This window comes from Providencia sp. PROV261, from assembly GCF_028477945.1.
In the GTDB taxonomy this organism is placed as follows: domain Bacteria; phylum Pseudomonadota; class Gammaproteobacteria; order Enterobacterales; family Enterobacteriaceae; genus Providencia; species Providencia stuartii.
This window is the reverse complement of sequence record NZ_JAMPMC010000029.1, coordinates 1-56696: the sequence shown is the minus strand read 5'-3', so window position 1 is coordinate 56696 and position 56696 is coordinate 1. Positions and strand designations below refer to the sequence as shown.

Here is a 56696-nt window from a genome sequence, read left to right as displayed (position 1 = left end):
CACGGGGATTTTCAATCCCCTGCTCTACCGACTGAGCTATCCGGGCAACGAGGCGTATTAAACCTGATTTCACAGTTGGAGTCAAGGAACATTCGAAAAACTTTATTTCGTATGCGCTTTTTTTCAACAGGTTAGCTGATTATTGAACAGTAAGGCTAATAAAAAGACGATAAAATAAAAAACACTCGCCAGTTATATACTGAAACGAGTGCTTTTTGTACTAATATTAATCGCCTTTAGAGACGGTAATTCTTCTGAGCCTTATCGACTTTTATCAGATAATTACGCGATTCGGCAGCAGGATGCTTTGTTGATAGCGTTTGATAAACTTCGCCAGGGGCGAGCTGATTGATCTTCTGTGCAGCCACTTTTTTATCGCTGTGGAAGACTCTAAGGACGCTACCAGCACCACCGTTATAAGCGGTTATTACGGCATAACGGCGTGACACTGGGTTTTGAATATCACCTAAATAGCTATTTTGTAAAATTGCCAAATAAGCAGTTCCCGTATCAATATTTTTTTCCGGATCGAAAAGGTAACTACGGCTCGGAACCCCTGACTTACCTTGCGAACGGAAAACATCTTTACCCGCGGTATTTGGCATGATTTGCATCAAGCCTAACGCATCGGAACGACTTACCGCGTAGGGGTTAAAGCTCGATTCGATTTGCATAATGGCTAAAATAAGTGACTCATCAACCCCATATTTAGCCGATGCCTTCCTGATAAAAGGAAGGTACTTATGAGCGCGTTTATCAAGGTGGTTAGGAACCAGTTGCATGGTCACAGACCAAATGACATTCATACCTGATTGCCGGCGCTGCAACTTATTATTAACAAGGTATTCAGCGTATTTATTTGCGCGCCATTCCCAACGAATGGGTTCACCTGTGTTATCTAATACCTGCCCAAATAGAAAAGGCTCTTGGCTGTGAGGTATATCATTAATATCAGAATACAAATCGATAGAATTTGGGTCATCACCCATTAATAGGGTAGTGATGATAGCCTTTTTCAAATGTTCTGAAGGCTCTACGGCGGAGATGGTTTCTACTGTAATCGTCCCAGCATCAAAGTTGATATGACTACGGGTACGATACTCATCGGTATACTTAACATAATCTTTAGGGCCTGCAATGAGAACTTCTTTGATCCCCCAGATATTTTCGATATTGTGGGCAAATTGCCCCATAAGGATATCGAACCCATTGGTGTCTTTCACATAGTTAGGATTAAAATCAGACTCTTTATTGCTGGAGCAGGAGATAAGAAGAGGCACCAGCAGCGTTAAGGCTAACAGTTTTTTCATACATTCCACAGTATTCAAGCTCATGGTCTACCTAAGATAGGTAGACCAATCAATTATTTTTCAGGTGTGTAGCCGTCGATATGAATATCGTGTCCCTCAAATAGGAACTTAACCATTTCTTGCTCTAGCATTTTACGGTCATCAGGGTTCATGGTATTGAGCTTTTTCTCATTAATTAGCATGGTTTGTTTTGCCATCCACTGACCCCAAGCCTCTTTCGAAATCTCATTAAAAATGCGCTTTCCTAGCTCACCCGGATAGAGCTGAAAATCTTGCCCCTCAGCGTCACGTTGTAAAAAAGTACAAAAAATTGTTCTACTCATTATTTTTTCCTCAGAATATCAGGCGGCACGGCAAGCTGTTGAAGTAAGCTTTCAACCGGCGCAGCGAGGCCGATTGTTGCACCGAGATTTAAGTTATACCAAAGTCCTTTACCTTCATCCATGGCTGAAGTAAATGCCTGAATATTAACTTTAACAGGAATAATATCCAGATGAAAATGGCTGAATGTGTGGCGAAACGCAATTAATTGTTCTGGCGTATCATGTTGAATACCGGATTGAGAAAGCCACGCATTCATTTGCTCTTGGGTTTCAAATTGAGGGAAGGCAAATAGCCCTCCCCAAATACCTGAAGGTGGTCGCTGTTCAAGCCAAACATGATCGCCTTGCTGCATAATTAGAAACCAAGCTGTCTTTTCAGGGATCTTTTGTTTCGGCTTTTTACCGGGGTAATCCTGCCATGAGTGGTTAGCATAGGCTATGCAACCTAAATGCAGGGGGCAAAGTTCGCATTTCGGTTTACTACGGGTGCATACCATAGCACCTAAATCCATCATAGCCTGATTAAAGAACTGGACGCCTTCTTTAGGGGTAACCTCAGTACTGATATCCCATAAGCGATTTTCGACCTCTTTTTTCCCCGGCCATCCTTCGACGGCATAGCAGCGAGCGAGCACGCGTTTAACATTACCATCTAATATTGGATAGTGCTGTTGTTGTGATAACGACAAAATAGCGCCTGCTGTAGAGCGACCAACACCAGGAAGGGCCACAACATCATCGAATGTAGTTGGAAACTGCCCATTGAAACGTTCTGCTATGACTTTTGCGGCCTTATGCAAATTGCGAGCGCGTGCGTAATAGCCCAGCCCCGTCCATAGATGTAATACTTCATCTAAGGGGGCATTCGCGAGGTCTTTTACATCGGGAAAACGGCGAATAAATTTTTCGAAATAGGGGATAACCGTACTGACTTGAGTTTGTTGTAGCATGACTTCCGAGAGCCAGACATGGTATGACGTTTTTTCTTTTTGCCACGGCAAAGTTTTCCGGCCATATTGGTGATACCAATTAAGCACGGCGAGCGAAAATTGTTGAGCTTCCATTGAGTATATTATTTTTATCGGTAATTCTATTAAAATCAGAGATAGTCAGGATTGCAACATAGACCGGACAAGCTGTAAACCGCTTATTGTGTGCTGGAGTGTAAAGTTATCCAATTTTCACCTGCAACCTTGGATGAGTTTTGATAAACTCCCTGCACTTTCATGTGAAGTTTGTATTATTAATCGTTTTACTAACTTGTTGAAAATAGTCGGCAAGGGTAGTCATTTTCGCTTATTTACTTGATTAGGCAATCAATTCGTAGAATTTTTATATTATGATCAATAACGTCATCTCCCCAGAATATAATGAAGAAGGGCGGGTTATGCGCCGCGTTCGCAGCTTTGTCCGTCGTCAAGGACGTTTGACGCAACGCCAAGAAGATGCGCTACAAAGTGAATGGGCAACGATGGGGATCGATTTTGTTGCACAGCCTTTAGATTTTGCCGCAATTTTTAATAACCAAAATCCTGTTGTACTTGAGATAGGGTTTGGTATGGGGGCCTCTTTAGTCACAATGGCCTCACAAAATCCTGAAAAAAACTTTCTAGGGATTGAAGTCCATGCGCCTGGTGTTGGAGCATGCCTTGCTTCCGCAAAAGAAGAAAATGTGACAAATTTACGTGTCATGTGTCATGACGCAATTGAAGTGTTGGACCGTATGATCCCCGATGAAAGTTTATCTATGGTTCAGCTATTTTTCCCAGATCCATGGCATAAGGCAAAACATAACAAGCGCCGTATTGTGCAAGGGCCTTTTGCCGATAAAATTCGCGCTAAACTGGTGAAGGGCGGTGTTTTTCATATGGCGACGGATTGGGAGCCATATGCGGAACATATGTTGGAAGTGATGAGCCATGCAGATGGGTATAAAAACTTATCTGCATCAGGGGATTATGTACCTCGGCCTGAAACACGACCTGAAACAAAATTTGAAAAACGCGGCCAGCGGTTGGGGCACGGTGTATGGGATTTAATGTTTGAGAGGACAAAATAATGGCTAAGCAACAACGCAGTCGTCGTTTACGTAAAAAACTACGTATTGATGAATTCCAAGAGTTAGGGTTCATTGTAAAATGGAGCTTTGAAGAAGGTACGCCTATCGAAGAAGTCGATCGTACCGTTGATGCATTGATTGCTGAAGCAATTGAACCTAATGGCTTAGCGTTTGAAGCAAGTGGTTATATGAGCTGGGAAGGTATTGTTTGCCTGCAAAAAATCGGTAAATGTACTGAAGAACACCGTACCATTGTCGAAAACTGGCTAAAATCAAAAGGCATGAAAGATATCGTTGTTTCAGAGCTATTTGATGTTTGGTGGGAATAATTTCTTAAGTCGGTAATCGATTTATTGGGTTTCTTATTTGTTTTACGAACTCTAATGGTCATTACGACCAAAGGCATCCTTTTAGGATGCCTTTGTTTTCTGGAGTGAAGTACAGTGAGCCGTCTATTTTCTAATCAACTACTGAACGATATCTTAGACCAAGTACGGCCTTTAATTGGTCAAGGCGCGGTCGCAGATTATATTCCTGCTCTCGCGAATGTCCCTCCTCATCAATTGGGGATTGCGGTGCATACTGCTGACGGTGAAATTTTTATGGCGGGAGATGCTCAGACACGTTTTTCTATCCAATCAATTTCAAAAGTACTGAGCCTGACTTTAGCGATGACGCGTTATGAAGAAGATGAAATTTGGCGACGCGTCGGGAAAGAGCCATCAGGATTACCATTTAACTCCTTGATCCAACTTGAAATGGAAAAAGGTATTCCGCGTAACCCTTTTATTAATGCGGGAGCGATTGTGATTACAGATATGCTGCAATCACGTTTAAGTGCGCCCAAGCAACGCATGCTAGAGTTTGTCCGAAAACTTGCTTGCGAGCCAGATATTAGCTACGACATTGCGGTTGCGCGTTCGGAACTTGAACATGCCAGCCGTAATGCCGCCATTGCCTTTTTGATGAAATCATTTGGTAATTTTGAGAATAATGTCCTTACAGTTCTAGAAACTTACTTTCATTATTGTTCTCTAAGTATGAACTGTGTAGAGCTGGCACGCTGCTTCTCTTACTTAACATCACAAGGGATGTCATCTTGCTCTATCGACCCTATTATTACGCCACTACAGTCGCGGCAAATTAATGCCTTAATGATGACTTGTGGGATGTATGATGGTTCTGGTGAATTTGCCTTTCGTATTGGCATGCCAGGGAAATCGGGTGTTGGTGGTGGGATCGTTTGTGTCGTACCGAACCAATTTTCTGTTGCGGTATGGGCACCTGAATTAGATTCGGCGGGGAACTCGCTGGTGGGTTGCGCAGCTCTTGAATTATTATCAAAACGCATTGGTCGTTCGGTGTTTTAGATATCATCAATCGGTAAAACGATCTAATAGGAGTTACTATGTTACGCCGTACTTTAATTGTTCTTTCTTTATTGGCTAGTGCAGGCACTCAGGCCGCAGATTATAAATGTTCAGTGACGCCTAAAGACGATATCTTTCTGACCCCAGCAAGTGTTCAAGTGGTTGGGCGCAGTGGCGACTTGAATATTACGCCTAATGGTGATGTGACTCTTAATGGCAAAAAAATTGAGGTAACCGAGCAGCAAAGGCAGCAAGCTGTTCGTTACCAAGCCGCTATCCGTAATGATATTCCATGGATCAAATTGGAAACCCAAAATAAATTATCGGCCTCGAAAAATACCCTTGATAAAGTGGTGATCCGAGTAATCGGTAATGATAGCAATGTACGTAAACGCTTAACAAAGTTAGAAAGTGACCTTAATGGTCAGATCAATCAAGTCATAGAGACACGCCCTGATGGTTATGCTTTCCATCACCAAGCAATGAGCAAAGTTGAAACGCAAGGGCGTCAATTGGTCAATGAGAGTCTAGGTGGCATATTACAGGACAGTATTAATGAAATGGGGCGTAAGCAACTGCTCTCTGGCGGTGATAGCAGTAAAGCGCTGCAAGGTCTTTTAGGGAATTTAGGTGGGCTTCAGCAAGACCTCGAAGCTGAGTGGAAAAAACAAGAAAATAGCTTCCAACAGTTTGGTCAACAAGTGTGTGGTAAAGTGACTTCCCTTGAACAGCAACGTATTTCATTAATGAATTCACTGAAGTAAGAGATATTCTCTTCTTTTTTAAGAGGCAGAGGCCTATTTTGGGCTCTGCCTCTTTGTTATTTAGCACAGCAAAAATGTGATGTTTTTATCAATAATAATCAAAATGAAATTGATTCTTATTTGATTGACTTATTAATGGCTCACTCTAGAATGCAAGTTTGGTTTAGTGACTAACTGGTATTGTTTAATATGAAAAAATTCATTCCTGCTGTACTTGTTTCCTTACTCTCTTTTTCCGCGCCATATGCACTGAGTGCTGAATCAGCGGCATTTACCCCTAACGCCGTCATTGCACAAGGCACTGAAAAAGTGAATATCAAACATTTGTCAGGTGAGACTGAAGTGAATAAGGCTCCACAGAAAGTGGTTTTATTCGACTTTGGTGTTTATGATTCAATGCAAAAATTAGGGCTTGGCGATAAGGTCATTGCGCTGCCAATGGGCAATGCGCCTGCTTACATTAAAGGCAATATTGCTGCTAATGTGCAAAATGCAGGTGGAATGAAACAGCCTGATCTTGCAAAAATTGCAGAATTAAAGCCTGATCTGATCGTGATCACTGGCCGCCAAGGTAAGTCTTATGATGAACTATCTAAAATTGCTCCAACCATTAATTTAGGTACAAATAGCCAGCATTACATTGATTCAGTGAAAGCGAATATCAATTTAATCGGTGAGCTGTATGGCAATCAAAAAGCGGTAGAAGAGCAACTGGCTCAGTTGGATAAATCTATTGCGGTAGCCCAAGAAAAAGCGAAAAAATCACAGTCTAAAGTGTTAGTTCTGCTGCATAACGATGGCAAATTGATCCCAAATAACCAAAGTGTTGTTTATGATGTTGTTAAAGCACAACGCGCAGAGTTACCAGAGCCAGCAGAAGCGGATAAGTCTAAGCGCCGTGTCGTTGATACGAAAACCATCGCACAGGCAGATCCCGATGTGATTTTAATCGTGGATCGCAGTGAAGCGATCGGGGCAGGTAAGCTGGATAAAACCGTTTTCGAAGATCAAAATATTCAAGAAACGAAAGCCTACAAAAATGGCAAAATCACATACTTGCAGTCTGATTTATGGTATTTGTCAGGTGGTGGTTTAGTGAGCCTAACAGAACAAGTTGATGCAGTCGCTAAAGCACTATAAGTGATCTAAAAAAGCCCGCACCAGTTAAAAGCGCCCAATTTTATGGGGCACTTTAATCCGCGGGCTTTTGTGATTTATGGGGCGGGATAGGGATATTTTTATTGCGAAAACAAATTACTCTTCATCAAGAAAAAGCTCTAGTAATGAGTTTAAGAATAATTTGCCATGTTTGGTAATTTGCCACTCATGCTCATTTTCAGTGATATAGCCTTTATTTAGCGCTTCATTAAGTGAGTCTCTTACCACCGATTCAGGCAAGCCCGTATAGTCACTAAATTCTTTTCGGGGCATTGGCTCCAATAACCGAAAGCGGTTCATAAAATATTCGAACGGCCTATCTTGGGCATCGACATCGTAAGATTTTTGCAAATAGCGCCCCTCCATATAACCACGAGGATGCTTAGTCTTGATGGTACGCATAATACGTCCATCAGTGAATGAGATCTTACCATGAGCGCCACAGCCGATACCGAGATAATCACCAAAACGCCAATAGTTGAGGTTATGTTCACATTGAAAACCAGGCTTAGCATAAGCCGATGTTTCATATTGCTGATACCCTGCCGCAGTGAGCAGCTTATGCCCTTCGGAATAAATTTCCCATAATGTATCATCATCGGGCAGGGTCGGAGGGCGCGAGCCAAATTGTGTATTAGGCTCGATAGTCAATTGATACCAAGATAAATGGGGAGGGGAAAGCGCAATTGCTTGGCGCAAGTCAGATAACCCTTCATCACGAGTTTGTGAAGGCAAGCCATGCATCAAGTCTAAGTTAAAACTACGTAAATTAAGCTGTGTCGCAAGCTTCGCAGCCCGTTTCGCTTCTTCAGCGCCGTGGATGCGGCCAAGAGTAATCAATTTGTCATCGCCAAAGCTCTGTACACCAATAGAGATCCGGTTAATCCCTGCTTTTTGGTAGCCTGAAAAACGATCGGCTTCCACAGTACCCGGGTTAGCTTCCATCGTGATTTCAGCTTGTGGGTCAAGATGAACTCGTTGACGTACACCATCCATCAGCGCTTGCATGGATTCCGCACTTAATAAGCTTGGTGTACCTCCACCAATAAATAGTGTTTTGATGGCGCGATCACCGATGAATTTTGCATCAATCTCTAAGTCGTGCAACAGGTGCTCAACATACTCTCGCTGGGGGATATCACCTTTAAGAGTATGCGAATTGAAATCACAATATGGGCACTTTTGTACACACCAAGGAATATGGATATATAGGCTTAGAGGTGGCAACTTAAGCATTCTTGAGTGCATCCAATAGCATTGCTAAGGCTTTGCCTCGATGTGAAATCGCTTGTTTTTCTGATTTCGTCAGCTCAGCAGAGGTACAATTCAGTTCTGGCACATAAAAAATAGGATCATAACCAAAACCGCCTTGCCCACTTGGTTCATGAGTGATGATGCCATGCCAGCGTCCATGGAAAACCAAAGGTGTTGGGTCTTCTGCATGGCGTAAGTAAACCAACACACAGTTAAATTGTGCCTGACGTTCCCCATCAGGCACCGATTTCATCGCATCGAGTAATTTATGCAGGTTTTGTTCATCCGTTGCTTCTTCACCAGCATAGCGAGCGGAATAGATCCCCGGAGCACCACCGAGTGCGTCAACGGAGATCCCAGAGTCATCCGCAATAGCAGGGAGACCAGTTTGCTGAGAAGCATGGCGAGCTTTTAAAATCGCATTTTCGATAAATGTTAATCCTGTTTCCTCGGCAGACTCAACGCCGAGAGAAGTTTGGGCTACGATATCCATCCCAAAATCACGTAACAGGTCAGCAAGTTCATTGACTTTTCCCGGATTACCGGTAGCTAAAACAACCTTTTGCATTTTTAATCGCTCTTATTACATTACGCCAACAGCGTAGAGAATGCCTGTTAATGTTGGATCAATCATCAGTGAAATATCAGAACGTAGATAATTCAGCGCAATTAAGATGAACATGACAATCATTGCTGAGAAATCAAGCCCACCCATAGCAGGGATAATGCGACGGATTGGCGCCATTAATGGTTCTGTTAATTGATATAACAAATAGTCGACAGGATTACGGCCTTGGCTAATCCAGCTCATGATCGCTCTAATCAATATCATCCAGAAAATTAATTTTCCGGCGTAGGTTAGTAACAGAATAATACTGATTGGAATAACACTAAAACTGAGAAGGGCCAATGTATGGGTGATCCACAAGCTAAAGACAATAGCAACAAGTGATAAGATAAATGCGATAGTAACTGTTGCTGTATCAATAGGCCCGATAGAAGGGATAACACGGCGTAATGGTGTAATAACAGGTTTCGTGGCTTTTACCACGAACACGGAGAAGGGGTTATAGTAATCTGCACGTACCCACTGCATCCAGACTCGTAGCAGTAAGATAAAAATATAAAGTTGAATAATGGTTGTAACGACAAAAAGTAAAGTCTGCATGTCTCGTCCCGCTGTTAATTAAAAAAGTTTTTCCATCTCTTCTGCCCGAGTGATAGCACGTTGCATCGCTTTTGCTACCATTTGCGGAAGACCACTATCGTAAAATTGCGCTAATGCCATCGCTGTCGTTCCTCCCTTAGAAGTCACTTGTTCGCGCAATGTGGAAAATGGGGTGTCGCCTTGTGATTTCGACAACGCAACAGCACCTTCCGCGGCATTTAAGACCAATTGACGGGCTTGATCGGGCGTATAGCCTAGTTTCTCGGCTTCTTGCTGCATGGATTCCATAAATAAGAAGAAGTAAGCAGGAGAGCTTCCAGTAATCGCAATAATATTATTGATCTCTTGCTCTTTTTCGCACCAAATTGTCGAGCCAACACTTTGCATCAATTGCTCTGCAAATTGTTTGTCTTCGGCGTTAATACTCTCTTCTGCGAATAAACCACTCACGCCTTTACCGACGAGTGATGGCGTATTTGGCATGATACGAACCAACTGCAATGGTTGGGCTAAATAATCGGCATAGCGGTGAGCGGGGATACCCGCAGCAATGGTCAATACCAGTTTTTTACTGAAATCCACGGCATGCTGTAAAGGTTGACACACCTCTTCCATCATTTGTGGTTTTACAGCAAGTACAATCACATCGGCGTGTTGCACAGCGGATACATTATCACTACTGCTGATAACGCCATATTGTTCGGCGATTTTTTCTCGGCGAACAGGGGTTGGCGAACAGACGGTGATCATTGAGGCGGGGTAACCGTGGCTAACAAGCCCTGCAATAATAGCATGGGCCATATTTCCGGCACCTATAAATGCAATTTTGCGATGTTGCATGTTATACTCCTTATGATTTGTGATAGTCACGGGCACCAAAAATAGCCGTTCCGATACGAACGAGGGTCGACCCACAATGAATGGCAGCAGCCATATCATCGGTCATCCCCATAGATAGGGTGTCGACGCTAGGGTAGTGTGTTTGTAACTGTTGATAGGCTTGCTCCATTTTGCGAAAAGCTTCGCATTGGCGCTGGTAGTCGCTTTCCGGTGCTGGAATGGTCATCAAACCACGAAAAACTAGGTTAGGCATTTGGCTAACTTGTTTTGCTAGCTCATCAAGCTCTTCAAGTTTTATGCCTGACTTACTGTTTTCATCACTGATATTTATTTGGATCAGCACATTTAGCGGTGCTTTGTTGCTTGGACGCTGATCATTTAGACGTTGGGCGATTTTTTGCCGATCCAGCGTATGGAACCAGTCAAAATACTCGGCGACAAGACGGCTTTTGTTTGATTGTAATGGGCCAATAAAATGCCAAACCAGATCTTGTCTATCCGCGAAAAACTGAATTTTCTCAACGCCTTCCTGAACATAATTTTCACCGAATTGACGCTGTCCAGCCTCGATAGCCTCCAAGATAGCGTCACAAGGTTTGGTTTTACTTACTGCAAGTAGTGTGATGTCCTGTGCAGAGCGATGACATTCTGCTGCCGCTCGTTCAATACGCGCTTTTACATCAGAGATATTACGTTGAATGGTCATTATTCTGTTCAATTACGTTAGGTGGATAATCATAATGCCCATAGTGTAAAGCATATTGCTTGATAACGGCACCTTTGCATGTGTAGATTAAAAAAAATTACATTTCGGAAAACATTGTGCGGCTTAAAGGTGTTGCTCAAACCAACTTTCTAAGATCACGACAGCAGATGCTGAGTCTACTTTGCCTTTACTCAGTGCTCGGTAACCACCACGCTCAAATAGTTCTGCTTTTGCGGCAACCGTGGATAGGCGTTCATCGTGTAGCTCGACTTTGACACCAAATCGCCCATGGATACGATTAGCAAAGTTACGCGCTTGGCTGGTGACAAGTTGTTCAGTGCCATCCATATTTAAAGGAAGGCCAACAATGACCAATTGAGGTTGCCACTCTTTTAGCAACTTTTCGATCTGTTGCCAATCAGGGCGGCCATCATTGGCTTTCAGTGAGGCGAGGGAGCGGGCTGTTCCTGTGATTTCTTGGCCAACAGCAACACCAATACTTTTCGTACCAAAATCAAATGCAAGAAGGGTTCTGCTAGACATCACGCGTGCCCTGCCTGCATGGAAATTGTATGGATATTCACGCCTAGAAGGTTAGCAGCAGCTTGCCAGCGATCTTTAATAGGGGTATCAAACACTAACTCTGGTGTGGCTTCTACCGTCAACCAACTATTTTCCATAATTTCATTTTCGAGTTGACCGGGCTCCCAGCTTGCATATCCCAGAGCGACTAATGATTGCATAGGCTGCTGGTCCTTGCCGAGTGTTTCTAAGATATCTTTAGAGGTCGTTACCATCATGTCATCATTGAGATGCAGACTTGAAGCAAAGCCTTTAATCGGCGTATGGAGGATAAAACCATGCTCTTCAGCAACAGGGCCACCAGCAATCACTGGTTTAGCAAGGTTGCTGGTATTGGTTGTTGAAACCGCTATCTCTAATTTCTCGAGCATGGTACTCACAGAAAAATCATCAATAGGTTTATTGATAACGATCCCCATAGCGCCTTTTTCATTGTGTTCACACACATAAACAACAGACTGCTCAAAATAGGGATCAGTAAGAGATGGCATTGCTATCAAAAAATGATTTTGTAAATTCATAATTTTTAGGCTCAGTGTAGTAAGTAACCTATTTTAATGATAAGAATTGCCTTTAAAGGTTGAGAAAAGGCACTTTAATGAGCCTTTTCTCATTACCAATACGCTATTTTTAGCGCTGAAGGCACTATTTTTTTATATCGCGCTCAATGGCATCCATCAACATACCCGTGATAGAAATATCGTAAGCGGCTTCAATTTCGCGGGCACAAGTTGGGCTAGTGACATTAATTTCAGTCAAACGATCGCCTATAATATCAAGCCCAACAAAGTATAAGCCTTTTGCTTTTAAAGTTGGGGCAACGGCGCGGGCAATTTCCCAATCGCTTTCACTTAATGGGCGAGCTTCTCCGCGACCACCTGCCGCCAAATTACCACGGGTTTCCCCCTGTGCTGGGATACGAGCTAGACAGTAAGGCACAGGCTCACCATCAACGACCAGTACACGTTTGTCACCATCTTTAATTGCTGGCAAATAGTTTTGTGCCATGCAGTAACGGCTAGCATGCTCGGTGAGCGTTTCGATAATAACCCCAACGTTAGGGTCGTCTTGCTTCAAACGGAAAATAGACGCTCCGCCCATTCCATCAAGTGGTTTAAAAATTACATCGCCATGCTTTTGATGGAACTCACGTAGCTGTTTAGCGCTACGTGTGACTAATGTGTGTGGCGTTAATTCAGGGAACCACGCTGTAAACAGTTTTTCATTGCAGTCGCGTAAACTTTGTGGCTTGTTGACGATCAGTGCGCCAGCCTGCTCAGCTCTTTCAAGAATATAAGTTGCATAGATAAACTCAGTGTCGAAAGGGGGGTCTTTACGCATTAAAATAGCGTCAAGATCACCGAGCGCGATATCTTGCTCAGATTTGAACTCATACCATTTGTTTGGGTTTTCTTCGACAGTGACGACTTTTGTCGTTGCGCGAGCTTCACCTTGATACAGATAGAGATCATTCATCTCCATATAATGGATTTCATAACCACGACGTTGAGCTTCCAGCATCATAGCAAAACTAGTATCTTTCTTGATTTTAATGGATGAAATAGGATCCATTACTATACCGAGCTTGATCATTTTTTCTCCTTAACCTAGGTCACCTAGGCGCACTTGCAGTGCGGTGATTGCAGTTAGCGCAGTCGTTTCTGTTCTTAACACTCTTGGCCCTAACAGAATATCGGTAAATTGATAATTAGCTGTCATGGCGATTTCTTCTTCACTTAGCCCACCTTCGGGGCCGATTAATAGCCGAACTTTATTTAATTCGGCAGGTAATGTATTGATACTTTGTGTTGCTCGTGGGTGTAAGTTGACCTTAAATGCCCCATCTTCCTCAGCACACCATGCTTCGAGTGACTGTACAGGACGAATTTGTGGGATCCGATTACGACCACACTGCTCACACGCAGCAATGGCAATCTTTTGCCATTGTTGTCGTTTTTTCTCTAACCTTTCAGGATCTAAACGAACACCACAGCGCTCAGAGAGTAAAGGGGTGATTGTATTAACACCTAGTTCCACCGATTTTTGGATAGTAAACTCCATTTTTTCACCACGCGACATGACTTGCCCAAGGTGTAAATCTAATGGCGATTCTCTATCATCAACATGGCTATCGATAATATTGACGGAGACTTTCTTTTTTGTCGCCTCTGATATTTCAGCGCAAAATACCTGATTACTGCCGTCAAATAATTCCAGTTTTTGGCCCGCAGTCATGCGAAGCACTCGCCCCACATGGTTGGCTGCATCATCGCCAAGAGCGATTGTAGTGTTAATTTGTAGTGGCTCAGGGTGATAAATGCGTGGAATGCGCATACAGTTTCCTTAAAAAGAACAAGGTTAAAAAAGAGCAATAGCAGATCAAAAATATGGGGATGCAATCGCCAAAATCAAGAGCTAGCTCAATTTTATAGTGGTTTATGGTTTTTTTGTAGTCTAGCCTGTGTGGTATTGGTGTGATGAATGATAATATATTATCAAATACGACAAAAAATCATCGCGGTTAAAACGATAAATTGTGTCGGAATTACTGTGTAGGGAAATAAATAGAGGTACGGTATATTTGTATATAACTCCATAATGGAATAAGGAGAATATATGATATTACCGATTGAAAGGATCTATCATAAAATTATCCATCATCTCTCTTTTTTATCTTTTAGTGATCTTAATGATTTTATTACTTCAACTTTTCCAATGCTAACAGTATGCCGAGGCAACTTAAGTTCAGGAAATGTAACTATCGATAATTCATACTGTTTTTTGGGGTATGTATGTGGCTATAGGCTATTACTTATGGCTTTTATTATTGTTATATCAGCGAAAATTTCACAGTTGATGTTACAACATATTCCTAAAAAATATTTAAATAAAGATGGAATAAGGATAGGTTATAAATGGCTGGTACTTATTTATTTTCCTTTATTAATATTTAATTTTTCATTAAATGATGAATTAATTATTGTTATTTTATTTAGTATTTTCTTCAATTTAATAGTTTGTCTATTTATTATTGATATGAAAATAGGCTATTTACCAGACATACTTGTTTACCCACTATTATGGGTAGGGTTAGTGTATCAAGTGTGCTCTGAGCAAGGTAATGTGGTTTCGGCTATCTATGCGGTGATCACCAGTTACCTTTCCATCATGCTGTTAACGGTAATTATGGAGAAGATCCGCCAATCCCCGCAAATGGGGCGAGGGGATTTTAAACTGATTGCCGCATGTGCAGCTTGGCTCGGGCTTATGAATTTACCTCAGTTTTTTGCGTTAGCGGCGGGCATTGGCGGGCTTCACTATTGGGCCATTTATTTACGTCATCGGCACAAAGCTATCGCCCGTATCCCCTTTGGCCCAGCTATCATTTTGAGTGCAACTTATTGGTTATTTGCGCCATTGGTGTGTTTAGTGATGTTCAATGGCGCGATGTCGTAGCGCATCATTGATTGGCTGCTACTAGTGAATCCAAAAATTGTTGCCATTTTTGAGGATCACCTAAATAGTTTTGTAACGGTACGCGCAGCCACTTATGCTGCTGTTTTATGAGTAAGGTCGGGAAGCCGGAAGATCCGGATTGAGCCAGTAGCTGGCGGCTATAGTGAATATGGTGTTCAAGGTTATTCCCTCCTTGTTCGGCATAATCAAACTGGTATTGCTCGCTATCTAACCCGATTTCTTGTGCGATCGCTAATAAGACATTTGGGTTGCTGATATGACGACCAGAGACGTAATGAGCATGCTGAACTGCTTTTAACATCGCTAATGCTTTTTGTTGCTTTTCAGAAGCAAGAATGGCTTGTAAAGGTGGTGCTGAATCAAGAACAAGATTTGGCTCATCCAGCATTTTTAAATAGTCATCACCAAAAATTTGCCCTGTCATGGCGGCAATGCGTTTATCGGATTGTTTGATGTGCTCACGGAATTGATTATCCATATGAAGGCGTGATGCGCCTGCCAGCATGCCTCCGCCATGTAATTCTAACACAATGTCAGGGTGAGAATTGGCAATTTCAATCAATGGTGAAGCACCGTAACACCAACCACATAAAGGGTCATAAATGTAATGTAAGGTGATTTTATTCATGATAGCTCCTTAACTATTCAGTGATTCAATTAGCCTATCCATTATAGAGATAGGCTAATTGAGATTATTTTATTGTGGCCACTGCATTTCGCCTTTAATGACTTTGGCACTTAGCTCTAAGCTCGATTTATCATCAAGATGAGGGTAAGCCTTCTCCATTTTGCTCGTAAGCTCTTTGGCATCCTTACTTTGTTCAGCCATGGCCTCAAAGGTATTCAAGTAATTTTGAGTAAAGGTAACAGAGCTAAGATCCATTTTTGATTTGCCAGTAAAGTGCCCAGGTACAACGGTTTTAGGTTGTAAAGCTTGAATGCTTTCTAAAGTTTGTTGCCAGTGTTGTCGCGATGATTGAGTTTGAGTATCTGCAATCCAAACATGGATATTATCAGAGACGACGACTCCCCCAACGACAGCTTTCAATGATGGAACCCAAACATAAGTACGCTCTGGAGCTGGACCATCACTTCCTTTAATAAAGAGAGTTTCACCATCGACAGTAAAACTATTGCCTTGTATCACATCGGGTACGATAAGTGTTGTTGGCGCTTCGTTTTTAAGCACTTCACCCCAATATGCCAACTTGCCATCTTTCGATGCTTTGATAGCTTCAACGGTTTCTTTCGTCGCTATCACCTTAGCTTTAGGAAATGCTTTCGTGATCGTATCTAATCCAAAATAATAATCGGGATCAGAATGGCTGATATAAATGGTTGTTAGGGTTTTATTGAGCGCTTTTATCTTTTTCACTAAGGCCTGTGCATCATTTTTTTGAAACTGTGCATCGATCAGCACAACTTCTTTATCACCGCTGATAATTTCAGAGGAAACGGGAAATACACTGTTATTTCCTGAGTTATAGATATCTAATTTAAGCTCTGCTGCATGGGCAAATGTAGCGCTCATTGCAAGTAAAGTGGCGGCGGCGATAGCATGTTGTTTCATCATTAACTCCTAATTGTTAGCCATATTTTAAAAACCTCGTTAAGTTGGGTGTATATTAAATTGCAATAATGATGAGAAAAACGCCATAATTAGCAAATGTTTGTTGCACAAATCGGTCAAATAGATGGATAGATTAACGGCGGTACAGGTTTTTATTAGTATTGTTGAGCATGGCAGTATGAGTGCTGCCGCAGATAAACTCGATATGTCACGAGCGATGGTGACCCGATATCTTGCTGAAATGGAACAGTGGGCTGGGGTACGTTTATTAAACCGTACGACAAGGCGGCTGAGTTTGACATCGGCAGGAGAAGGGGTTTATCAACAAGCGCTAAAGTTAAATGCACTCTCTTTAACTCTGCCTGTACAACAGCAACATGATGCGACTCAATTGACGGGGCTAGTGCGTATTAGTTGTGCTCAGTCGATTGCCAGCCAAGCGCTTTCTGTCGCAATAACCGAGTTTTTACAACACTACCCGAATATGGCGATTGATTTAAGTATTACAAATAAGGCGGTGAATCTGATTGAAGATAGGATTGATTTGGCTATCCGTATTACGAATCAATTAGAGCCGAGTTTGATAGCCAAGCCGCTTTCAACGTGCCACTCTGTGATTTGTGCAGCGCCATCTTTTTTCAAAGATAAAAAAATACCGACTAAGCCGGAGGATTTAGCGCCACTGGAATGTTTGACCTACAATTTTTTTGGGCGCAGTTTATGGCGTTTTGAAAAAGATGGGGAGCCTTTTTCCGTATTAGTAGGAGGGCGACTCAGTGCCGATGAATCTGTATTTTTGGCTCAAGCGGCATTAAATGGTGCAGGTATTGCTATGCAGCCTTATTTATCGGTCAAAAAATACTTAGAATCAGGGGAGCTGCTCCAGCTATTACCCGACTATGTGCCGCAGCCATTAGGAATTTATGCAGTGTATGCCAGTCGCCAAAATATGCCGACAACATTAAGAGCTGTACTGGATTTTTTAGGTAACTGGTTTACAACTTCAGAATATTGGCAGTCACTGATGCAGCAACGCGCTACTTAAATCCTGCTCAGTTTTGGCAAATGAAGCCCGTAAGTATTGGGTAAAAATATCTAATAGTTGTGATGATGGCCGGTGAATCGGCTTAATTAAACTCACCGTAAAAGGAATCGAAAAACTCAATGGGCGAATGATCAGCTTACCTGCTGATTGCTGGTGGAAATCCAAAGCGGTGATAGGGTTGACGATTGAAATACCGATGCCTTTTAACGCCATTGCGCAGATAGACGATGCTGAATGCGTCTCCATCACCATTTTTCGCTCAATTTGATGTTGGGCAAAAATGGTATCGATAATCTGCCGATAGCTGTCTGTTAGTGACAGGCTAATGAAGTTTTGTTGCTGAAAATCAATCGGTGTTAAAACGGGTTTATGCTCAAGGGGATGACCCGCCGGTAAGACACAAACCTCATTCAGCGAGCCTAATGTGAGTTGTTCTGTGCCTGGTGGCGTTTGTAAGTGTTCGGTTAGACCAAAATCATAACGTTGAGCCGATAGCCACTCTTCGAGGATTGGTGATTCTTGAGGGATCACTGTCAGATTGACGTCAGGATAATCAGCCATAAATGTTTGGCACACTTGTGGTAGTAATGATTGGGCGAAGGCGGGTAAGCATATGATGGAGATCTGTGCATTATCAAAACGGCGGATGGTTTGTACTGAGTTTTTTATCCGCTCTAAACCATAATAAGAGCGTTCAACCTCCTCAAAAAAGCGCAATCCCTGTGCTGTCGGGCGCAATCGGCCTTTAACGCGATCAAATAATTTGAACTGTAGCAGATGTTCAAGGCGAGCAAGCTCTCGACTAATGGTCGGTTGTGAGGTATTTAGCAATAACGCTGCTTCTGTTAGATTCGGCGTCGTCATTACCGCCCGAAAGATTTCAATATGTCGCCAAGAGAGAGTTTGCATGATGTTTTTCTTTCTATATCAAAAATGAATAGACTTTAGCAAAATGGATATTTTTTTTCCCGAACTTTCTCTGAATAATAGGACAATATAAGAAAAAATTTACTTGCGAGAAAAACATGACCTCATTTGCCACCACTACTAGCCAATATTTAACGCCCGAATACTTATCGACGTTACCTGAACAGTTTGGTACCCCTGTTTGGGTGTACGACAGCTCAGTGATTATTGAGCGAATAAATCAGCTCAAACCCTTTGATACCGTGCGTTTTGCTCAAAAAGCTTGCTCAAATATTCATATTTTGCGCTTAATGCGTGAGCAGGGAGTCAAGGTTGATTCTGTTTCGCTAGGTGAAATAGAGCGTGCGCTTGTGGCTGGTTTCCAGGCTGGTCGTGAAAACTCAGAAATTGTTTTTACTGCTGATGTACTGGATAGAGCCACTTTGGCACGGGTGACTGAGTTAGATATTCCGGTGAATGCTGGATCTATTGATATGTTAAGCCAGATTGGTGAGCAAAAATCGGGTCATCCTGTTTGGTTGCGTATTAACCCTGGTTTTGGTCATGGCCATTCACAAAAAACCAATACAGGTGGTGAAAACAGTAAACACGGTATTTGGTATCAAGACCTACCAAAAGCACTGGAACAAATTCGCCGTTATAATCTGTCATTGGTTGGGCTACATATGCATATTGGCTCTGGGGTCGATTATCAACACTTAGCAAATGTCTGTGATGCAATGGTTGAACAAGTGATCTCGTCAAATGCGGATATTCAGGCGATCTCAGCCGGTGGTGGGTTATCGACACCTTATCGAGAACAAGATGAAGTTATCGATATTCAGCACTATTACAGCCTTTGGAACACTGCTCGCCAACGAATTGAGCGTCATTTAGGTCATTCTATTGAACTGGAAATTGAACCGGGTCGCTATTTGGTTGCTGAATCGGGGGTATTGCTCGCGGAAGTGAGAGCGGTTAAAACGATGGGAAGTCGCCACTATGTGTTGGTTGATAGTGGATTTAATGATCTGATGCGTCCTGCAATGTATGGGAGTTATCACCATATCTCTGTATTACCTGCTGAGGGGCGCTCATTAGAAAATGTACCTTTAAAAGAGACTATTGTTGCGGGGCCTTTGTGTGAATCGGGGGATGTGTTTACCCAGCAAGAAGGGGGAATGGTCGAGACCCGTTTACTGCCTGATGTGCAAGTAGGGGATTATTTGGTCTTCCATGATACTGGTGCTTATGGGGCGTCGATGTCATCAAACTACAATAGCCGCCCTCTGTTACCTGAAGTGTTATTAATTGAGGGTACGCCAAAACTTATCCGCCGTCGCCAAACGATTGAAGAATTATTGGCATTAGAGCTTTAATCTTTTTTGACGATACTGCTTTTTAAAGCAGTATCGTTACCAACTAATATTAAAATTCGTTTATTAAAATACTATTCCTGACCTATTTTCTTTCGGTTTTTAACTCATCCTATCTCAGAAATTAAGCGATAAAAAATAAGTTTATATGTTGAAAAAATAAACATATATTCATTGTAATAACTAAGGTTAATTTATTATTGCTTGAACCTATAACTAAAATTATTTGTTTATATTGAAATAAGGCCACCTATAAATAAAAAACGGCCAGTTTATTGAATAATGATAAATATTACTTTTGTATCGTGAGTTTAACTATTTTTATCGAGAGCAGTAGGTTTCCCTATTTTAGAGTAAACCAATAGATTGTTTTTTATCCAAAGTAGACGTATGTCCAATTAACCTGTAGGGATATTGGTATCTATCTTTTGAGTTTCTATTATTAGGGCGCTTTCAGGTAGGCGGATTAAAGTTATTACTTTTACATTCAGACTGCGGTTTATGGGTTGAAAAAATAAGTTGTTATTTTAAAATATTATAAATTCTGGATAGTGTAGATGACTTCACTTAGTGAATTCTAGATTGCCATAAAATTAGCCGTCATTATTGTAAAGAATTGAATATTACCCTTGATCCATTCGTTCAGATGCACTTTAATGCTCACCATTCATTTACTGAATGGACGAATGGTAACCTTCAGTGTTTTAGAGAGTTTTTTGCTGATTTAATGATTAGATAAGTGAATGGCTGTCTAAAGTTGCTGATATTAATTATCATAGATAATGAATTCAACAATGAAGAAAAAAGCGTTTTGTTAAATACCCTTAAACTAGACGATATCTTTGAGGACGAGCATTAATCTGTGGCGCAGCAAATACGTTGGTGTAATTTTAGCGGGAGAGTCTCTGACAAACTGACTCATTTCGTATTTAGCTTATTCATCACCTTCATGACATTGTTAAGTCATGGAAAGGATGTGGTACTAAAATAGGTTAATGGCGCTGAATTTACTCCGGTAGCCTCTGAATATAGGCTAAAAAACCATAGTTTATGTCTGGTAAATATATCGCCAAATTAAAGGTAAATTTGACAACATAAATATTGCAGTAAGGGATAATATCTCTTAAGCACTTAGTGGATATCTTTTGAACTGAAATAGTAAGAGATAAACACATAAATGTTATGCTGCTTTGATGACCATTTTTATTATGGGCAAAGTGGCTTCTTATATGAATGACTGATGAGAAGGTGTAATGGCATCTTCACTAGAGGTCATTTCTAGATTTTATAAAAAGCAATATCATAAAATAGGGAACTGAATATGAAAAAAGCATTACTAATTTCAGCACTATTAGCCAGCAGCGTAGCGATGGCTGATAATTCTTCAATCGTTCGTACCGCAGTACCTGACTTCCCAATCTCGAGCGTAGTTGAAGTACCTGCGAATATGAAAACCTATTATTTCAGCGGTGTTGTTCCATCAAAACAAGCTGATGGTTCATTCGGTAAAAACACAGAAGAACAAACCGTCAATGTACTTAACTCAATTAAGTCTGCATTGGAAAAACAAGGCCTAGGATTAGGTGACGTTGTTAAAATGCAAGTTTTCCTTGTTGCAACACCAGAAACAGGAAAAATGGACTTTGACGGCTTTATGAAAGGTTATACTCAATTCTTCGGTACTAAAGCTCAGCCTCTGACACCAGCTAGATCAGCAATGGAAGTGAAGGCTCTGGTTCACCCTGAATGGTTGGTTGAAATTGAAGTTACTGCGGTTAAAAAATAAGCTGTTTTAGCAATCAATTTCCAGCCTTAATATAGGCTGACCGCCTTTTGATGATAAAACTCTCGGTAATATTTATCGGGAGTTTTGTATTTTAGCACTAAATAAAAACGCCGCTGTAATTATCTACTAACCAAACTTCTTAGTATTTCGACCTAAAGGCAATAGTCACATAGCATCTGCCGTTTGAAGGGGAGTGGTGTCGAACAGTGAAATGCCCATACAAACGGCCTTATAGCAGGAATGGGTAGCGAGCGTGATTGCTCCACTAACAAAATGATTATTGTATAAAAAGACACACCATCCTCTACCTTATGACTTTTTAATAAATATTCAGTTTCCTTTTATGAGCCAGTTTCCATGCAAAAAATAAAGCCCCAATATGCTTGGGGCTTTATGGCGCTGACAATGTAGGCAGCTAATTAAGCGGCTTGCTTTTTCTTAGCTTGCTTTTCATTTTCCTCGCGAGGGTTTTTTTCACTGTGTACGCCTAGAGCATCAAACTCAAATTCATCAACATTGATGGTGCGTAGACGGCTTGCCTCTGCTTTACGTAAAATATCAGCTTCTTCTTGTGTGATAATATTTTCAGGCAACATCTGCTCTGCCAATTTATCTAAGCGAGTGAAGCTAAACTTGCGCTCTTTCAGACGGCAGATGCGCTCAAAAATTGGCTCTGCAGCGATGATGTCATACAGCGCCTGATTCACTAAACCATGCGGGTTATGCTCTGTTGGTGTCAGATATTGCCCACGACCGATCCTGTCACGAGTTTCAGATGGCTCCATTAACAGTTGTGCTAGTTTGTGGTCTAGGCGATCAGAAGGGGCAGACATAGCACGACCAGTCGGGAACAAGGTAATGCGCATTAAACCTGCAACCATTCTATTTGGGAAGTTTTTCAATAAATCATCCATCGCCTTCTCAGATTGATACAGACAATCTTCTACAGCCCATTTTACCAGTGGTAAATCTGCTTTTTGACGACCTTCATCTTCATAACGCTTAAGTGTTGCGGTTGCTAAATATAAGTGGCTGAGAATATCGCCTAAGCGTGCAGAGATACGCTCACGACGTTTTAAGCTACCACCTAAAACAGCCATGGAGATATCGGCAAGTAAGGCAAGGTTAGCACTTTGGCGATTTAACATTTGATAGTAACGACGCGTTTCATCTTTTGTTGGCGCGCTACTTCCTCGACCATTGGTTAATCCCAACCAGAAACTACGGACTTGGTTGCTAATAACATGTCCAATATGACCAAATACTGCTTTATCAAATTTGTGCAGATTATTGTCTTGTGCTGCCGCCATCTCTTCGAGCACATAAGGATGGCAACGAATAGCCCCTTGACCAAAGATGATCATGCTACGGGTTAAGATGTTGGCACCTTCAACGGTAATGGCGATTGGCGCACCTTGGTAAGCTCGACCAACAAAGTTAGATGGGCCAAGACAAATGCCTTTACCACCCGTAATATCCATGGCATCGATGACTGAATGTTGCCCACGATGAGTACAGTGGTATTTAACGATAGCAGATAGCACGGCAGGTTTTTCACCTAACATGATACCAGAGGTAATCAATGTAGCAGCAGCATCCATCAAATAGGCATTACCTGCGATACGAGCGAGCGGCTCTTCAATCCCTTCCATCTTACCAATAGGCAATTTAAATTGGCGACGGATATAAGCGTAGGCTCCTGTCGCCATTGCAATGCTCTTTAAGCTACCTGTCGAGTTAGATGGCAGAGTAATTCCACGACCTACAGATAAACACTCCACAAGCATACGCCAGCCTTGGCCTGCCATTTTAGGGCCACCGATAATGTAGTCGATAGGAACAAAGATGTCTTTTCCGCGCGTTGGTCCATTCATAAATGGAATATTCAGTGGGAAGTGACGATGGCCTATTTCGACGCCTGGGGTATTAGTGGGGATTAACGCACAGGTGATCCCTAACTGTGTTTCACCACCCAATAAACGATCGGGATCCGATAATTTGAAAGCCAACCCAAGAACTGTCGCGATGGGGGCAAGAGTGATATAGCGTTTGTTCCAATTTAAACGCATACCTAACACTTGCTCTCCTTGCCATTCACCCATACAGACAACGCCAGTATCAGGGATAGCACCGGCGTCAGAGCCAGCTTCTGGGCTAGTGAGTGCAAAACAAGGGATCTCTTCACCTGTTGCTAAGCCAGGGAGGTAACGTTTTTTCTGTTCATCAGTACCATAATGTTGCAGCAACTCACCTGGCCCCAATGAGTTAGGAACACCAACGGTGATAGCTAAGATACCGGAGACACCCGCCAATTTTTGTAAAACTTGGGATTGCGCATAGGCAGAGAACTCAAGGCCACCATACTCTTTTTTGATGATCATGGCGAAGAAGCGGTGCTCACGTAAATATTGCCAAACTTCTGGGGGGAGATCGGACAATTCATGGCTTACTGCAAAATCATTCACCATGCCACAAACCGTTTCTACAGGGCCATCAATGAAGGCTTGTTCTTCAGCCGTCAGCTGTGGTTTTGGGTAATTATGTAATTTATTCCAATCCGGTGCGCCACGGAAAAGGTCACCTTCCCACCATGTTGTTCCTGCATCAATGGCTTCTTTCTCTGTACGAGACATGGGAGGCATGACTTTTTGGAACAGTTTCAGTGCACGTACTGAAACCAGTGATTGACGCACGGGAGTGAAAACAAAAGGGAATAACACAAGAGCTACTGGCAGTAACATCCAGTAACTCCATACATCAAGTACCCCCATAACGGCGGTATAGGCAAGTAACAGAACGGTACTCAATGTTAACGAAGTCTTGTGGTAACAGAGAATACCGATTAATGCGAGAAATAGAATTATGCTGAGTAGGGTCATAGGGAAACTCCTGTCTACTTGTAAGAGGTCTGACCTGTTGTTTCTCTTAATCTATATCCAGTAATAAACAATTAGCAAGACATTTACATCTTAATTACAACTTGGCTCACAAAATCACCAAATAATGTTTGGTGATTGTTTCATAAAAAAATTTGTGAGATAGATGAAGTAGGCGCAAAGGGAGAAAAAGAGGCAAAACGCATTGATTAGCCCTAAATGCATAAATCAAGCGTAATCAGATGTAGAAAGAAAATGTACCCTGTGTAACAATCTGAGTAGTAAAGATTAATTACCTATCTTGATGCCGTTTATCATGGCACAAAACTCGTTAAATTTAAGGGGAAATCTCATGTATCAAGACCTGATCCGTGGTGAATTATCAGAAGCGGCCGATACGTTGGCAAAATTCCTTAGTGATGATGCAAATATTCAGGCTATTGAGCAAGCGGCGGTGTTACTGGCAGATTCCTTTAAAGCCGGAGGAAAAGTGCTTTCGTGTGGTAATGGTGGCTCCCACTGTGATGCCATGCACTTTGCTGAAGAACTGACAGGGCGTTACCGTGAAAATCGCCCAGGCTATCCTGCTATTGCCATTTCTGATGTTAGCCACTTATCTTGTGTCAGTAATGACTTTGGCTATGAATATGTGTTTTCTCGCTTTATTGAGGCTGTAGGTAAAGAAGGGGATGTTCTTCTGGGCATTTCGACTTCTGGCAACTCAGGCAACATTATCAAAGCTATTAGTGCTGCGCGTGAAAAGGGCATGAAAGTGATTACGCTGACTGGGAAAGACGGCGGCAAAATGGCGGGTAGCGCAGATATTGAAATTCGTGTACCTCATTTTGGTTATGCGGATCGTATTCAGGAAATCCATATTAAAGTGATTCATATCCTGATCCAGCTGATTGAAAAAGAAATGGTAAAGTAGTTTCTTAAACTATAGAGGGTCTTGTAATGTGCGAATTACTTGGCATGAGTGCAAATGTGCCAACAGATATTAACTTCAGCCTAAGTGGACTGATATCCCGTGGGGGGCAAACTGGCCCACATAAAGATGGTTGGGGGATCACGTTTTATGAAGGGCTGGGGTGTCGCACTTTTAAAGATCCTCAACCTAGCTTTTTATCCCCAGTGGCACGCTTTGTGCAGGAGTATCCAATCAAATCGGAAACGGTGATAGCACATATTCGCCAAGCGAATCGAGGTGATGTCACACTAGCAAACACGCATCCTTTTACGCGTGAATTGTGGGGACGTAATTGGACCTATGCACATAACGGGCAATTAAAAGGGTATCGCTCACTAAATACAGGGCATTATCGACCGATAGGTGAAACAGACAGCGAAAAAGCATTTTGCTGGATTTTGAGCCAACTTGCAGCGAAATATCCGAAAACCCCCTCGAATTGGCCCGCTGTTTTCCGTTTTATTGCGGTGCTGGCTGAGCAGTTACGTCGTAAAGGCGTATTTAATATGCTGCTATCAGATGGGCGTTACGTAATGGCATTTTGTTCAACCAATCTTTATTGGATCACTCGTAAAGCTCCATTCGGTAAGGCGAAATTACTCGATCAGGATATTGAAATCGATTTTCAAAGTTGCACAACACCAACCGATATTGTTTCAGTGATTGCCACGCAGCCGCTAACAGGTAATGAAAATTGGCACAAAATTGAACCGGGTAGTTTCGTGCTATTTCACCTCGGCCAACGTATATTGTGATCGAAGTCTCAATAAAGTATCCGACCTTTCTGGCAAGCTATTCACAGCATACTTTCCTGATGTTACAGAGATTTGTGCGGGCTTGCCTACATCCTGAAAGTAATCATAAGCCGGTTTTAGTTGCTGCCAGAAAGCGTAATGGCTGGAGTTTCTGTGGATCAACATATTTTCTTTTGTCATTCGAAACGGGTAAATACTGACATCAATCGTGCTTTGTCCACTTTTAAAAGCACTTTCAACAGTTTGGTAGATTTCACTCATGTATTTATCTGTCATCGCATAGCAACCAACAGAAACACAGTCGCCATGTATCATCAAGTAGTTACCTTCATAGCCCTGTGCTCGATCATATTCATTAGGAAAACCTAAATTAATAGATCGGTAATACCGACTGTTTGGATTTAGTTGGGAGGCGGTTATTTGATAAAAGCCTTCAGGGCTTTTTAGATCACCTTCGCGCTTTTTAGGGCCTAGCCCGCCCGAAAACTTACAAATTGGATAAGTTTTAGATAAGTTATATTTTCCGTTCGGCGCTTTTTGATATAGCTCCAAGACGCCTTCTTGCTTAAATATCTGAATAAAGATCGCGGAATTTTGCTGGTTAGTTGTTTTACTATTAAGCAAAAATGAATGGTTATTCGCTTCAGCAACCGTAATTTGCAGAAAAAACAGGTTGAAAATAAAGCTAATAAGGATATTTTTATTCATACTTAAACCAAATTTAAATGAGTATTTTTGCCTAAAAAAAAGACATTATGGCGCTATTTTAAATGAGCTAAAAGTAATTTGATATAGCCTATTAATAGTTTCGTACGGAATAGATATTGTGTGAAAATCGCACAGCGTTCGATAAATATGATGTAAATGCTCGTTTTTTACGAATAATTATAAAGAAAGTTGAAAATTTATTGTAATTTGCTTGAGCTAAGTCACTTGAATATCCGGACAGAAGTCGGGGGAACTGATAAAATTACGAGCGGCAGAAAGAGAATAGCTTCACGATATCGAGAGAATTATTTGCTTGAGTTATGTGAGTAACTTGAGCTGTTTTTATTTACTGAGTCGCTATGGTCTATGTCAGGATCATTAGCTTAGGGTTAACTTAGAAACTTGTGCAGATCTTATGATTAAAATTAAAAAAGGACTCAACCTTCCTATTGCAGGTGAGCCAGCCCAAGTAATAGAAGACGGCCCGAAAATTCAACACGTAGCATTGCTAGGTGAAGAATATGTCGGAATGCGTCCTTCTATGCTGGTTAAAGAAGGTGAGCACGTTAAAAAAGGGCAGGTTCTTTTTGAAGATAAAAAGAACCCTGGTGTCTTATTCACTAGCCCAGCCTGCGGTAAAATTATTGCTATTCATCGTGGTGAGCGTCGTGTACTCCAATCCGTTGTTATCGAAATTGATGGTGACGAGCAAGAGGCCTTTGCTGCTTATAAGCGTGAAGAGCTTGCAGGATTGACTCGTGAACAAGTCGAAGAAAACTTGGTTAAATCAGGTTTATGGACAGCATTGCGAACGCGTCCATTTAGCCGCTCACCGGCACTGGGTTCCTCACCCGCCGCGATTTTTGTAACGGCGATGGATACCAACCCACTTGCTGCTGACCCACTTGTGATTATTCGTTCACAACAACAAGCTTTTAATGATGGTTTAACCATTATTAGCCATTTAACCGAAGGTAAAGTGCATGTTTGCCATGGCGCGGGGGATTTAGCGAAATCTGATAATCACCCACAAGTGAGCTATAGCGAATTTGCAGGCCCTCATCCCGCAGGCTTAGTCGGTACTCATATTCATTTTCTTGAGCCTGTGAGCCTCAATAAAAAAGTATGGCACCTTAATTATCAAGATGTCATTGCGATTGGTAAGTTATTCACAACAGGCTATCTATATACTGATCGCGTGATTGCCCTTGCGGGGCCTCAAGTTGAGAAACCACGTTTAGTTAAAACTCGTCTTGGTGCGGATCTCTATGAGTTAACAAAAGGTCAGCTCAAAGAGGGAGATAACCGCATTATTTCTGGCTCTGTACTGTGGGGCGTACCTTGTGATGATACACATCACTATTTAGGGCGTTTTCATAATCAGGTTTCAGTATTACGTGAAGGGCGTGAAAGAGAGCTTTTCGGCTGGATTTGGCCGGGCTTTAATAAATTCACCATTACACGTACAACGGTTGGCCATTTCTTGAAAGGCAAACGCTTCAACTTCACCACAACCATGAATGGTGGTGAGCGCTCAATGGTGCCAATTGGTAATTATGAACGTGTAATGCCTCTCGATATTATGATAACTCACCTGCTACGAGACCTCCTTTCTGGAGATACGGATTCATCTCAGGAATTGGGGTGTCTAGAGTTGGATGAAGAAGATCTGGGACTGTGTACTTATGTATGCCCGGCTAAATATGAATATGGCCCTGTACTTCGTGATGTACTGACCAAGATTGAGCTAGAAGGGTAATTCCATGGGTTTGAAAAATTTATTTGAAAAGCATGAGCATCATTTTGAGCCTGGTGGAAAGTTAGAAAAACTCTATCCATTGTTTGAAGCTGTTACGACAGTCTTCTATACGCCAGGAACGGTGACTAAAGGTCGTTCTCACGTTCGTGACACAATAGACCTGAAACGCATGATGATCTTGGTTTGGTTATCTGTATTTCCTGCGATGTTTTGGGGGATGTATAACGTTGGTAACCAAGCCATTCCTGCACTTTACCACTTATACAGTGGGGCTGAGCTACAGCAAGTTTTAGCGAGTGATTGGCACTATCGCTTAGCTCAATTCTTGGGGGCATCATTAACACCTGATGCAGGCTGGGGTAGTAAAATGCTGCTTGGTGCAGTCTATTTTCTACCTATCTATGCGGTTGTTTTTGCAGTCGGTGGTTTTTGGGAAATTCTGTTTTCTCTGATCCGCGGTCATGAAATCAACGAAGGTTTCTTTATATCGTCCATCCTATTTGCCCTGATTGTGCCGCCAACTATCCCATTATGGCAGGCGGCGCTCGGTATTACATTTGGTGTGGTCATCGCTAAAGAAATTTTTGGTGGAACAGGGCGCAACTTCTTAAACCCTGCACTTGCAGGCCGTGCTTTCTTGTTCTTCGCTTACCCTGCACAAATTTCGGGTGATCTTGTTTGGACAGCGGCGGATGGCTTCTCTGGTGCAACCCCACTTTCTCAATGGGCTGCGGGCGGTGAGCGCGCGTTAATGAATACGGTATCTGGTGAGCCAATCTCTTGGATGCAAGCATTCCTAGGGAATATGCCTGGCTCTATCGGTGAAGTTTCCACATTGATGATTTTCATTGGTGGTGCCTTCATTATCTTCTTCCGTATTGCATCATGGCGCATCGTTGCTGGCGTTATGCTTGGGATGATTGCGATGTCTTACCTGTTTAACTTTATCGGGTCAGAGACGAATCCATTGTTTGCAATGCCATGGTACTGGCACATGGTTTTAGGTGGTTTTGCATTCGGGATGATCTTTATGGCGACGGACCCAGTTTCGGCCTCGTTTACAGATAAAGGCAAATGGGCCTACGGTATTTTGATCGGTGTAATGTGTGTGCTTATTCGTGTTGCAAACCCGGCATATCCGGAAGGCATGATGCTAGCAATCCTGTTCGCCAACTTGTTTGCTCCTCTGTTTGACTATCTGGTCGTTCAAGCAAATATTAAACGGAGAAAAGCCCGTGGCTAATGAAAAAACAACCAATAAAGATAGCGTCGGAAGAACGTTCATAGTCGTTTTTATTCTATGTCTAGTCTGTTCTATCGTCGTAGCCGGTTCTGCTGTAGGATTAAAATCTAAGCAGCAAGAACAAATTTTATTAGATACGCAACGTAATATTTTGAGTGTTGCAGGTCTATTGCAACCTAAAATGACAGCGGAAGAAGTTCAAAAAGTTTACAGTGACCGTATTGAACCTAAGCTGTTGAACTTCCAAACTAATGAGCTTTCTGATAGCAAGAGTCGCTTTGATCTCAATAGTGAATTACGTAGCGATGAAACCAGCATTGCACTTTCACCTGAAGAAGATATCGCCAAAATTCGCCGTCGTGCAAATACGGCTGAAATCTATCTTGTGAAAGATGAACAAGGCAAAATTTCACAAATTATTCTGCCTGTTTATGGGTCAGGACTATGGTCGGTGATGTATGCCTTCGTTGCGGTAGATGTGGATGGCGTGACTTCCCGTGGTATCACATATTATTCGCATGGTGAAACGCCAGGTCTTGGTGGTGAAGTCGATAATCCACAATGGAAGGCGCAATGGCCGGGTAAAAAACTGTTCAATGAGCAGGGGGTACCGGCAATAAAAATTGTCCGTAGTGGCTCTACAGATAGTCCTTATGGTATCGATGGCCTTTCAGGTGCAACGCTAACATCAAACGGCATTCAGCATATGTTTGATTTTTGGTTAGGTGATAACGGTTTTGGTCCGTTCCTGAAAAAAGTTCGTGAAGGAGCGCTGAATAATGGCTGATTCTAAAGAAGTAAAACGCGTCCTACTTGGGCCTTTGTTTGATAACAACCCAATTGCGTTACAGATCCTCGGGGTGTGTTCTGCACTGGCAGTAACGACTAAGCTGGAAACGGCTGTCGTCATGACCATCGCAGTAACTTTGGTTACCGCGTTCTCTAACTTTTTTATCTCATTAATTCGCAACTACATTCCAAGCAGTGTGCGGATCATTGTTCAGATGGCAATTATTGCTTCTTTGGTTATCGTTGTTGACCAAATTTTGCGTGCCTATGCTTATGAGATATCTAAGCAGCTGTCGGTGTTCGTCGGCCTTATCATTACAAACTGTATTGTTATGGGTCGTGCAGAAGCCTATGCCATGAAAGCGCCACCGGTAGAAAGCTTTATGGACGGTATTGGTAATGGCCTTGGTTATGGTGTCATTCTGATCCTCGTTGGTTTCCTACGCGAGCTGTTCGGCTCTGGCAAATTGTTTGGTATTACCGTTATGGAATCATTGCAAAATGGTGGTTGGTATATGCCTAATGGTTTGTTCCTGTTAGCGCCTAGTGCATTCTTTATCATTGGTATGCTGATTTGGGGGTTACGTACCTTGAAACCAGCTCAGGTAGAGAAGGATTAAGTCAATGGAACATTATATTAGTCTGTTCGTAAAAGCCGTGTTCATTGAAAACATGGCATTGGCATTCTTCCTCGGTATGTGTACATTTTTGGCGGTATCGAAGAATGTTAAGACAGCTTTCGGTTTAGGTATTGCTGTTACCGTGGTGTTAGGTATTTCTGTACCTGCCAACAACCTTGTGTACAACCTAGTACTGCGTGATGGTGCATTAGTTGAGGGGGTCGATTTATCTTTCCTTAACTTTATTACCTTTATCGGGGTTATTGCAGCACTGGTGCAAATTCTGGAAATGATTTTAGACCGTTATTTCCCGTCACTTTATAACGCATTGGGTATCTTCCTGCCGTTGATTACCGTTAACTGTGCAATCTTTGGTGGCGTCTCTTTCATGGCTCAGCGCGATTACAACTTTAGCGAATCTATCGTTTATGGATTCGGCTCAGGTATCGGCTGGATGTTAGCAATTGTGCTGTTAGCATCGATTCGTGAAAAGATGAAATATTCAGATGTTCCGGCGGGTCTGAAAGGCTTAGGTATTACCTTTGTCACCACCGGTTTGATGGCACTGGGCTTTATGTCCTTCTCCGGTGTGCAGCTATAAAGGCGAGAAGAATTCATGGATATTATTATTCTAGGCGTAGTGATGTTTACCCTGATTGTCTTGGTGCTGACAGGTCTGATCCTGTTTGCTAAATCCAAGTTAGTCAATACAGGGAACATCAAAGTTGAAGTTAACGGCGACCCTGATAAGAGCTTTGAAGCTCCCGCAGGTGACAAGCTGTTAGGTATGTTATCTAACCAAGGGATTTTCGTTTCATCTGCTTGTGGTGGTGGTGGCTCCTGTGGTCAATGCCGCGTGAAAATCAAAGAAGGTGGTGGGGATATCCTGCCAACAGAGCTTTCTCACATTAATAAACGTGAAGCGAAAGATGGTTGCCGTTTAGCTTGTCAGGTGAACGTTAAACAAGACTTAAAAATTGAGTTACCAGAAGAAATTTTTGGGGTGAAAAAATGGGAATGCGAAGTTATTTCTAATGATAACAAAGCAACTTTCATTAAAGAACTGAAACTGAAAATTCCTGAAGGTGAAGTCGTACCATTCCGTGCAGGTGGTTACATTCAGATAGAATGTCCACCACACGTAGTGAAATATGAAGATTTTGATGTTCCAGAAGAGTACCGTGAGGATTGGGATAAATTTAATTTGTTCCGCTATGTTTCTGAGGTAAAAGAACCCACAGTTCGTGCTTATTCAATGGCTAACTACCCAGAAGAACACGGGATCATCATGTTGAACGTGCGTATTGCTACACCGCCACCACGTAATCCGGATGTTCCACCGGGCATCATGTCATCTTATATTTGGTCGCTAAAACCGGGTGATAAAGTGACAATTTCTGGGCCATTTGGTGAATTCTTCGCTAAAGAAACCGATGCAGAGATGATCTTTATTGGTGGTGGTGCGGGGATGGCACCAATGCGTTCACATATTTTTGATCAGTTAAGACGTCTAAATTCGAAACGTAAGATCAGCTTCTGGTATGGTGCTCGTTCTAAGCGCGAAATGTTCTATACAGAAGACTTTGATCAATTAGCGGCTGAAAACGAAAACTTTACTTGGAATGTTGCACTTTCTGACGCATTGCCGGAAGATAATTGGGATGGTTATACCGGGTTTATTCATAATGTATTGTATGAAAACTACCTGAAAGATCACCCAGCACCAGAAGATTGTGAATTCTACATGTGTGGGCCACCAGTGATGAACGCTGCGGTTATCAAGATGCTTAAAGATCTTGGTGTAGAAGATGAAAACATCTTGTTGGATGATTTCGGTGGTTAAGTAACCCTAGAGTTGTTTGTATATACTTTAAATAATTCGAGGTACAGCGAGACGGCAGGCCAATGAGTGACTAGGAATTTAAACAGCTTTGTGACTCGTGTGAATGAATGCCATCAATAATGTTGAAACTTGAAGTATGGCGAGTATAGCGCCCACTTGTGTGGGCGCTTATTATTGAAGCAGAGAAAATTATGCTGAACAGAAAAGTGATTACCCCAGTGCTGCTATTTGCAGCGACACTATTGTTGGCTGCCTGCGGTGGGCCTGAACAGGCAAACCTTCAGGGTCAGACAATGGGAACCTACTATTCCATTAAATATGTTGCTGAATCTTCATCGCCAAGCAGTGAATCTATCCAAGCTGAGATAGATAAGCGCTTAGAAGAAGTGAATGATCAGATGTCAACTTATCGTCCAGACTCGGAATTAAGTCGCTTCAACCAATTTAAAGAGGTTAATGTTCCTTTTCCTGTTTCAGCAGCAACAGCGAAAGTTGTTAAAGAAGCCATACGCATTAATGAATTAACTAATGGTGCATTAGATGTCACGGTAGGGCCGTTAGTCAATTTATGGGGCTTTGGGCCAGAAGGGCGAGTAACCAAAGCACCAACAGATAGTGAATTGGAGAAACGTCGTGCATGGGTTGGTATAGAAAAGCTGTCTGTGCAGGGCAATAACTTAATTAAAACTATCCCTGAATTGTACGTCGACCTTTCTTCGATAGCAAAAGGCTATGGCGTTGATGTTGTAGCTGAATACTTGGAGTCAATTAATATCAATAATTATATGGTTGATATTGGTGGTGAAGTACGTACAAAAGGGAAAAATGGTAAAGGTGCACCTTGGCGGATTGCGATTGAAAAACCACAAACCGATGGCGTAAACCAAACGGCTCAGGAAGTGATTGAACCTGGTGATATGTCTATTGCTACCTCTGGTGATTATCGCAACTATTTTGAACAAGACGGTGTGCGCTTCTCTCATACCATCGACCCGAAAACAGGGATGCCAATTAAACATAACCTCGTTTCGATTACGGTACTGGCACCAACTTGCATGAGTGCTGATGGGCTATCGACTGGGCTTAATGTATTAGGGCCTGTTGAAGGTTTTGCCTTAGCTGAAAAGCTCGATATTCCTGTGTTTATGATCATTAAGACAGAAAAAGGCTTTGAAGAGCGTTATACTAAGGCATTCGAGCCATTTTTACAGAAAAAGCAGTAATTAGGAGGATGTAAGAATGCTAAATGTTTTTATTGCAGCTTTCGTCCTATTCCTACTGGCATTTCTCGGTATGTCACTAGGGTATATTATTAAGCGCAAAAGTATTCAAGGTAGCTGTGGTGGGTTAAGCAGTATTGGTGTTGAAAAAGTCTGTGATTGCCCTGAACCTTGCGATGCCCGTAAAAAACGTATGGCACGGGAAGAGGCTCGCCAAAAGGCACTTGAAAAACACCGCATTATTTAAATAGTCGATATTAGTATGATGACAGCCTTAACTGCGAACATTCACAGTTAAGGCTTATTTTTTATTTGGCGGCCTAATTAAGACAGATAGCTTTAACGTAAAACCGATTAGATAAAGCCAGCTAAAATTTACTTAATGATTTCGCTTTTAAAAGTTTTAGGGGAATCAACCATCACGGCATCCGCACCAATTTCTTTAGCTAATTGATAATCTGCCGCACTATTGACACCAAATAGAACAATGTAGGCCTGACCATTTTTTCTAAAGCAATCAATGGCTTCTTTATCCCATGACAACGTTGCAGGTGAGCGAGCCTCTCCTAACGTATATTTCTCTACAACCTCGACTTTACGGTGTAATTCAAAGCCATACCAACGCGATTTAGATTGTGCATCACTGCTGACTGAACAATGATGATTCATCGCGCTATTCGCTAAGATAGTGCGTGTTTCATCACGGCTTTCAAAGGTATTAATTTTATCGGAGCGCTTGGTTAGGGCTTTTACAAATGCATCATTGGTTGAATAAAACCGAGTATTTTTAAAAGCATTATTTTTTTCGAGCAGGGAGTACACCGCTTCTGCTTGAGTATCTGGATCGGCGTCAGGTGATTTTAAATCAATATAAAACGCAGTATCTGGATATTTTTTCAGGACGGATCCAAGTGTTGGGATCGTGGTTTGCTGTAAAGGTAATTGAAGATGAGCCTTTTTATTAAATTGATGGGCGGCATTGAACGTTGTGAGTTGTTGAGCGGAGTAATCGGAAATAACCCCTTTTTTATCGGTTAATGCCTCTAACTGGCTTGGCCGATATAGAACAAGTTGATTATCTTTAGAGAGTTGGACGGTTAGCCAAATAATATCGGCGCTATTTTTTTTAGCCAGTTCAATTGCATAAAGCGTATTTTCTGGCGCATCTGCCGTTCCTGCTCTATGGGCAACAATTTGTGGTGATTGAGCGGCTGCACTGTAGCTGGCAAGAAACAATAAACTGATAGCCACCCCTTTTTTAATAGATGGCATTGCTGTTTTTGTCATATTTATTACCTATAATAATAGTTATCTCAATGAGTTAAATACGTTTCAGTGAGCTCTTTTTGTAATACTTTTCTTGCTACTTGTAAGTAGTACTTGATTGAATTAGGACTAACTTTTAACTGAGTTGCAATTTGTTGGTAAGTCATCCCTTCAAATTGCGCGAGTAAATAAGCTTGTTCCATATTTTCAGGTAGTTTGGCAAGTTGCTCAGACAGTAATTGCAATTGCTCTTCGACTACTAACTGAGTTTCTAAATTCCACTCTGGCTCAGGCTCCACCAGCAAACGTTGATATTCCGCTTCGATGCGTTGCCGACGATAAAAATTGGCGATGTTGCGTTGTGCCAGTGTGTACATAAAGGCTCTCGGAAATTGCAAAGTTTGGCAGCGATATGTTTCAATCGTATGAACAAAGACATCCTGTAAAATTTCGTTTGCGATATCGCTATCAGGTGTGCGCGCAAGAATATAGCGAAATAGGCTAGGGGCGTGCTGTTGCAAAAGTTGGCTTTCTTCTGCCAAGTCGCTATTTTCTATAGAGGGAGTGTGTGTTGTCATAAATAAAAATAATTATTATTATCATTTTTATTTTATTGTCAATTATGGACTCTCAGAGATGAGAGTCCATCGATTGCTTAGAAGTACTTGGTGATACTTAAGCGAACATCACGACCAACGCCTGAGACAGACTCCCCTAAGTAGGGATAGTAGTCACGGTCAAAGAGGTTAGTCGCGGTCACTCTAATATTGGTATCTGGAATAAATTCAGGCTGCCATTGCGCAAATGCACCATAGAGTGCATAGCCTTTCGACTTTGGGTATCCCCATGAATCGGCTTTAGGATCTCTATCTGCGGGAGAGCGGACTTGATGACCAACAAAGTCACCGGTGAGACCAAAGTTGGCATTCCATTGAGGGAGTTTATACCCCAACATAACATGTAAAGTATCTGGTGGGATCTCACCAATCCATGTTTTTTGCCCAAACCAAGGGTCTCGAGGGGAAGCGTCACGTTCACCCCTGATGGCGGAGTAGGCCATTTTACCGAATACATTCGGGCTATCATAAAATAGCTCAATTTCTAAGCCCTCAATGGTGTAACCGGGCAAGTTACGGTAATTGGATAAGGGGCGACCACAATCGCCAGTACCATTTTTCTTGGCTTCACAGTATTCACCACGGCGGCGGAATATCTCATCCTTTCCTCTGTTACGAAAAAGCGTGGTTCGTATTTGCAGCTGATCATTGGCCTGTATGACTTGATCAAAGTCGAGTATTGCGCCTAAACGTACCCCATCCATGCGCTCCTTACCCAAGTTTCGACTACTTCCGGTTAAACTACTATTGGCAAATTGCACCTCATATTGTTCATCAATAACAGGTGCACGCCATGTGCGGCTAACATCCCCGAATAAAGTGAGATTCGGTGTCGTTTTCCAAAGAATGCCTAAGTGAGGTGAAATACCACTATAAGTGACAGAACGGTAGTCATGACCAATTAGCGGGTCTTGCTCCATATAGGTTGCGGCTAAGTTTCCTTTACCTTTGTTCTGCACATAGTCATAACGTAAGCCCGGTGTGACAGTGAGTGTGTGCCAACTAATCGCATCTTGGAGATATACACTAGTGGTTTCTTGAACACCTGCTGGCATAAATTGTGGCTGATAATAACCATAGTTATATTTAGGGTTTTTCGCTTTTCCCGCATCAAACATCAAAATACCGCGATCATTTTTATGCCAACGAGCACCTATAGTAAGTTGATGTTCTAAACGACCAGTATCAAATAGACTTTCATTATGGATATCAAATAGCTGATCGGTATAGTCAACCCAACTTTTATTCCCTAAGCTGGAGGTTAAGTATTTTGAAGCATTTTCTGGTCGGGTATCATGCTGTTGACTCTTAGACCAAGCATAAGTTGTCGTTAGGTTTATCCAATCACTATTTTCAGGGATATAATTCCATTTCACACTATAGTTTTGATCTTGTTGATCCCGTTGGACCAATTTGCGTTTTATCGCACCGTCAAAACCATATTGCTCAATCTCTTTTTGCGTTGGTGTTGCTAACTCATCTCGTTTGGCTGCCCAAGGAACTAAGTTATCCGATTCGGAGCGCATTGCCGATAGACTGAGCGTGTGTTCATCATTGAGATAAAGGTTGGTTTTCAGTAAATAAGAGAGTTGGTCAGCTTGCGAAAAGCCAAATCGAGTGCCATCGGGGCGGCGTAAATCATCCCCTTTTCGTTTACTGACATACAGCAAACCATCTGCAACGCCATTTAATGTTTTACCATATAGTGCTGAACTGTAAATATTTTGGCGATCATTAGTGTGATAGCTATATTTGAACATAGCGCCAAAATGTTGATCCGCAAGTAGTAAGTCTGCGGGATCTTTGGTGGTAATTTTAACGGTTCCGCCGAAACCACCATTACCATCCATAATATTATGTGGTCCTTTATCAACGTCAATGCGTTTAATCAGCTCAGGCTCGATAAACACAGAGCCTTGGCGATATTTTTCAAACCCTTTAGGGGCATCATCAAGGGTCACTTTGACATCTTCCACATCGCCCATACCCCAAATATTTAGGGTTTGTCCACCGGGGCGTGGTGAACCTGATGAGGAGATCCCCGGTAGCTGATCAACTAATTCTGCAAGGTTATTAGCTTGAGTACGCTCAATATCCTTCAGTTTTAATACAGAGCTACCGGCACCGACACTGGAATTTAAATTACCAACAACAGAGAGCGCGGGGAATTGCACGACATCATCCTGTTGTTTTGTCTGTTTAACCTCTTCCGATGCACTTTGCCCAAATGCAGAGGAGGTAACAACAAGTAATCCAGCCAGAGAAAGGTGATTAAATGTTGATAAAAAGAGATGTGTAGAGTTATTGATTTTAAACCATGAAATATAATTTTTATTCATTATTTTCCTACTAATTAACCATTCTATAAACATCTTTAATGAGTCGTTTTGAGGTGGTTTTTCGGGTAATAAAAATAATAATTATTTTCATCTATGTTGCTTGCTTGAGGAATAATTGCACAGCCTATAAATATACTGTATATTTGAACAGTGTTGTTTGTCGATCAGATTGCTATGCGTAAAATAATTCATATCGATATGGACTGCTTCTATGCAGCGATAGAAATGCGTGATGACCCAAGTTTGCGCAATATTCCAATTGCCGTCGGTGGGAGTGCTGACCGCCGTGGTGTCATCAGTACCGCGAATTATGAAGCGAGGCGTTATGGCGTACATAGCGCCATGTCAACGGCGGTTGCATTAAGGTTGTGCCCTCATCTGAAAGTTGTACCGGGTAGGATGGCCCTTTATAAAGAAACCTCTTTACACATTCATAAAATCTTTTCCCAGTATACGGATTTAATAGAGCCTCTTTCTTGGGATGAAGCTTATTTGGATGTCAGTGAGTGTGAGCATTACCATGGCTCAGCGACATTGATTGCCCAAGCCATTCGCCAGCAAATTTTTGATGAACTGCAACTCACTGCTTCGGCAGGGATAGCCCCAATAAAGTTTTTAGCCAAGATAGCGTCTGATCTAAATAAACCGAATGGCCAATACGTGATCACGCCTCAAGCGTTGCCCGACTTTGTTTGGTCATTGCCATTAAAGAAAATTCCTGGGGTAGGGAAGGTAACCGCACAAAAATTACTCGATATGGGGTTAGAAACTTGTGGTGATGTACAAAGTTATGATGTGGTTAACTTAATCAAAGTGATGGGGAAATTTGGTCAAGTCCTGTGGGAGCGTTGCCATGGAATTGATGAACGCTCAGTCAATCCTGATAGGCTACGTAAATCTGTTGGTGTCGAACGCACACTGGCAGAAGATATTCAACATTGGGAAGATTGCTTACCATTACTTAATCAATTATATGAAGAGTTGGAAGTCAGGCTTATGAAAGTGAAACCGGACCGCCGTATTGCTCGGCAAGGGATAAAAATGAAATTTAATGACTTTCAGCAAACAACTCAAGAGCATGCTTATCCCATTTTAGACAAGCAAGACTTAATATCATTAGCTAAGCAAGTGTGGGAGCATCGCCGTAAAGATCGAGGTGTTAGGCTAGTGGGCCTGCATGTAACGTTATTAAGCCCACAGATAGAAAGGCAATTATTACTAGATTTCTAAAAAACACCCGCCATTAATGACGCTGATCCCATAAAGCTAGACCGTTCATTAAGACGGGTATTTGAAGAAACAATTAATTTTTAACAGGGATCGCTTTTAAGACCGCTGTTAATAATTTCCAGTATTCACCAACACTGGCGATATGTACTCGCTCATCAGGTGAGTGCGCACCACGAATGGTTGGCCCAATAGAGACCATATCCATATCAGGGTAAGGCTTCTTGAATAGACCACATTCCAGACCTGCATGGATCACCATTACATTAGGAATTTTACCAAACAGTTTTTGGTAAGTTTCGCTAACTAAATGCATAACGGGTGAGTCTGCATCGGGTTGCCAACCTGGGTAGCTGCCTTCTGCACGGTATTGTGCTTGTGCGAGCTTGCTCACCGATGTCAGCATATTCACGACATAGTTTTTACCGCTGTCGATTAATGAACGAACGAGGAAAATCACTTCGGCTTTCTCTTCCGTCATCGTGACAACGCCTTCGTTAAGTGAGGTTTCTACCACACCTTTTGCGACATCGCTCATGCGGATCACACCATTTGGCGCCGCATTTAAGAAGAACACAAAGCGTTTTTGGCACTCTTCAGTCAGCGCTTTCAAGTTGCTTTGAGTTTCTTCTAATAAAAGAACTAAGTTTGGCTCAACAACGGCCAGTTCATTTTTTAAGATGTCTTCATAGCGTGCTCTTAGGGCTGTTAGTTCAGCGACTTTATCCGCTGGAACAGCGATAATCACATGCCCTTCACGAGGGATAGCATTACGAACGGTTCCCCCAGTGAATTCTAACAGTTTTAAACCAAGCTCTTCTTGGTGGCCCGCAAGGAAGCGTGCCAACAGCTTGTTAGCATTACCTAAACCTAAATGAACATCACCACCAGAGTGACCGCCTTTTAAGCCTTTTAATGTCATGGTGAAGGTTTTGTAGCCTTGCGGTACGGCTTCACGAGTGAGGTCAAATGTTGTTGTAAAATCAACACCACCCGCGCAACCCATATAGATTTCGCCTTCTTCTTCTGAGTCAGTATTGATCAGAATATCCGCTTGTAGCCAACCTGCTTGTAAGCCAAAAGCACCGTCCATGCCTGTTTCTTCGGTCATGGTTAACAGTACTTCAAGTGGCCCATGTTCAACGCTATCATCTGCTAGCACCGCAAGGGTAGATGCCATTCCGATACCGTTATCAGCACCTAAAGTTGTGCCTTCTGCCGTGACCCACTCTCCATCAACGTAAGGGCGGATAGGATCTTTGGTAAAATCATGTACCGTGTCATTATTTTTCTGCGGAACCATATCTAAGTGTGCTTGCAGCACAACAGGTTTACGATTTTCATAGCCAGGTGTTGCCGCTTTGCGGATCAAGATATTACCGATTTGGTCACGTTCTACATGAAACCCTTTTTGTTTTGACCATTCGATAATGTGTGTTGCTAGCGCTTCTTCATGATGAGAAGGATGGGGAATTGAACAAATTTTGGCAAAAATATCCCATAATGGCTGTGGTGACAATTTGGCTAGTTCAGACACGTTAGATCTCCTTAAGCGACTTTGGTCTTATTTATTTTTAGCTACTTATTCTGCTTAAAAGGTGTGGCACAGATATTCAGGCCACACGATTGATTTTCTCAGCATACACCTAATTGTTATAAATAGTCAGTGTAAATCATATTAATTCATCACAATTGTCCGTTTTTGCTGGTTTTTGCTGTGTCAAATCACTATAATCTCGCGCAACCTTTTTTCCGCAAGACACATTTCAGTATTACTCAGCAGTCGGGACCCGAATTTTATGAGCGAAAAATATGTCGTAACGTGGGATATGTTGCAAATACATGCCCGTAAACTCGCACAACGTTTATTACCAGTCGAACAATGGACCGGCATTATCGCGGTTAGCCGTGGTGGCCTTGTACCAGGTGCACTTCTTGCACGTGAATTGGGTATCCGCCATGTTGATACCGTATGCATCTCCAGCTATGACCATGACAACCAGCGTGAATTGAAAGTCATTAAACGTGCCGAAGGTGATGGGGAAGGTTTCATTGTCATTGATGACCTCGTTGACACTGGTGGTACTGCAAAAGCCATTCGTGATATGTACCCGAAAGCACATTTTGTGACAATTTTTGCAAAACCAGCAGGCCGCCCATTGGTGGATGATTATGTCGTTGATATTCCACAAAACACGTGGATTGAACAGCCATGGGATATGGGCGTGGTGTTTGTAAAGCCTTTGTGTGAGCAAGATAAATAAACCATAACGGTTTTGAGTTAGATCTAAATGACAGGTAAAAATAGCGCTAATATGGGGTGTGCCCTTTATTATGATGCTTAAAACATTATTACCTAATAAAATTAAACACGAAACGTTATGATAAGGGGGATGCAATGGCATTCCCTTTTTATTTTAGCTCAACCGACAGGTTATCAGGATGACTCAACAAAATCTCTCCGAAAAACTGTTCAAGCCAAAAGTTAAGCAAACTGAAACATCAACATTAGTTTCTTACTCCGCTTATAGCGCCCCTATTGTCAATAGCCATTCGGCATTAAGTGGTGCCCAGCACGCGGGCTGGTATCGTATGATCAATCGCTTGTTGTGGATTTGGCGTGGTATTGACGCTTTAGAAATTGAAGAGGTTTTGAGCCGTATTGCGGTAACAGAAGCCGAACGTAGTGATGAACATTTACTTGATACCATCATTGGTAATCGTCGCGGTAACTGGTGCTTTGAGTGGTCTCATCAAGCCATGCAATGGCAACAAAAAGCCTTGCAGTTTGAAGGAGGAGAAAAAGCCAGTCGGGCATGGTTGCGTGCTGCCAATTTGTACAGTATTGCCGCTTACCCTTTTATAAAAGGCGATGAATTAGCGGATCAAGCGATTCTCTTGGCATGCAAAGCCTATGATAGCGCCGCACAATTTTCGCGTTATAAACTGAAAAAAATCGCGTTTAAGGTCGATGGTAATAAAGAGGTATGTGGTTTTTTACATATCCCTTCAACGGGTCAGGGGCCTTATCCGACAGTCATGGTATGTGGAACGCTGGATAGTTTACAAATCGACTATTGCCGTTTTTTCCGTGACTACCTTGAGCCACTTGGTATTGCCATGTTGACATTAGATATGCCGTCAATTGGCTATTCAATTAAATATAAGCTATCCCAAGAAACCAGTGAACTCCATGAGCAAGTGGTTCGCCAGCTAAACACAATCCCATGGATAGACCATACACGCTTTGGCCTTGTTGGATTGCGCTTTGGCGCCAATGTCGCTTTAAGGCTTGCCTATATGTGCCCTGATAAAATCAAAGCTGTCGCTGTCTTAGGGCCAGTTGTACACAGTTTATTGCATGAAGAAAAATATCAGCGCGATATTCCACGTATGGAGCTGGATGTTTTCGCCAGTCGTTTAGGAATTTATCATGTTGATGGTGCGGCATTACGGCATGAATTAAGTTGCTATTCATTAAAAAATCAAGGGCTTTTAGGGCGTCGTTGTCGTGTGCCTATGATGTCGGTTTATTGGAAAGGTGATATTTATAGTCCTAAAGCTGAATCCGATTTGATCAGGCGTTCATCAATGGATAGCCATATATTAACCCTGCCAGAGACACCTGTTTTTGAAAACTTCCAAAAGTCACTGAGTGAAACAACAGATTGGTTAAAAAGTAAAATTGTTTAATTTTATTTAATAACTTGATTATTTTTTAACTTTTGTTAAAAAGGGATCTTCTCAAAAAGGAGATCCTTACATGGCGTTACCTACTGATTACTCTAATGGGAAGTATTTAAAGAAGTTTTCTGCTTTAGGACCTTATCTACGAGAAAAGCAATGTTTAGATGGTTGCTATTTTTTCGATAGCCTGACTGTTTGCGTTAATGTCAATTCAGCACCAGAAAGACGCGAGTTTTGGGGCTGGTGGATGCTATTATCGCCAAATGAAGATGGGTTTGAGTATTCATACCATTTGGGCTTGTACAATGTTCATGGTACTTGGCAAGATAAGCCACTGAAAGATAATGCAACCCTTGATATCATTGAGCAGAACCTCATATCCTTCCATCAATCCCTTTCCAAACAACTTTCTGAGCTTGAGCTATCTTTGTTTCCTTCCGCAAAAATGGCAGAATTTAAATTGGAATTAAGCGCATAAAATTGTTTTAAGCCAACTTTTGTTGAATTTAGCGTTATGCCTGTTGGCATAACGCGCTCCAACTGATAAAAATGATACCTAATTTGTATTGATTAATTTTAATGGCAGAAAAATGATGAAAAATAGCCAGACACTTGTTGTTAAATTAGGCACTAGTGTATTGACCGGAGGCTCACGGCAATTGAACCAAGCTCATATTGTTGAGTTAGTCAGGCAGTGTGCGCAACAATATCAAAAAGGGCATCGTATTATTATTGTCACGTCTGGCGCTATCGCTGCTGGTCGTGAACACCTTAATTACCCCGAACTTCCAGCGACAATCGCGTCGAAGCAGCTTCTTGCAGCGGTAGGGCAAAGTCGCCTTATTCAGTTATGGGAACGTCTATTCTCTATTTATGGTATTCATATTGGGCAGATGCTGTTGACACGGGCCGATCTGGAAGACAGAGAGCGCTTTTTGAATGCCCGAGATACATTGCAGGCTCTGCTTGATAATGGCATTGTGCCTGTGATTAATGAGAATGATGCTGTCGCAACCGCTGAAATTAAAGTGGGGGATAATGATAATTTATCAGCCCTTGCCGCTATCCTTGGTGATGCTGACAAATTGCTATTATTGACAGATATTGAAGGGTTATTTGATTCTGACCCTCGTAGTAACCCGAATGCAAAACTGATCCCAGAAGTGTATGGCATCAATGATGAATTGCGTGAAATGGCGGGGGGAAGTGTTACTGGTCTGGGGACGGGGGGGATGGCAACTAAGTTGCAAGCCGCCGATGTTGCAGGAAGAGCAGGAATAGATGTCATTATTGCGGCAGGTAATAAGCCAGATGTGATCAACGCGGTGATTGAAGATATTCCAGTAGGCACGCGGTTTTATGGGCAGAAAAACCCAATGGAAAACCGCAAGCGTTGGATCTTTGGTGCTCCAGCGGCTGGCGATATATATATCGATGATGGCGCTCAACTTGCTATTATGGAAAAAGGAAGCTCCTTACTGCCGAAAGGCATCAAAAAAATTGAAGGTGATTTTTCCCGTGGTGCCGTTGTACGGATACGGAATATGGCAGGTAAAGATCTTGCTCACGGGGTCACTCATTATAATAGTGACGCTTTAAGAATGATTGCGGGCCATCATTCACAGGAAATAGGCCGCATACTGGGCTATGAACATGGCTCTGTAGCTGTCCACCGCGACGATATGATAGTGGGTTAATTATGTTAGAACAAATGGGAAAATCGGCTCGTGAAGCCTCATGGCAACTCGCCCAATTAAGTACAAAACAAAAAAATGCGGCTTTAGAGCAAATTGCTGATCTACTGGAACAAGAAAGTGCAGCGATTCTTGCCGCTAACGAAAAAGACATAGAACAAGCTCGTGCAAATGGGATGTCGCCTGCACTGCAAGATCGTTTATTACTAACGCCAGAGCGCCTAAAAAATATCGCGGATGATGTTAGAAAAGTGTGCCAATTAGCCGATCCTGTCGGGCAAGTGATTGATGGCAATCTGTTGGATAGCGGTTTAAATTTACAACGTCGCCGTGTGCCACTAGGGGTTGTTGGGGTGATCTATGAAGCTCGCCCAAATGTGACCGTTGACGTGGCTGCTTTATGCTTAAAAACAGGTAACGCGGCTATTTTACGTGGTGGTAAAGAAACGCATAATACCAATTTGGCTATCACAGACGTGATCCAAAAAGCATTAAAAAATAGCGGCATATCGGCGAATGCTATTCAAGCGATTAATAACCCTGATCGTGAATTAGTGGCGCAGCTACTCAAATTAGATCGTTATGTTGATATGCTGATCCCAAGAGGTGGAGCAGGGCTACATAAATTGTGTCGTGAGCAATCGACGATCCCTGTGATCACCGGTGGGATTGGTGTTTGTCACACATTTGTTGATGAATCAGTTGATTTTGATAAAGCAATCAACGTGCTGATTAATGCAAAAGTCCAACGTCCAAGCGCTTGTAATTCACTTGAAACCGTACTGGTTCATGAAAAAATTGCGGCGGCGTTTTTACCTCTACTAAGCCAAAAAATGGCTGAACAGCAGGTCACTTTACATGCCAGCAAGCAAGCTATGCCGTACTTGCAAAAAGGGCCTGCAAAAGTGGTCGATGTCACGCCTGAAAACTTAGTGGATGAGTGGTTATCACTCGATCTGAATGTTGAAATTGTCTCGGGAATTGATGCCGCAATCGACCATATTCGAACCTATGGCACCGCACACTCCGATGCTATTTTAACGGAATCTATCCGCCAAGCTGACTACTTTGTCCTACGTGTAGATTCTGCGGCAGTGTATGTCAATGCAAGTACTCGGTTTACCGACGGAGGTCAATTTGGACTAGGCGCTGAAGTTGCTGTGAGTACACAAAAACTGCATTCTCGTGGTCCAATGGGATTAGATGCCTTGACGACATACAAATGGATTGGTTATGGAGACTTCCTTAACCGAGCTTAAAAGTTAAATAATAATAATTAGGCCACACTTAGCGTGTGGCTTTGTTTTTATGATTATTGGTTGTTTTGAGACTAAAAAATCTATAACGCGTAGCGTACGCCTCGTAATGATCATGACAATGGGATGAATCAAAATGTTTTACATAATAGGTCCGAGAGGTTCAGGGAAAACAACAATCGGTAGGCGATTGGCTGATTATAAAGCATGTCAATTCATTGATACCGATAAATTGATTGTTGAACGTGCGGGAACCAGTATTGCGCGGATAGTAGAACAACATGGCTGGGAATACTTTCGTCACTTAGAAAGTGAAGTATTAAAATCGATAGCCGATCCAGATGCCGTGGTATCGACGGGGGGCGGCATTATCCTATCTGAAGAAAACCAACGTGTGATGCGTGATAATGGCACGGTGATCTATTTGAGCGCGAAACCAGAGGTTTTGGCGGCGAGACTAGCAGCTGAGCCGCAAGCTGATCAACGTCCAAGCTTAACAGGCAAATCAATATTAGAAGAAATTGAAGAGGTCATGTCACAAAGGGAGCCTCTTTATCAAGCAACCGCACATTATGTGATTGATGCGGAGCTGCCCGTCGAGACAATTATCACTCAATTAACAAATTTGGCTTAAAAGCATCGTGCTTCAAGGCACTTTAGGAGTAAACTACTTAGCTTAATTCTGGTTTTCAAGACATAATTATCTGTTGGAATGATAAAAGAAGACAAAACATAGGGATTTATTATGCTGGCAAATATGCTCAGGGCAGTACTTAGATTTTTATTTCGTATCCGCGTACTGGGAGACGAAAAAGAGTTATATCAAGACAAATGTCTAATTACACCTAACCATGTTTCATTCATTGATGGGATATTAATTGCGCTGTTTTTACCTATCAAGCCTGTGTTTGCAGTTTATTCGACTGTTGCAACACCGAGAATGATCAAACTACTAAAACCTTATGCTGATATTGTTCCTCTTGATCCGGCAAACCCTCTGGGGATCCGCAAACTAGTCAAAGAAGTTGAAAAAGGCCGTCCAATCGTTATTTTCCCTGAAGGGCGTATCAGCGTTCACGGCTCGCTGATGAAAATTTATGACGGTGCGGCATTTGTTGCGGCAAAATCAGGGGCAAAAGTGATACCTATTCGTATTGAAGGCGCTGAAAGGAGTTATTTTAGCCGCCTAAAAGGTATTATTCCTTTGAAATGGTTTCCTCAAATCACTCTGCATATTTTACCCGCTGAAACTATCCCTATGCCTGAAGCGGCAAAAGCGATTGAACGCCGTCGTTTAGCAGGTATTCATTTATATAGCATTATGAAGTCAGCACGTATGGCTTGCCGTCCTCAAGTCACACTGGTTGAAGAATTTATTCAGAGCGTAAAACGCTTTGGGCGCCGTTCGCCATGTATTGAAGATATTAATTTTAAAGAAGATAACTACCAAACGCTGTTGAAAAAATCGTTAGGCGTTGGGCGAATAATCGAACGTTATACCCATGAAAATGAGCGTATTGGCCTATTATTACCAAATACAACAGTGACGGCGGCCGCTATTTTCGGGGCTTTAATGCGTGGACGAGTTCCTGCCATGCTGAATTATACGGCGGGTAGCCATGGTATTCGTAATGCACTTAAAGCTTCTCAAGCAAAAGTTATCTTTACGTCACGACAATTTCTTGAAAAAGGCAATTTAACCCATATTCCAGAGCAAGTTACTGAAGCAAATTGGATTTACCTTGAAGATTTAAAAGATACCGTAACTTGGCAAGATAAATTATGGATAGTTAAACACCTATTAATGCCAGCTAAGGCCGTGATTCCTCGTAAGGCTGAAGATGAAGCATTAGTGCTGTTTACTTCTGGTTCAGAAGGTACGCCAAAAGGGGTTGTGCACAGCCACGCTAGCCTTATGGCAAACGTTGAGCAAATTAAAACCATCGCAGACTTTACGCCTCGTGACCGTTTTATGTCATCGTTGCCACTCTTTCACGCTTTTGGGTTAACGGTTGGGCTGTTTATTCCTCTCTTTTCAGGAAGCCGGGTCTTTTTATACCCAAGCCCACTCCATTACCGAGTTATCCCTGAATTAGTGTATGACAAAAATTGCACTGTGTTATTTGGCACATCAACATTTTTGGCTAACTACGCACGTTTTGCTCATCAATATGATTTTGCACGATTACGCTATGTCGTTGCGGGTGCTGAAAAATTATCAGATAGCACCAAGAAGATTTGGTTTGATAAATTCGGCATTCGTATTCTTGAAGGTTATGGTGTGACTGAGTGTGCGCCTATTGTCTCTATCAATGTTCCGATGGCTTCTAAAGAAGGCACGGTAGGGCAAATATTGCCACAAATGGACTCCCGTATTATCCCAATTTCCGGGATTGAAAATGGAGGCAAGTTGCAACTCAAAGGGCCAAATATCATGAAAGGGTATTTGCGTGTTGAAGCGCCCGGCGTTCTTGAAAAACCATCGGCAGAAAACCAGCATGGTGAGCAAGAAGAAGGATGGTATGACACAGGTGATATCGTCGTACTTGATGAACTCAATTACTGCACGATTAAAGGCCGTGTCAAAAGATTTGCGAAGCTTGCTGGTGAAATGGTTTCACTCGAAAGTATTGAACAGATGGTATTCAGTTTGTCGCCAAACGCCCATCATGCTGTGGTTACGAAACCGGATAGCAGTAAAGGCGAGGCATTGGTCCTGTTTACCACAGATAAAGAGCTGGATAGAAGTGCACTTTCATCTGCCGCAAAAAGTAAGGGCTTAACCGAATTAGCTGTGCCGCGGGATATTCGTGTTGTAAAAGAGTTACCAGTGCTCGGAACGGGTAAAACAGATTTCGTTACGCTTAAACAGATGGCGTTAGAGGATTGAAGGTATGCAAGATGTCAATGCGCCACTCATGAGCCGAGGGATGAAAGCGGTTCTGGCTTCGCAGTTTCTTTCCGCTTTTGCTGATAATGCGCTGTTATTTGCCATTTTAGCCCAGTTAAAAGCGGAGTTTTATCCTGAATGGAGCCATCCCGTATTACAGATGGTCTTTGTATTTACCTATATCATCTTAGCGCCATTTGTAGGGCAAGTTGCTGATCGCTTCTCGAAAGGGCGTGTCATGTTAGTTTCAAACTTGTTTAAGTTTATTGGCGCGCTGGGGATCTGCTTGGGTCTTAACCCATTCCTTTGTTATGGGCTTGTTGGGATTGGCGCAGCATCATATTCCCCTGCAAAATACGGTATCTTAGGTGAACTAACCAGTGGCGATAACTTAGTAAAAGCAAACGGCGTTATGGAAGCATCAACAATCGCCGCTATATTAGTTGGCTCAGTTGTTGGCGGTATTTTATCTGATGTTAGCCTAATATTAGCCCTTGCGACCTGTGCTGTGCTTTATGCGTTAGCGGTAATTGCCAATTTTTATATTCCTCGATTAGTTGCCGCTCGCCCTGGTAAAGGCTGGCATTTTAAAAAACTATTCATTGATTTTTGGACAGCCTGCCGCACGCTGTGGGCAAACCAAGAAAGCCGCTTTTCATTGGTCGGAACTAGTATGTTTTGGGGCGCGGGTGTCACTTTACGCTTCTTATTAGTGGCATGGGTTCCTATCGCATTAGGCTTACAAGATAATGCAACGCCAACCTACCTTAATGCCGCGGTTGCCGTCGGTATTGTCGTGGGAGCGGGGCTTGCCGCAAAATTTATTACATTAAAAACCGTATCACGCTGTATTCCCGCAGGGATTGTGATTGGCGTTATGGTGATATTACTTGCTCTGCAAACTAAACTCATGCCTTCTTACGCCATCTTGGCTGTATTAGGGATTTTTGGTGGGCTATTTGTAGTTCCTCTCAATGCGTTACTGCAAGAAAAAGGTAAGGAAACGGTTGGGGCTGGTAACGCGATAGCGGTGCAAAACCTAGGTGAAAATAGCGCCATGCTTATTATGTTAGGGCTATATTCACTGGCAATGAAAGCTGGGTTGTCTGTGATTAGTGTCGGTATTGGCTTTGGCTCGGTATTTGCTATCGCAATTGCTGGGTTGTGGATCTGGGATCGCGCACGCAAAAAATAGGCATGTAAAGGTAAACAATCAAATGAAAAATGAAAGTTATCTCGAAACATTAAGCGTTCAGCTTGGTCAGATCCTCAAAAAGCAAGGTAAAACGATAACCTGTGCGGAGTCATGTACTGGCGGGTGGATTGCAAAAGTATTGACGGATATTGCCGGTAGTTCGGATTACTTTCATAGAGGGTTTGTGACATACAGTAATGAGGCAAAACACCAGATGATCGGTGTGACAGAAGCCTCATTGCAGAAGTATGGCGCAGTGAGTGAACAAGTCGTTTCGGAGATGGCGCTTGGTGCACTTAAAGAAGCCGCCGCTGATGTGGCGGTTTCCGTCAGCGGTATCGCAGGTCCCGGTGGCGGTAGTGAGGAAAAACCGGTTGGTACTGTTTGGTTTGGATTTGCTCAAAAACACTCTACAGGTACTGTTAATATTACGACTAAGCATTGTGTGTTCCAAGGTGATAGAAATGCAGTTCGTTTACAATCAACCGCTTATGCACTTGAAACACTTTTACAAATGTTAAGTTAAAAATCTTCTTGATACTGTATGATTATACAGTATACTTATCATCAACAAACCGAATTCAATCGTTCTATTTGCAGTGGGAGAGTCCATTGCACCAAAGGGAGTGAACATGGCTATCGATGAAAACAAACAAAAGGCATTAGCTGCAGCGTTAGGTCAAATTGAAAAGCAATTTGGTAAAGGCTCTATCATGCGTCTTGGTGAAGACCGCTCAATGGACGTAGAAACTATTTCAACAGGCTCTTTATCTCTTGATGTGGCTTTAGGTGCAGGTGGTTTGCCATTAGGGCGTATTGTCGAAATTTATGGTCCTGAATCTTCTGGTAAAACAACACTCACGTTGCAAGTTATTGCAGCAGCACAACGTAGCGGAAAAACCTGTGCATTTATCGACGCTGAACATGCGCTAGATCCAATCTATGCGAAAAAACTGGGTGTTGATATCGATAACCTTCTATGTTCTCAACCTGATACTGGTGAGCAAGCATTAGAGATTTGTGATGCACTGACGCGTTCAGGCGCTGTTGATGTCATTATCGTTGACTCCGTAGCCGCATTAACACCAAAAGCTGAAATTGAAGGTGAAATCGGTGACTCACACATGGGCTTAGCGGCTCGTATGATGAGCCAAGCGATGCGTAAATTAGCGGGTAACTTAAAGAACTCGAATACACTTTTAATCTTCATTAACCAAATCCGTATGAAGATCGGCGTTATGTTTGGTAACCCTGAAACCACTACAGGTGGTAACGCTCTGAAATTCTACGCTTCTGTTCGTTTAGATATTCGCCGTATCGGTGCTGTCAAAAATGGTGAAGAAATTGTAGGTAGCGAAACACGCGTTAAAGTTGTTAAAAACAAAGTTGCAGCGCCATTTAAACAGGCTGAATTCCAAATCCTTTATGGTGAAGGCATTAACACCTATGGTGAATTGATCGACTTAGGTGTTAAACATAAGTTGATTGAAAAAGCCGGTGCTTGGTATAGCTATAACGGTGATAAAATCGGTCAAGGTAAAGCAAACGCGACAACGTATCTGAAAGAGCATCGGGAAATTGCAGAAGAACTCGATAAAAAATTGCGTGAAATGCTTTTAACGCATACTGGTGAGTTTAGCAGCGCAGCGGCTGACTATATCAGTGAAACTGATGAAGATGAGACACCAGAAGAATTTTAATACGAACTTATTAGTTTGATAAATAAGAAGATTATAAACGCCACTCTAAAATGAGTGGCGTTTTTTTGTTTTTCATTTGAGCTATAATGGGATGAACAATGGTTTTTCTGTGGAAAAATAGCCCATTGAAAGGTATAAACATACTTTCAGAAAATATTCAGACGCTTTACAATGAAAGCCACGAATGGATGTATCTATACTACAAAAAATTCAAGGCGCAGCGAGGCGACAAAAAAATAAGTCGCTAAGAACATGTATCATGTCTGTAACTAGGACGAGTGAACATAGTCAACCATGCTACAACTTGAAGTATGAAGAGTATAAATTTTACTTCTACACAAAGAGACTTTATCTTATCAGTCACTTTTTAATCGGAGAGTTGATTAGAGGTGATGTTACATTCCATCTCAACAATTCGTAATTCAGTTTCCAGCTTGAAATCGGGATAATTATGAGTAAAAGCACCGCTGAGATCCGTCAAGCGTTTCTCGACTTTTTTCATACAAAAGGTCATCAGGTGGTCAGTAGCAGTTCGCTAGTGCCAAACAATGACCCAACATTATTGTTCACTAACGCAGGGATGAACCAGTTCAAAGATGTTTTTCTTGGTCTGGATAAAAGAGCATATTCCCGAGCGACAACAGCACAAAGATGTGTGCGAGCAGGTGGTAAACATAACGATTTAGAAAACGTTGGCTACACAGCCCGCCACCATACTTTCTTTGAAATGCTTGGCAACTTTAGCTTCGGTGATTACTTCAAACATGATGCAATCAACTTTGCTTGGGAGCTATTAACTGGGAAAGAATGGTTCAACTTACCAAAAGAAAAATTGTGGGTGACCGTCTACGAGACCGATGATGAGGCCTATGATATTTGGCACAAAGAAGTCGGTATTCCTGTAGATCGTATTATCCGTATTGGTGATAACAAAGGGGCGCCATACGCATCTGATAACTTCTGGCAGATGGGGGATACAGGTCCTTGTGGTCCATGCACCGAAATTTTCTATGATCATGGTGAGCATATCTGGGGTGGCCCTCCAGGAAGCCCTGAAGAAGATGGTGACCGTTATATCGAAATCTGGAACATCGTTTTCATGCAATTTAACCGTCAATCCGATGGCACGATGGAACCACTACCTAAGCCGTCAGTGGATACAGGGATGGGGCTTGAACGTATTGCGGCAGTATTGCAGCATGTCAACTCTAACTATGATATCGATATTTTCCAAGAGCTGATCGCAGCAGCCGCTAAAGCGACAGGTTCTAACGACCTTTCAAATAAATCACTTCGTGTCATTGCTGACCATATCCGTTCTTGTGCATTCCTCGTGAGTGATGGTGTTATTCCATCCAACGAAGGTCGTGGTTATGTATTGCGCCGTATTATTCGCCGTGCAGTACGTCATGGTTATATGCTGGGAGCAAAAGACACTTTCTTCTACAAACTAGTGGCGCCACTCATTAACGTTATGGGGTCCGCAGCGGATGAACTGGCTCGTCAGCAATCTACTGTTGAAAAAGTACTTAAAACTGAAGAAGAACAGTTCGCTCGTACCTTAGAGCGCGGCCTACAGCTACTTGATGAAGAACTAGCTGCCCTTAAAGGGGATACCTTAGATGGTGAAACGGTATTCCGTTTATATGATACATACGGTTTCCCGATGGATTTAACCGCTGATGTGTGTCGTGAACGTAATATTAAGGTTGACGAAGAAGGCTTTGAGCGCGCAATGGAAGACCAGCGTCGTCGTGCTAGAGAATCAAGTGGCTTTGGTACTGACTATAATTCACTGATTAAGGTCGAAAAGCACAGCGAATTTTCTGGTTATGCCTATAATGAACAATTAGCAACAATAACTGCCATCTATAAAAATGGCCAGCCAGTCGATTCCCTGAACGCAGGTGAAGAAGGTTTGGTGATCCTTGATAAAACGGCGTTTTACGCAGAATCAGGTGGTCAAGTCGGTGATACAGGTTTGTTGCGTAATGATAGCGGTAGCTTTATCGTGACGGATACCCAAAAATATGGTCAAGCGATTGGTCATATTGGTAAGGTAGAATCAGGCTCTTTGGTGATTAATCATCGTATTGATGCCAAAATCGATGTGGAAAGACGTGATGCAATCCGTCTGAATCACTCAGCGACTCACTTGTTACATGCCGCTTTACGTCAAGTGCTAGGTGAGCATGTGTCACAAAAAGGCTCTTTAGTTAATGATAAATACTTGCGCTTTGACTTCTCACATTTTGAGGCTATGACAGCCGCTCAGTTGCGCGAAGTTGAAGATATCGTTAACGCACAAATTCGTAAGAATACACCAATTGAAACGGAACTTATGGATTTAGAGAGTGCAAAAGCGAAAGGTGCGATGGCACTATTCGGTGAGAAATACGAAGAGCGCGTACGTGTTCTGAGTATGGGCGGTGATTTCTCTATCGAACTTTGTGGTGGTACGCATGCAAGCCGTACTGGTGATATTGGTTTGTTCCGTATCCTCAGTGAGTCTGGTACAGCGGCAGGTGTGCGTCGTATTGAAGCGACAACAGGTGAGAGCGCATTGGAAAGTGTTCATAGCCAGTCAGAGCAACTTAATGCGATAGCTCATCTTCTCAAAGGCGATATGAGTAGCTTAGTTGAAAAAGTTAAGTCTGCATTGGAAAAATCTCGTCAGCTAGAAAAAGAGATTTTGCAATTAAAAGATCAACAAGCATCGCAAGAAAGTGCTTCACTAAGTAGCAAAGCAAAAGATATCAAAGGCGTTAAATTACTTGTTAGTCAATTAAATAATACTGAACCTAAGCTTTTGAGAACCATGGTTGATGATCTCAAAAATCAGTTGAAATCAGCGATTATCGTGCTTTCAACAACAAGTGGTGATAAAGTCAGTATAATTGTTGGTGTAACTAATGATTTGACTGCTAAAATAAAGGCGGGTGATTTGATATCCTATGTTGCTCAACAAGTCGGTGGTAAAGGCGGTGGGCGCCCAGACATGGCTCAGGCTGGTGGTACGGATGTGAGTGCGTTACCAACAGCTATGGCAAGTGTAGAAGATTGGGTATCTTCACGGCTCTAGCTACTGGGGAAGTTACCTCATACACCGTGAGGTAACTTTCGCTGTTGCAACATTGTTAAAGTGTTGTAAGTGGTGTTATATTTTGTATGTATATAATTAAAAATGATTGCCTTGATGGCATCAATGCTTTAGGTGTATATCATTGCTTTACGTTTTCACGGTGTGTGATGGACAATAGCGGGGGAAACCTAGAGACCCGACTCTTTTAATATTTCAAGGAGCAAAGAATGCTTATTCTGACTCGTCGAGTTGGTGAAACACTCATGATAGGCGATGAGGTAACAGTTACGGTACTGGGAGTAAAAGGCAATCAAGTTCGTATTGGTGTCAATGCCCCAAAGGAAGTTTCTGTTCACCGTGAAGAAATTTATCAACGGATCCAGGCTGAAAAGACTCAACCAGACAATCAATAATAATGAATAAGCGTCCATATCTTGACCCACACAGCAAAGATGGACGCTTGTCTTTTATCTATATCCCTTCCTATATTTAATTTTTTCTCGCTTCCCTGTGGCTAATTGGCCTTTTATTCTATGGCCCTTACCACTTCTCTTGCACTGCATATGATGATTAACATGTTTTGCTAGCATATTTTCACGATAGAATTTCACAATGAGTCGTTTTTTTACGACCTTAAAAATTGTGAAATTACCCCGTGATGAATATGATTTTCGATGCTAAACTAATCATCTTGCTTGTGAAATGTGCAAACGATCATTGAAAAGTAAAAAGTTTGGAAAAATTGTTTGACTTCTAAAGCGAGGAAAGTAATATGTGCGCCACACAGAGACGAGATGTCAAAAACAAATCGCCTGTGACTAAAAACGGTGAGGTGGCCGAGAGGCTGAAGGCGCTCCCCTGCTAAGGGAGTATGCGGTCAAAAGCTGCATCGAGGGTTCGAATCCCTCCCTCACCGCCATTTTAGAAGCTGCATCCGTAGCTCAGCTGGATAGAGTACTCGGCTACGAACCGAGCGGTCGGAGGTTCGAATCCTCCCGGATGCACCATATTTAACCCTATAAGTAAAGCTGGTGGGGTTGCGTTTTGGTTTTTAAGAACTGAAACAACAGTAGTCATTGAGAAGTGTAGAGTTTGATATTGTAATGCATCCGTAGCTCAGCTGGATAGAGTACTCGGCTACGAACCGAGCGGTCGGAGGTTCGAATCCTCCCGGATGCACCATCTACTAGCTAATCTAGCGTATCAAATATCCCCTCGATAAACAGTATTTTAAATTGTTGAACACACTGTTCAGCAGTAAAAGAA

At 42.3% G+C, this 56696-nt stretch carries 53 protein-coding genes and 3 tRNA genes; 35 read left to right on the top strand and 21 right to left on the bottom strand.

The window, feature by feature from the left end; all coding sequences use genetic code 11:
* Positions 1-236: 236 nt before the first annotated feature.
* Genes mltC through mutY form a run of 3 tightly spaced genes read right to left on the bottom strand, consistent with a single transcriptional unit; the run spans position 237 to position 2697 of the window.
* A complete protein-coding gene (gene mltC, locus PR675_RS15595) occupies positions 237-1310 on the bottom strand; it encodes a membrane-bound lytic murein transglycosylase MltC (RefSeq protein ID WP_004923287.1) in 1074 nt (357 codons plus the stop codon).
* Between the two features lie 53 nt (positions 1311-1363).
* Positions 1364-1633, bottom strand: a complete 270-nt coding sequence (locus PR675_RS15590; protein WP_004923284.1) for an oxidative damage protection protein — start codon at positions 1631-1633, stop codon at positions 1364-1366.
* Positions 1633-2697, bottom strand: a complete 1065-nt coding sequence (mutY, locus tag PR675_RS15585) for an A/G-specific adenine glycosylase (RefSeq protein ID WP_036941561.1) — start codon at positions 2695-2697, stop codon at positions 1633-1635. The genes PR675_RS15590 and mutY overlap by 1 nt, the downstream gene beginning before the upstream one ends.
* Positions 2698-2972: 275 nt before the next feature.
* Here mutY and trmB point away from each other — a divergent pair, with 275 nt between their 5' ends.
* From trmB to PR675_RS15560, 5 genes are all read left to right on the top strand, one after another.
* Positions 2973-3692 carry a tRNA (guanosine(46)-N7)-methyltransferase TrmB gene (gene trmB / locus PR675_RS15580; RefSeq protein ID WP_004923278.1) on the top strand — a complete coding sequence of 240 codons (720 nt, stop codon included), beginning with the start codon at positions 2973-2975 and terminating at the stop codon, positions 3690-3692.
* Positions 3692-4021: a YggL family protein gene (locus PR675_RS15575; RefSeq protein WP_004923275.1), complete on the top strand. Its 330-nt coding sequence runs from the start codon at positions 3692-3694 to the stop codon at positions 4019-4021. The genes trmB and PR675_RS15575 overlap by 1 nt, the downstream gene beginning before the upstream one ends.
* Before the next feature lie 114 nt (positions 4022-4135).
* Positions 4136-5062: a glutaminase B gene (gene glsB, locus PR675_RS15570; protein ID WP_004923272.1), complete on the top strand. Its 927-nt coding sequence runs from the start codon at positions 4136-4138 to the stop codon at positions 5060-5062.
* 38 nt (positions 5063-5100) lie between these two features.
* Complete coding sequence (locus PR675_RS15565) at positions 5101-5826, top strand: DUF2884 family protein (RefSeq protein ID WP_014656683.1); 726 nt, start codon at positions 5101-5103, stop codon at positions 5824-5826.
* Between the two features lie 189 nt (positions 5827-6015).
* On the top strand, positions 6016-6966 hold the full coding sequence (locus PR675_RS15560) for a siderophore ABC transporter substrate-binding protein (RefSeq protein WP_102780844.1): 951 nt from the start codon (positions 6016-6018) through the stop codon (positions 6964-6966).
* A gap of 114 nt (positions 6967-7080) precedes the next feature.
* Here the strand turns inward: PR675_RS15560 and hemW are convergent, their stop codons facing one another.
* The 9 genes from hemW to rsmE form a co-directional block, all read right to left on the bottom strand.
* Positions 7081-8220 (bottom strand): radical SAM family heme chaperone HemW, encoded by a 1140-nt coding sequence (hemW, locus tag PR675_RS15555; RefSeq protein WP_004923262.1) that lies wholly within the window; start codon positions 8218-8220, stop codon positions 7081-7083.
* Positions 8213-8806, bottom strand: a complete 594-nt coding sequence (gene rdgB, locus PR675_RS15550; protein ID WP_004923259.1) for an RdgB/HAM1 family non-canonical purine NTP pyrophosphatase — start codon at positions 8804-8806, stop codon at positions 8213-8215. The genes hemW and rdgB overlap by 8 nt, the downstream gene beginning before the upstream one ends.
* A gap of 15 nt (positions 8807-8821) precedes the next feature.
* Positions 8822-9406: a YggT family protein gene (locus PR675_RS15545; protein ID WP_004923256.1), complete on the bottom strand. Its 585-nt coding sequence runs from the start codon at positions 9404-9406 to the stop codon at positions 8822-8824.
* An 18-nt stretch (positions 9407-9424) separates the two neighbouring features.
* Positions 9425-10246 (bottom strand): pyrroline-5-carboxylate reductase, encoded by an 822-nt coding sequence (gene proC / locus PR675_RS15540; protein WP_036941558.1) that lies wholly within the window; start codon positions 10244-10246, stop codon positions 9425-9427.
* Between the two features lie 10 nt (positions 10247-10256).
* The gene (locus tag PR675_RS15535; RefSeq protein ID WP_053110101.1) at positions 10257-10952 is read right to left on the bottom strand and encodes a YggS family pyridoxal phosphate-dependent enzyme; all 696 of its coding nucleotides are present in this window, start codon (positions 10950-10952) and stop codon (positions 10257-10259) included.
* Positions 10953-11075: 123 nt separating this feature from the next.
* Positions 11076-11495, bottom strand: coding sequence for a Holliday junction resolvase RuvX (gene ruvX / locus PR675_RS15530; RefSeq protein ID WP_004923249.1), 420 nt, complete (start codon positions 11493-11495; stop codon positions 11076-11078).
* Positions 11495-12055 carry a YqgE/AlgH family protein gene (locus PR675_RS15525; protein WP_004923247.1) on the bottom strand — a complete coding sequence of 187 codons (561 nt, stop codon included), beginning with the start codon at positions 12053-12055 and terminating at the stop codon, positions 11495-11497. Before PR675_RS15525 ends, ruvX begins: the two co-directional genes overlap by 1 nt.
* Positions 12056-12179: 124 nt before the next feature.
* Positions 12180-13127 carry a glutathione synthase gene (gshB, locus tag PR675_RS15520; RefSeq protein ID WP_036941552.1) on the bottom strand — a complete coding sequence of 316 codons (948 nt, stop codon included), beginning with the start codon at positions 13125-13127 and terminating at the stop codon, positions 12180-12182.
* A gap of 9 nt (positions 13128-13136) precedes the next feature.
* Entirely contained in the window at positions 13137-13868 is a 732-nt protein-coding gene (rsmE, locus tag PR675_RS15515; RefSeq protein ID WP_004923239.1) for a 16S rRNA (uracil(1498)-N(3))-methyltransferase, read from the bottom strand.
* Between the two features lie 282 nt (positions 13869-14150).
* Here rsmE and PR675_RS15510 point away from each other — a divergent pair, with 282 nt between their 5' ends.
* Positions 14151-14990 carry a prepilin peptidase gene (locus PR675_RS15510; protein WP_272582783.1) on the top strand — a complete coding sequence of 280 codons (840 nt, stop codon included), beginning with the start codon at positions 14151-14153 and terminating at the stop codon, positions 14988-14990.
* 4 nt (positions 14991-14994) lie between these two features.
* Here the strand turns inward: PR675_RS15510 and PR675_RS15505 are convergent, their stop codons facing one another.
* Entirely contained in the window at positions 14995-15639 is a 645-nt protein-coding gene (locus tag PR675_RS15505; RefSeq protein ID WP_004923238.1) for a DsbA family protein, read from the bottom strand.
* A gap of 69 nt (positions 15640-15708) precedes the next feature.
* Positions 15709-16581, bottom strand: coding sequence for an MBL fold metallo-hydrolase (locus PR675_RS15500; protein WP_060560615.1), 873 nt, complete (start codon positions 16579-16581; stop codon positions 15709-15711).
* A gap of 124 nt (positions 16582-16705) precedes the next feature.
* Between PR675_RS15500 and PR675_RS15495 the strand changes: the two genes are divergently transcribed.
* The gene (locus PR675_RS15495; RefSeq protein ID WP_014656674.1) at positions 16706-17626 is read left to right on the top strand and encodes a LysR family transcriptional regulator; all 921 of its coding nucleotides are present in this window, start codon (positions 16706-16708) and stop codon (positions 17624-17626) included.
* Here the strand turns inward: PR675_RS15495 and PR675_RS15490 are convergent.
* Positions 17600-18535: a LysR family transcriptional regulator gene (locus tag PR675_RS15490; RefSeq protein WP_004923231.1), complete on the bottom strand. Its 936-nt coding sequence runs from the start codon at positions 18533-18535 to the stop codon at positions 17600-17602. The two genes, PR675_RS15495 and PR675_RS15490, sit on opposite strands and share 27 nt — an antisense overlap.
* A gap of 116 nt (positions 18536-18651) precedes the next feature.
* On the opposite strand from PR675_RS15490, the gene lysA reads away from it, so the two are divergent.
* Complete coding sequence (lysA, locus tag PR675_RS15485; RefSeq protein WP_004923229.1) at positions 18652-19911, top strand: diaminopimelate decarboxylase; 1260 nt, start codon at positions 18652-18654, stop codon at positions 19909-19911.
* A gap of 1318 nt (positions 19912-21229) precedes the next feature.
* Entirely contained in the window at positions 21230-21694 is a 465-nt protein-coding gene (locus tag PR675_RS15480; RefSeq protein WP_004923225.1) for a RidA family protein, read from the top strand.
* 419 nt (positions 21695-22113) lie between these two features.
* On the opposite strand, the gene fadE is transcribed toward PR675_RS15480, so the two are convergent.
* Positions 22114-24573 carry an acyl-CoA dehydrogenase FadE gene (gene fadE / locus PR675_RS15475; protein WP_004923318.1) on the bottom strand — a complete coding sequence of 820 codons (2460 nt, stop codon included), beginning with the start codon at positions 24571-24573 and terminating at the stop codon, positions 22114-22116.
* Between the two features lie 349 nt (positions 24574-24922).
* Here fadE and lpcA point away from each other — a divergent pair, with 349 nt between their 5' ends.
* Positions 24923-25501 carry a D-sedoheptulose 7-phosphate isomerase gene (gene lpcA / locus PR675_RS15470; RefSeq protein ID WP_014656671.1) on the top strand — a complete coding sequence of 193 codons (579 nt, stop codon included), beginning with the start codon at positions 24923-24925 and terminating at the stop codon, positions 25499-25501.
* 26 nt (positions 25502-25527) lie between these two features.
* Complete coding sequence (locus PR675_RS15465; RefSeq protein ID WP_004923223.1) at positions 25528-26295, top strand: class II glutamine amidotransferase; 768 nt, start codon at positions 25528-25530, stop codon at positions 26293-26295.
* Here PR675_RS15465 and PR675_RS15460 read toward each other — a convergent pair.
* Positions 26266-27003 (bottom strand): L,D-transpeptidase family protein, encoded by a 738-nt coding sequence (locus PR675_RS15460; RefSeq protein ID WP_014656669.1) that lies wholly within the window; start codon positions 27001-27003, stop codon positions 26266-26268. The two genes, PR675_RS15465 and PR675_RS15460, sit on opposite strands and share 30 nt — an antisense overlap.
* A 415-nt stretch (positions 27004-27418) precedes the next feature.
* On the opposite strand from PR675_RS15460, the gene PR675_RS15455 reads away from it, so the two are divergent.
* The 8 genes from PR675_RS15455 to nqrM all read left to right on the top strand — a co-directional run bounded on the left by PR675_RS15455 (position 27419) and on the right by nqrM (position 34724).
* Entirely contained in the window at positions 27419-28762 is a 1344-nt protein-coding gene (locus tag PR675_RS15455; protein WP_004923217.1) for a Na(+)-translocating NADH-quinone reductase subunit A, read from the top strand.
* A gap of 4 nt (positions 28763-28766) precedes the next feature.
* Entirely contained in the window at positions 28767-30005 is a 1239-nt protein-coding gene (locus PR675_RS15450; RefSeq protein WP_004923214.1) for an NADH:ubiquinone reductase (Na(+)-transporting) subunit B, read from the top strand.
* Positions 29998-30792, top strand: coding sequence for a Na(+)-translocating NADH-quinone reductase subunit C (locus PR675_RS15445; protein WP_004923212.1), 795 nt, complete (start codon positions 29998-30000; stop codon positions 30790-30792). Before PR675_RS15450 ends, PR675_RS15445 begins: the two co-directional genes overlap by 8 nt.
* The gene (locus PR675_RS15440) at positions 30785-31414 is read left to right on the top strand and encodes an NADH:ubiquinone reductase (Na(+)-transporting) subunit D (protein ID WP_004923209.1); all 630 of its coding nucleotides are present in this window, start codon (positions 30785-30787) and stop codon (positions 31412-31414) included. Before PR675_RS15445 ends, PR675_RS15440 begins: the two co-directional genes overlap by 8 nt.
* A gap of 4 nt (positions 31415-31418) precedes the next feature.
* Positions 31419-32015 carry an NADH:ubiquinone reductase (Na(+)-transporting) subunit E gene (gene nqrE, locus PR675_RS15435; protein ID WP_004923207.1) on the top strand — a complete coding sequence of 199 codons (597 nt, stop codon included), beginning with the start codon at positions 31419-31421 and terminating at the stop codon, positions 32013-32015.
* Between the two features lie 15 nt (positions 32016-32030).
* On the top strand, positions 32031-33257 hold the full coding sequence (gene nqrF, locus PR675_RS15430) for an NADH:ubiquinone reductase (Na(+)-transporting) subunit F (protein ID WP_004923204.1): 1227 nt from the start codon (positions 32031-32033) through the stop codon (positions 33255-33257).
* 191 nt (positions 33258-33448) lie between these two features.
* Positions 33449-34480: an FAD:protein FMN transferase gene (locus PR675_RS15425; RefSeq protein WP_036943998.1), complete on the top strand. Its 1032-nt coding sequence runs from the start codon at positions 33449-33451 to the stop codon at positions 34478-34480.
* Between the two features lie 16 nt (positions 34481-34496).
* The gene (gene nqrM, locus PR675_RS15420; protein ID WP_004923200.1) at positions 34497-34724 is read left to right on the top strand and encodes a (Na+)-NQR maturation NqrM; all 228 of its coding nucleotides are present in this window, start codon (positions 34497-34499) and stop codon (positions 34722-34724) included.
* Between the two features lie 128 nt (positions 34725-34852).
* On the opposite strand, the gene PR675_RS15415 is transcribed toward nqrM, so the two are convergent.
* The 3 genes from PR675_RS15415 to PR675_RS15405 form a co-directional block, all read right to left on the bottom strand.
* Positions 34853-35764 (bottom strand): glycerophosphodiester phosphodiesterase family protein, encoded by a 912-nt coding sequence (locus PR675_RS15415; RefSeq protein WP_053110107.1) that lies wholly within the window; start codon positions 35762-35764, stop codon positions 34853-34855.
* Between the two features lie 26 nt (positions 35765-35790).
* Positions 35791-36321, bottom strand: coding sequence for an RNA polymerase sigma factor (locus PR675_RS15410; RefSeq protein ID WP_004923195.1), 531 nt, complete (start codon positions 36319-36321; stop codon positions 35791-35793).
* A gap of 77 nt (positions 36322-36398) precedes the next feature.
* Positions 36399-38699, bottom strand: coding sequence for a TonB-dependent hemoglobin/transferrin/lactoferrin family receptor (locus PR675_RS15405; protein WP_060560614.1), 2301 nt, complete (start codon positions 38697-38699; stop codon positions 36399-36401).
* Positions 38700-38873: 174 nt separating this feature from the next.
* Between PR675_RS15405 and dinB the strand changes: the two genes are divergently transcribed.
* Positions 38874-39929 (top strand): DNA polymerase IV, encoded by a 1056-nt coding sequence (gene dinB, locus PR675_RS15400; protein WP_014656663.1) that lies wholly within the window; start codon positions 38874-38876, stop codon positions 39927-39929.
* Positions 39930-40002: 73 nt separating this feature from the next.
* Here the strand turns inward: dinB and pepD are convergent, their stop codons facing one another.
* On the bottom strand, positions 40003-41463 hold the full coding sequence (gene pepD, locus PR675_RS15395; protein ID WP_060560613.1) for a beta-Ala-His dipeptidase: 1461 nt from the start codon (positions 41461-41463) through the stop codon (positions 40003-40005).
* 262 nt (positions 41464-41725) lie between these two features.
* On the opposite strand from pepD, the gene gpt reads away from it, so the two are divergent.
* The 15 genes from gpt (at position 41726) to PR675_RS15320 (ending at position 56612) form a co-directional block, all read left to right on the top strand.
* The gene (gpt, locus tag PR675_RS15390; protein ID WP_004923189.1) at positions 41726-42190 is read left to right on the top strand and encodes a xanthine phosphoribosyltransferase; all 465 of its coding nucleotides are present in this window, start codon (positions 41726-41728) and stop codon (positions 42188-42190) included.
* A 178-nt stretch (positions 42191-42368) separates the two neighbouring features.
* Entirely contained in the window at positions 42369-43619 is a 1251-nt protein-coding gene (frsA, locus tag PR675_RS15385) for an esterase FrsA (RefSeq protein WP_004923186.1), read from the top strand.
* 70 nt (positions 43620-43689) lie between these two features.
* Positions 43690-44091: a sigma factor-binding protein Crl gene (gene crl / locus PR675_RS15380; RefSeq protein WP_004923183.1), complete on the top strand. Its 402-nt coding sequence runs from the start codon at positions 43690-43692 to the stop codon at positions 44089-44091.
* A 115-nt stretch (positions 44092-44206) separates the two neighbouring features.
* Positions 44207-45310 (top strand): glutamate 5-kinase, encoded by a 1104-nt coding sequence (gene proB / locus PR675_RS15375; protein ID WP_014656662.1) that lies wholly within the window; start codon positions 44207-44209, stop codon positions 45308-45310.
* Positions 45311-45312: 2 nt separating this feature from the next.
* Complete coding sequence (proA, locus tag PR675_RS15370) at positions 45313-46566, top strand: glutamate-5-semialdehyde dehydrogenase (RefSeq protein WP_004923180.1); 1254 nt, start codon at positions 45313-45315, stop codon at positions 46564-46566.
* 133 nt (positions 46567-46699) lie between these two features.
* Positions 46700-47197, top strand: coding sequence for a shikimate kinase AroL (gene aroL, locus PR675_RS15365; RefSeq protein ID WP_004923298.1), 498 nt, complete (start codon positions 46700-46702; stop codon positions 47195-47197).
* A gap of 111 nt (positions 47198-47308) precedes the next feature.
* Positions 47309-49453, top strand: coding sequence for a bifunctional acyl-ACP--phospholipid O-acyltransferase/long-chain-fatty-acid--ACP ligase (aas, locus tag PR675_RS15360; RefSeq protein ID WP_014656660.1), 2145 nt, complete (start codon positions 47309-47311; stop codon positions 49451-49453).
* Positions 49454-49457: 4 nt separating this feature from the next.
* Positions 49458-50648: a lysophospholipid transporter LplT gene (lplT, locus tag PR675_RS15355; protein ID WP_004923175.1), complete on the top strand. Its 1191-nt coding sequence runs from the start codon at positions 49458-49460 to the stop codon at positions 50646-50648.
* A 22-nt stretch (positions 50649-50670) separates the two neighbouring features.
* Positions 50671-51174: a nicotinamide-nucleotide amidase gene (pncC, locus tag PR675_RS15350; protein ID WP_014656659.1), complete on the top strand. Its 504-nt coding sequence runs from the start codon at positions 50671-50673 to the stop codon at positions 51172-51174.
* A gap of 106 nt (positions 51175-51280) precedes the next feature.
* Entirely contained in the window at positions 51281-52348 is a 1068-nt protein-coding gene (gene recA, locus PR675_RS15345) for a recombinase RecA (RefSeq protein ID WP_014656658.1), read from the top strand.
* A 451-nt stretch (positions 52349-52799) separates the two neighbouring features.
* Positions 52800-55430, top strand: a complete 2631-nt coding sequence (gene alaS, locus PR675_RS15340) for an alanine--tRNA ligase (RefSeq protein ID WP_014656657.1) — start codon at positions 52800-52802, stop codon at positions 55428-55430.
* Between the two features lie 227 nt (positions 55431-55657).
* Positions 55658-55843 (top strand): carbon storage regulator CsrA, encoded by a 186-nt coding sequence (gene csrA, locus PR675_RS15335; RefSeq protein WP_004264815.1) that lies wholly within the window; start codon positions 55658-55660, stop codon positions 55841-55843.
* Positions 55844-56256: 413 nt separating this feature from the next.
* A tRNA-Ser gene (locus PR675_RS15330) sits at positions 56257-56349 on the top strand.
* An 11-nt stretch (positions 56350-56360) separates the two neighbouring features.
* A tRNA-Arg gene (locus tag PR675_RS15325) sits at positions 56361-56437 on the top strand.
* 98 nt (positions 56438-56535) lie between these two features.
* Positions 56536-56612 (top strand) — tRNA-Arg (locus PR675_RS15320).
* The last annotated feature ends 84 nt before the right edge of the window (positions 56613-56696 follow it).

Coding starts and splice junctions, on each gene's coding strand:
- mltC (WP_004923287.1), bottom strand. CDS start 1,310: ATGAAAAAACTGTTAGCCTTAACGCTGCTGGTGCCTCTTCTTATCTCC.
- PR675_RS15590 (WP_004923284.1), bottom strand. CDS start 1,633: ATGAGTAGAACAATTTTTTGTACTTTTTTACAACGTGACGCTGAGGGG.
- mutY (WP_036941561.1), bottom strand. CDS start 2,697: ATGGAAGCTCAACAATTTTCGCTCGCCGTGCTTAATTGGTATCACCAA.
- trmB (WP_004923278.1), top strand. CDS start 2,973: ATGATCAATAACGTCATCTCCCCAGAATATAATGAAGAAGGGCGGGTT.
- PR675_RS15575 (WP_004923275.1), top strand. CDS start 3,692: ATGGCTAAGCAACAACGCAGTCGTCGTTTACGTAAAAAACTACGTATT.
- PR675_RS15565 (WP_014656683.1), top strand. CDS start 5,101: ATGTTACGCCGTACTTTAATTGTTCTTTCTTTATTGGCTAGTGCAGGC.
- PR675_RS15560 (WP_102780844.1), top strand. CDS start 6,016: ATGAAAAAATTCATTCCTGCTGTACTTGTTTCCTTACTCTCTTTTTCC.
- hemW (WP_004923262.1), bottom strand. CDS start 8,220: ATGCTTAAGTTGCCACCTCTAAGCCTATATATCCATATTCCTTGGTGT.
- rdgB (WP_004923259.1), bottom strand. CDS start 8,806: ATGCAAAAGGTTGTTTTAGCTACCGGTAATCCGGGAAAAGTCAATGAA.
- PR675_RS15545 (WP_004923256.1), bottom strand. CDS start 9,406: ATGCAGACTTTACTTTTTGTCGTTACAACCATTATTCAACTTTATATT.
- proC (WP_036941558.1), bottom strand. CDS start 10,246: ATGCAACATCGCAAAATTGCATTTATAGGTGCCGGAAATATGGCCCAT.
- PR675_RS15535 (WP_053110101.1), bottom strand. CDS start 10,952: ATGACCATTCAACGTAATATCTCTGATGTAAAAGCGCGTATTGAACGA.
- ruvX (WP_004923249.1), bottom strand. CDS start 11,495: ATGTCTAGCAGAACCCTTCTTGCATTTGATTTTGGTACGAAAAGTATT.
- PR675_RS15525 (WP_004923247.1), bottom strand. CDS start 12,055: ATGAATTTACAAAATCATTTTTTGATAGCAATGCCATCTCTTACTGAT.
- gshB (WP_036941552.1), bottom strand. CDS start 13,127: ATGATCAAGCTCGGTATAGTAATGGATCCTATTTCATCCATTAAAATC.
- rsmE (WP_004923239.1), bottom strand. CDS start 13,868: ATGCGCATTCCACGCATTTATCACCCTGAGCCACTACAAATTAACACT.
- PR675_RS15510 (WP_272582783.1), top strand. CDS start 14,151: ATGATATTACCGATTGAAAGGATCTATCATAAAATTATCCATCATCTC.
- PR675_RS15505 (WP_004923238.1), bottom strand. CDS start 15,639: ATGAATAAAATCACCTTACATTACATTTATGACCCTTTATGTGGTTGG.
- PR675_RS15500 (WP_060560615.1), bottom strand. CDS start 16,581: ATGAAACAACATGCTATCGCCGCCGCCACTTTACTTGCAATGAGCGCT.
- PR675_RS15495 (WP_014656674.1), top strand. CDS start 16,706: ATGGATAGATTAACGGCGGTACAGGTTTTTATTAGTATTGTTGAGCAT.
- PR675_RS15490 (WP_004923231.1), bottom strand. CDS start 18,535: ATGCAAACTCTCTCTTGGCGACATATTGAAATCTTTCGGGCGGTAATG.
- lysA (WP_004923229.1), top strand. CDS start 18,652: ATGACCTCATTTGCCACCACTACTAGCCAATATTTAACGCCCGAATAC.
- PR675_RS15480 (WP_004923225.1), top strand. CDS start 21,230: ATGAAAAAAGCATTACTAATTTCAGCACTATTAGCCAGCAGCGTAGCG.
- fadE (WP_004923318.1), bottom strand. CDS start 24,573: ATGACCCTACTCAGCATAATTCTATTTCTCGCATTAATCGGTATTCTC.
- lpcA (WP_014656671.1), top strand. CDS start 24,923: ATGTATCAAGACCTGATCCGTGGTGAATTATCAGAAGCGGCCGATACG.
- PR675_RS15465 (WP_004923223.1), top strand. CDS start 25,528: ATGTGCGAATTACTTGGCATGAGTGCAAATGTGCCAACAGATATTAAC.
- PR675_RS15460 (WP_014656669.1), bottom strand. CDS start 27,003: ATGAATAAAAATATCCTTATTAGCTTTATTTTCAACCTGTTTTTTCTG.
- PR675_RS15455 (WP_004923217.1), top strand. CDS start 27,419: ATGATTAAAATTAAAAAAGGACTCAACCTTCCTATTGCAGGTGAGCCA.
- PR675_RS15450 (WP_004923214.1), top strand. CDS start 28,767: ATGGGTTTGAAAAATTTATTTGAAAAGCATGAGCATCATTTTGAGCCT.
- PR675_RS15440 (WP_004923209.1), top strand. CDS start 30,785: ATGGCTGATTCTAAAGAAGTAAAACGCGTCCTACTTGGGCCTTTGTTT.
- nqrE (WP_004923207.1), top strand. CDS start 31,419: ATGGAACATTATATTAGTCTGTTCGTAAAAGCCGTGTTCATTGAAAAC.
- nqrF (WP_004923204.1), top strand. CDS start 32,031: ATGGATATTATTATTCTAGGCGTAGTGATGTTTACCCTGATTGTCTTG.
- PR675_RS15425 (WP_036943998.1), top strand. CDS start 33,449: ATGCTGAACAGAAAAGTGATTACCCCAGTGCTGCTATTTGCAGCGACA.
- nqrM (WP_004923200.1), top strand. CDS start 34,497: ATGCTAAATGTTTTTATTGCAGCTTTCGTCCTATTCCTACTGGCATTT.
- PR675_RS15415 (WP_053110107.1), bottom strand. CDS start 35,764: ATGACAAAAACAGCAATGCCATCTATTAAAAAAGGGGTGGCTATCAGT.
- PR675_RS15410 (WP_004923195.1), bottom strand. CDS start 36,321: ATGACAACACACACTCCCTCTATAGAAAATAGCGACTTGGCAGAAGAA.
- PR675_RS15405 (WP_060560614.1), bottom strand. CDS start 38,699: ATGAATAAAAATTATATTTCATGGTTTAAAATCAATAACTCTACACAT.
- dinB (WP_014656663.1), top strand. CDS start 38,874: ATGCGTAAAATAATTCATATCGATATGGACTGCTTCTATGCAGCGATA.
- gpt (WP_004923189.1), top strand. CDS start 41,726: ATGAGCGAAAAATATGTCGTAACGTGGGATATGTTGCAAATACATGCC.
- frsA (WP_004923186.1), top strand. CDS start 42,369: ATGACTCAACAAAATCTCTCCGAAAAACTGTTCAAGCCAAAAGTTAAG.
- crl (WP_004923183.1), top strand. CDS start 43,690: ATGGCGTTACCTACTGATTACTCTAATGGGAAGTATTTAAAGAAGTTT.
- proB (WP_014656662.1), top strand. CDS start 44,207: ATGAAAAATAGCCAGACACTTGTTGTTAAATTAGGCACTAGTGTATTG.
- proA (WP_004923180.1), top strand. CDS start 45,313: ATGTTAGAACAAATGGGAAAATCGGCTCGTGAAGCCTCATGGCAACTC.
- aroL (WP_004923298.1), top strand. CDS start 46,700: ATGTTTTACATAATAGGTCCGAGAGGTTCAGGGAAAACAACAATCGGT.
- aas (WP_014656660.1), top strand. CDS start 47,309: ATGCTGGCAAATATGCTCAGGGCAGTACTTAGATTTTTATTTCGTATC.
- lplT (WP_004923175.1), top strand. CDS start 49,458: ATGCAAGATGTCAATGCGCCACTCATGAGCCGAGGGATGAAAGCGGTT.
- pncC (WP_014656659.1), top strand. CDS start 50,671: ATGAAAAATGAAAGTTATCTCGAAACATTAAGCGTTCAGCTTGGTCAG.
- recA (WP_014656658.1), top strand. CDS start 51,281: ATGGCTATCGATGAAAACAAACAAAAGGCATTAGCTGCAGCGTTAGGT.
- alaS (WP_014656657.1), top strand. CDS start 52,800: ATGAGTAAAAGCACCGCTGAGATCCGTCAAGCGTTTCTCGACTTTTTT.
- csrA (WP_004264815.1), top strand. CDS start 55,658: ATGCTTATTCTGACTCGTCGAGTTGGTGAAACACTCATGATAGGCGAT.